Below are 57,671 nucleotides of genomic sequence, written 5' to 3'. Positions count from 1 at the left end.
GCCTTATCACATCCCCCATCACACTTTTTTCCGCTTCGTTTCGCCTTGCCATGATCCTCTTCACAGAAACTCTCGGCAAATCCATAAGTTACACTTTGGCACAACCGCGCTCCCAGAAAAAAGAAACGTAAGTTGATAACAAAAAATAGCAATATCCGTATTCTTAAGGATGGTTTACGCCGTGCAATGAGCGGGAACGAACATGGTAATTGGATACTCTACTGTTTGTTATTTATTGAAAAAATGCCGGGTACGGCTGTGTCGTACCCGGTGAGATTGATTTTTACTGCACTGGCTCCGTTGACGTAACTTCGCCACTGGAAACTACGCCAGCATTCATGGTTTGGGTTACCTGCTGCTTTTCAGCGTTCACAGCATGGAGTTGCCCGCTAACCGTGGGTTTTAGCGGTGCATCGGCCTGAATATTGCCGCTGGCGGTAAGCTGAATATTGCCGTCGCCAGTCAACGGTAATTCAGGCCATCCCCACTGTTGCAAAATATTCACCGGCACACCGCGTCCATTCAGGCTGATATGAGTCTGGCGCTGCGGGGTTTGTGAAACACTGGCAGTGGCTTCCAGAATGCCTTTCTCGGTAAACGCGCTAAGTTCGCTGATATTCACCGTGCTGCTGTTGGCGGCCAGTGCCAGCGACGGACGGCGAACATCAACACGATTGAACGTCGCGGCGGCGGCATTCAGATTCGCTGTGCCACTCCAGACGCCCCATTGGTGATTGGCAACCAGTGTCAGATTCGCGCCATAGCCATCGAGCGCGGTGAGTTGCCATGGAAAGTCAGGGTCGATATCAATGATCAGGTTGCGGCTGGCGCTAAATCTCTTCAGTTGCAGACTGTTTAACCAGCCGGGTGTTGTTTCCATCCATAACTGTTGCCAGTTTTTTGGCAGGGTATATTCCAGCCCGACAATTGCCGCATCATCGAGGATCAGCGTTTTCCCGTCGCGTTGCCAGTTTCCTGACGTTCTCACCATGCCACCTTCCCAACGGCTGGTAAACTGGCGCAGCGCCACGCCCTGCGGGGAAAATTCTGCGTTCATAATCGGGTCAAACAAATGTAGCGAACCATAAATAAACTCGCTGGCATTCATCGACAGCTTTCCTTCCTGTGTCTGCCAGTCATCTTTACTAAAGGTCATGTTGCGTAAGCTGAGATCGAGATCGGTCACCGCCCAGCCCGGGCCTTGCAGGCGAGCATCTATCACTTCCAGGCGACCAATCTGTAACGAAGGCACAGAGCGCAATGGCGCAAAGAAATCAGTCAGCGATTTTTCGCTTTGCAGACGGATATCCGCCATGCGCAGGTTTTCCACCTGCCAGCTACCGTCGGCGTTACGCTGCGCGTTTCCGGTTAATGTACCGCGCGCGATATCGGCACCCAGATTGGTCAGCGTAACGCGATCGTTATCAATACTGCCTTCAACCAACACATTGGTGGCAGGAACATCATTGAGCGACAGGGAGCCAGCACTGAACTGAATCTGCGCTTTCGTTCCCAACACTTTACCGGCTTCTGGCGACCACGGAATGACGCCGCCATTTACCCGCTGAGCACTTAATTTCCACTCGCTATTTGGGCTATTAAATGCCATATCGCGCAGTTGCAGGCGATCGGCTTTGAACGGTAGCGGGGCGGTCTGGTCGGTGAGATTCAGCGTCCCGTTTTCCAGCAGAATGGTATCGACATGGCGCGGTTCGGTCAGTTGCCGACTACTCAAGGCGATATCAACACTTTTTGCCACCAGGGTAGCGGGCTGTCCATCACGACCAAACGTGACGTTCTCCAGTATGATATGAGACGGCGCGGAAAAGCGGTGATCCATTGCCCCGAAGACCAAATGGTAGTCGCTATTTTCGGAAATCCATGCGCTGATATGCTCCGCACCCCAACGGGTTTGCAGAAGAAAATAGAGGCCAGTTATCACTACGAGTAGCGCGACGAAAATGTAGAGAAGCAGCTTCCCAATAAATTTCATAGTCTTCCATCCCGCGAAATACACATAAGGGAGTTATGCACGATTTACGCGCATTCCTCAAGGCGGGAATGGTGAAAGAGGGGCGCTGCGGCGGTAAAGAAACTTACCGCCGCTAAGTGAATTACGGTTTTTCCGGCGGGAAAATCAGGTTCAGCACAATGGCAGTAATACCGCCAGCGGCAATACCTGAAGAGAGCAGGTTTTTCAGCCAGTCAGGGGCAAATTGCAAAATCAGCGGCTGCTGAGAAACGCCCAGACCGACGGCCAGCGACAGTGCAATAATCAGAATTGCCCGACGGTTCAGCGGCTCGCGGGAAACGATGCGTACACCGGATGCGGCGATGGTGCCAAACATCACAAGCGTAGCGCCGCCCAGAACTGGCTCTGGGATGTGTTGCACGAAACCACTCACTGCCGGGAACAGGCCCAGCACGATCAACATCAGCGCCACCACAAAACCGACATAACGGCTGGCAACACCCGTTAACTGAATTACACCGTTGTTCTGTCCGAAGCAGGAGTTCGGGAAGGTGTTAAATACTGCCGAGACAAACGAGTTCAGGCCGTTTGCCAGCACGCCGCCTTTCAGACGTTTCATGTACAGCGGGCCGGAAACCGGCTGTTCGGAAACGTCAGAGGTCGCGGTGATATCGCCAATGGTTTCCAGTGAGGTGATCATAAAGACCAGCATCAGCGGCAGCAGTAGGCTCCATTCAATACCAAGACCGTAATAGAGCGGCGTTGGTACCATAATCAGTTCTTGCGTCATCGGTTCGTTGCTTTCTGGCAACATACCCATAAACCACGCCAGCGCATATCCGGCCGCCATCGCAATCACCAGAGAGGCCACGCGTAAGTAAGGGTTACGTTGGCGGTTAAGCAGGATAATTAAGGCTAAGACCACACCCGCCAGCAGCAGGTTTTTCGGTGCGCCAAAGGTGTTGTCGCTCATGGCCGCATAGCCGCCACCAATGGACGTTAACCCAACCTGAATTAGTGACAGGCCGATAATCATCACCACGACGCCAGAAACCAGCGGCGTAATAATGCGGCGCGCCAGATGCAAAACGCGGGAGATCACCATCTCCGTGCAGCTTGCTAACATCAGCGTACCGAACAGTGCCGCCATCATGGTGGGAACATCAGCACCACCGGTCTTCAGCGCCGTGCCGCCCATAATCAGCGGGGCAACGAAGTTGAAACTGGTCCCCTGAATCGACAACAACCCGGAACCTACCGGCCCCCAGGCTTTAATCTGAATAATCGATGCCACACCGGAGGCAAACAGCGACATACTAATAATGTGTTGTGTGTCCTGTGCCGGTAAACCTAGCGCCTGGCAGATGAGAAGCGCAGGGGTGATCACCGCGACAAACATCGCCAGCAGGTGCTGACAGGCGGCAAACAGAGTTTGAGCAAGCGGTGGACGATCTTCAAGACGATAAATCAGTTCGCTGTTTTGAGTCTGCGCAACCGGTTGCGCATTTTCTGACTCGAGGGTGGAAACAGACATCGAAAACAATCCCGTGGTAGCAAAGCGGGCATTTTAGCTGACCGAAGGGCAAAAGCAAACGTTTGCCATGCATTCTTCTAAATATTTAAATGCGATAAATGCACTTTTTTATATAACTTTTGGTTGTTTTCTGCTTAAAATCCATGCCATTTTTTTATTTTCAGCTAAGAATTCGAACCGGGAAAGCATGACTCGAAACTCGTCATAGTGCACCTTACAGTACATGTGCGATGCAGTATGACGAGTATGAAAGAGTGGTGCGGATACAAAGGAGCTATCTATGTTTCATCTCGACACTTTAGCAACGCTTGTTGCAGCAACGCTGACGTTGCTGCTCGGGCGCAAATTAGTTCACTCTGTCTCCTTTTTGAAGAAATACACCATACCGGAACCTGTTGCGGGTGGTTTGCTGGTGGCGCTGGCGCTGCTGGTGCTGAAAAAAACCATGGGCTGGGAAGTCAACTTTGATATGTCGCTGCGCGATCCGTTGATGCTGGCTTTCTTTGCCACCATCGGCCTGAACGCCAACATTGCCAGCTTACGTGCCGGTGGCCGTGTGGTGGGTATTTTCCTGATTGTGGTTGTTGGTCTGTTGGTGATGCAAAACGCCATCGGTATTGGTATGGCCAGTCTGTTAGGTCTTGATCCGCTGATGGGACTGTTAGCAGGGTCTATTACGCTTTCTGGCGGTCATGGGACTGGCGCGGCATGGAGTAAATTGTTCATTGAACGTTACGGCTTTACTAATGCGACGGAAGTCGCAATGGCCTGTGCAACGTTCGGTCTGGTGCTGGGCGGGCTGATTGGTGGCCCGGTGGCGCGTTATCTGGTGAAACACTCCACTACACCGAACGGTATTCCGGATGACCAGGAAGTCCCGACGGCGTTCGAAAAGCCAGATGTAGGGCGCATGATCACCTCGCTGGTGCTGATTGAAACTATCGCGCTAATTGCTATCTGCCTGACGGTGGGGAAAATTGTTGCGCAACTTTTGGCTGGCACTGCTTTTGAATTACCAACCTTCGTTTGTGTGCTGTTTGTAGGCGTGATACTGAGCAACGGTCTGTCAATGATGGGCTTTTATCGCGTCTTTGAACGTGCGGTATCGGTGCTGGGTAACGTAAGCCTGTCGTTGTTCCTGGCGATGGCGCTGATGGGCCTGAAGCTGTGGGAGCTGGCTTCGCTGGCGCTGCCGATGCTGGCGATACTGGTGGTACAGACCATTTTCATGGCGTTGTATGCCATCTTCGTCACCTGGCGCATGATGGGCAAAAACTACGATGCGGCGGTGTTGGCTGCGGGTCACTGTGGCTTTGGTCTTGGTGCAACACCGACGGCAATCGCCAACATGCAGGCGATTACTGAACGCTTTGGCCCGTCGCACATGGCGTTCCTGGTAGTGCCGATGGTCGGTGCGTTCTTTATCGATATCGTTAACGCCCTGGTGATTAAGCTGTATTTGATGTTGCCAATTTTTGCGGGTTAACCGATGAAGCGGCGGTGTAAGCGCCGCTGCAACAAAGACAAATGCCTGATGAGCTTCGCTTATCAGGCCTACATATTGATTCACAATTTATTGAGTTCGTAAGTTTCTGTAGGCCGGATAAGGCGCTCACGCCGCATCCGGCAGGAAGGTAGATCAACCTGAAACGGCGGTCTTCTCACCGCCGCCTTTTACGCATTCGAGTAACGTTCAGTCTCTGGCATCCAGCGTTCTATCAGGGCTTTTGCCTGCTGTGGGTAACGTTCATGAATATGTCGCGCCAGGCGCTGAACTTCCGGGATCATCGCCTGATCGCGCAGTAAATCCGCCACTTTAAATTCGGCATTCCCCGTCTGACGTGTGCCTAACAGTTCACCCGGTCCACGTATCTCCAAATCTTTCTGCGCAATCACAAAACCGTCGTTGCTGTCACGCAGCACTTGCAGGCGGATTTGCGCCGTTTTGGAGAGCGGTGTTTTGTAGAGCAGGACACAGTGAGAAGCCACCGCGCCACGACCTACACGCCCGCGCAGCTGGTGTAACTGCGCCAAGCCGAGACGCTCCGGGTTTTCGATAATCATCAGACTGGCGTTAGGCACATCAACGCCGACTTCAATAACAGTAGTGGCAACCAGCAGGTGTAGCTCACCTTGCTTAAACGATGCCATCACCGCCTGTTTCTCGGCTGGTTTCATCCGCCCGTGCACCAGACCGACATTCAACTCTGGTAGCGCCAGTTTCAACTCTTCCCACGTGGCTTCCGCCGCCTGCGCTTCCAGTAATTCCGATTCTTCAATCAACGTACAAACCCAGTACGCCTGACGACCTTCAGTCATGCAGGCGTGGCGCACGCGGTCAATGATGTCGGTACGGCGGGTATCAGGAATTGCCACTGTCGTCACTGGGGTACGTCCTGGCGGCAGTTCATCAATGACCGAGGTGTCGAGATCGGCATACGCGGTCATTGCCAGCGTGCGGGGGATCGGCGTGGCGGTCATGATCAACTGATGTGGATGGAAGCCCTGTTGCTGGCCTTTCTCCCACAATGCCAGACGCTGATGCACGCCAAAGCGATGCTGTTCGTCGATAATCACCAGCGCCAGACCGTTAAACTGCACCTGTTCCTGGAAAATGGCATGAGTGCCAACAATCATCTGCACCTGACCGCTGGCGATGGCTTCTTGCTGAGCCAGTCGCGCTTTACCTTTCTGCTTACCGGCGAGCCAGCCCACTTCGATACCGAGCGGTTCAAACCAGTTGCGGAAGTTATTGGCGTGCTGCTCGGCAAGTAACTCGGTGGGTGCCATCAGCGCCACCTGTTTGCCGTGCGCAATCGCACGCAGCGCGGCGAGGGCGGCGACCAGCGTTTTACCGGAACCTACATCGCCCTGTACCAGACGCATCATCGGCACATCCAGCGCCATATCGCGCTCGATCTCCGCCACTACGCGTGCCTGTGCGCCCGTTGGCTTGAACGGTAAGGCGGCGAGGAGTTTATTTTTCAGCGCGTCATTGGCGCTAAGCGGCTGGGCATGGAAACGTTGCGCTCCGGCGCGTAACGCCAGCATGCTAAGGTTGTGCGCCAGCAGTTCTTCCAGAATCAGACGACGTTGCGCCGGATGCTGCCCGGTTTCCAGATCGCTAAGTTGCAGCGTTGGCGGTGGGCGATGCAGAGTGCGCAACGCTTCCGGTAACGTCATCATTCCTTGTGACAGTTCCGGCGGCAGGAGTTCTTCAATGGCGCAGGTGTCGAGCAGATCCAGCGCCTGGTCGGTTAATTTACGCAGCGTCGCCTGCTTTACGCCTTCGGTGGTTGGGTAAACCGGCGTGAGCGTTTCCTGCAACTCTGGCGTACTGAGATCGCCCTGTACGCGGTATTCCGGGTGGATCATCTCCGCGCCATATTTGCCGCGCTTTGCTTCGCCATAGGCCAGCACGCGGCGGCCCGTCGCCAGGCTATTTTTCATCGCCGCGCTGAAATTGAAAAAGCGCATGGTGAGAATGCCGGAACCGTCGCTGATCTGGCAGGTCATCATCCGCCGACCGCCGAAGGAGATATTGCAGTTCAGCACTTCGCCTTCCACCGTGGCATAAACGCCCGGCAGTAGCTCACCGATGGGGTAGAGATGGGTGCGATCTTCGTAGCGCAGGGGAAGGTGTAAGAGTAAATCCTGCACAGTATGCAGATTGATTTTCGCCAGCTTGTTACTTTGCGCCGCGCCAACGCCCGTTAGGGAACTGAGCGGGACAGCATCTAACAGGCGACCTTTCATGGCACTTACCCTGCAGCCTGCATAGTGGCCCACCAGTCGGCATCGGCTTCAATTTCGCCTTGCTGATTGACGTGGGGGTAAGGCAGGCCTTTGCGTTTTGCGACTTTCGCCAGCACCGGATAGCCGCCTTCAAATAATAAACGTTGTTGCTCTGCTTCCGGCAACATACTGTTTTCATGCAGGTACATGCCTGCGTTTTGCCGCTGGCGCTGGGCTTCGTAAAGAATGAGGGCTGAGGCAACGGAAACATTCAGCGACTGCACCATGCCGATCATCGGAATGATGATGTCCTGATCCGCCAGGGCTAATGCTTCCTGAGTGATGCCCGTTTTCTCCTGACCCATCAAAATACAGGTCGGGCGGGTGTAATCAATTTCGCGGAAATCGACAGCGTTATCAGAAAGATGGGTTGCCAGAATCTGCATGCCCTGGCCTTTCAGATGGGCGACGGCATCGCCAATGGTACGGTGCGTTTTCACCTGTACCCAACTGTTGCTGCCAGCCGCAGCTGAAGCCATAGTGCGCATCCGGCTACCAGGCCAGACGGCGTGGACTTCGTGTACGCCAACGGCATCTGCGGTACGAATGATCGCAGAAACGTTATGGGGTTTGTGGACCTGCTCCATGCAGACGGTCAGATCAGGCTGCCGCCTGGCGAGCATTTCGCAGATACGTGCATAACGTGTTGGGTTCATAAAACATTAATTTCGGTTTCGGGTGACTTTAATCACGTCTGGCATCACGCGGATTTTGCGCATGATATTCGCCAGATGCACACGGTCACGGGCGGTCAGACGAATAAAGGCGCTGTAGACGCGACCATCCTTTTCTTCTGTATTCAAACTTTGAATATTGGAATTGGTCGTATTGATCGCTGCCGTCAGGTTTGCCAGCGCGCCCTGATGATTGAACATCTCCACCTTGATTTCGGTGATGAACTCTTGCGCCGTCTCTTTATCCCACTCCACAGCCATAAATTTCTCTGGCTCTTTCTGGTAGCCACGGATGTTACGGCAGGATTCATGGTGGATCACCAGTCCTTTACCGGGGCTGACGTGGGCGATAATCGGGTCGCCAGGAATAGGGCGGCAGCATTTCGCAAAGGTGATCAGCACGCCATCGGCACCTTTAATTGGCAGATGTCCGTGACTTTGGGTTGCCGGTGGAATGGAGGCGTCCCCATGTTGCAGATTTTTCGCGACCACCACACTCATTGCGTTACCAAGGCCGATTTCTGCCAGCAGATCGTCAAGCGTTGCCAGCTTCATACGGTCCAGTTCACGCTGAATATTTTCCTGCGGGATTTCATTCAGCTTACGGCTACCACCCAACGCATGGTTGAGTAGACGGCGGCCCAGGCTTACAGAATCATCACGCTTGAGGTTTTTCAGCAGCTGACGAATTTTGGCGCGCGCTTTCGAGCTGACGACAAAGTTCAGCCACGCGGCATTCGGGCGAGCGCCCGGTGCGGTAATGATTTCAACGGTTTGACCACTGGTAAGCGGCTGCGACAGCGGGTAAGGCTGACGATCGACGCGCGCGCCCACGCAGGCATGGCCGATATCGGTATGCACCGCATAAGCGAAGTCGACGGGCGTTGCACCGGCAGGCAGCTCGACAATGCGCCCTTCCGGTGTGAAAACGTAAATCTCATCCGGGAAGAGATCGGATTTAACGCTCTCGATAAATTCGAACGAGCTACCGGCGCTCTGTTGCAGCTCCAGCAAGCTTTGCATCCAGCGCTGGGCGCGGATCTGCGCGGTAGTACTGGTTTCGCCGTGCTCTTTATAAGCCCAGTGCGCGGCAACACCCATCTCCGCCATCTGATCCATATCTTCGGTGCGGATCTGGACCTCAACCGGCACGCCGTGCGGGCCAATCATCGAGGTGTGCAAAGATTGATAGCCGTTCGCTTTTGGAATGGCGATGTAGTCTTTCACGCGACCCGGACGCGGCTTGTACAGGCTGTGCATCTGGCCGAGCACGCGATAACAGGTGTCGGAATCATTGACGATCACGCGGAAGGCGTAGATGTCCATAATCGAGTGAAAACGCTGCTCTTTGAGCACCATTTTGCAGTAAATCGAATAAAGATGCTTTTCGCGACCACTGACGCGGCACGGTATTCCCGCTTCCTGCAAACGCCCTTCGATTTCCGAGAGGATTTTTTGGATCATCTCTTTACGGTTGCCGCGCGCGGCTTTCACCACTTCTTTGATTACGCGATAACGGTTGGGATACAGCGCTTCAAAACCCAGTTCTTCGAGTTCGGTTTTAATGTGGTGGATACCTAAACGGTGCGCCAGCGGGCTGTAAATTTCGAGAGTTTCACGGGCGATGCGGCGACGTTTGTCCGGGCGAAGTGAGCCCAGCGTGCGCATGTTGTGGGTACGGTCTGCGAGTTTGATGAGAATGACGCGGATATCCTGCACCATCGCCATAATCATCTTGCGAAAGTTTTCGGCCTGCGCCTCTTTCTTATCGCGGAACTTGAGCTTATCAAGCTTTGATACTCCCTCTACCAGTTCGGCGACGCTTTTACCAAAAAGCTGTTCCATGTCCTGGTAGGTGGCGGGAGTATCTTCAATCACGTCATGCAGCAGCGCTGCCATTAGCGTTTCATAGTCGAGTTTCATCTCGGCCAGAATGCAGGCAACCGCTACCGGGTGCGTGATATAGGGTTCACCGCTTGAACGTGTTTGCCCCTCGTGAGCATCACGTGCAACGAGATACGCCTGCCGCAGACGTTTGATTTGGTCTTCCGGCAGGTAGGTTTGAATCAGTTGATTCAGGCTTTCAAACAGATACAAGGGCGACCCGCTTTGTGATTAACGACGACCTTCAGCAATAGCGGTAACGGCTTGTAATTCAGCGGCTTCCTGCTCTTGCTGTTCCTGGCGTTCGCGAACATCGAGGATCTGGTTGTTGATCAGACCTTCTTCGATTTCGCGCAACGCGATTACTGTGGTTTTATCGTTTTCTTCCGGTACCAGCGGATCCTTTCCGCCTACCTGCATCTGACGAGCGCGACGCGCGGCGACCAGTACCAGGTCAAAACGGTTACCAATTTTCTCTACAGCGTCCTGAACAGTTACGCGTGCCATACTTAAAAAGCTCCACAGGTGAAGAAATGACTGGGCATGATACTGAAAGAAGGTTCAGTCTGCCAACAATTTGCTGATTAAAGCGTCATGACGCTGCTTTTGGCGGCTCATGCGCAAGCGTTCGGCGCGAATGATAGTCTTTAGATCACCCAGAGCGGTGTCGAAATCATCATTCACTATTAAATAATCATATTCGGCGTAATGGCTCATTTCTGCAACTGCTTGCGCCATACGCTTTGCAATGACCTCTTCGCTGTCCTGACCTCGACCCCGTAAACGGCGGTCTAACTCAATTTTTGACGGCGGTAGAATAAAGATACTCCGCGCATGCGGCATTTTCTGGCGAATTTGCTGTGCGCCCTGCCAGTCAATATCCAGAAAAACATCCACGCCGCTCGCCAGTACTTGCTCAATGGCCTCGCGTGAAGTGCCATAGTAATTACCGAACACTTCCGCGTGCTCAAGGAATGCATCTCTGCTAATCATCTCTTTAAATTCATCATGATTAACAAAGAAGTAGTGTTCGCCATGTACTTCACCCGGACGCGGTGCGCGCGTGGTGTGTGAAACAGAAACCTGAGTGTCGTACAACGGTTGGGTTTTTAATAAAGCCTGAATCAGGCTGGATTTACCCGCGCCACTGGGGGCAGAAACAATATAAAGCGTGCCTTGAGCCATGAGTATCTTTCGTATGTGATTAAGCGAAATAAAGCCTACATACGGGCTTATTATACACGGCGCGGCCATGTGACGTAGCCCTTGCTCACACTTTTTGCGCAAAGTTGTTGCGTTTTGCGTACCTGTTTCCGCAATTCCCGGTCATTTACTGCAACAAAGACGATTCTCTGGAAGCGTCATCTCACACTTTATTTTTGCCTCTCGGTTTTGCATTCATCTCGTTGTATATCTGCCCGCCTGACTACAGCGGAGGTGACGATGAAAGTATGGATTGCAGTGTTAATGAGTATTTTGTGCTGGCAATCATCAGCGAAGGCGGTCTGCCCGGCCTGGTCTCCAGCCAGAGCGCATGAAGAAATCTCCCGCCTACAACAGCAAGTAAAACAGTGGGACGATGATTACTGGAAAAAAGGGAAAAGTGACGTGGAGGATGGGGTTTACGATCAGTTAAGCGCCCGCCTTGCACAGTGGCAACGCTGTTTTGGCGAAGAGACAACGGGTGACGCTATGCCGCCGCCGTTGAGTGGCACGGTTATCCATCCGGTTGCGCATACGGGGGTACGTAAGTTAGCGGATAAAAATGCGTTACGTCTGTGGATGCATGAGCTCAGCGATCTTTGGGTACAGCCAAAAGTTGATGGCGTTGCGGTAACACTGGTCTACCGTGATGGAAAACTGATTAAAGCGATCAGTCGTGGCAATGGGCTTAAAGGTGAGGACTGGACGCAGAAAATACGCTTGATTCCTTCTGTTCCGCAATCTGTTAGCGGAGCTTTGGCCAACAGTACCCTGCAGGGTGAGATATTTCTCCAGTGTGATGGGCATATCCAACAACAAATGGGAGGAATGAATGCCCGTTCAAAGGTCGCTGGCATTTTGATGCGCCAGGACAATAGCGACACGCTGCATTCACTGGGCGTGTTTATCTGGGCATGGCCGGATGGACCACAGTTGATGGCCGAGCGATTACAGCAGCTTGCTACTGCGGGCTTTACTTTGACGCAGAAGTATACCCTTGCGGTGAAAAGCGCAGACGAGGTTGAGCGAGCACGTAATGAGTGGTGGAAAGCGAAATTGCCCTTCGTCACCGATGGCGTGGTGGTGCGAGCGGCTAAGGAACCCGAATCCCGTCATTGGCTACCGGGTCAGGCGGACTGGCTGATAGCGTGGAAATATCAGCCTGTGGCCCAGGTTACTGAAGTAAACGCGATACAGTTTGCTGTCGGTAAGAGCGGAAAAATCTCGGTGGTGGCATCACTCGCGCCTGTCATGCTGGATGATAAAAAAGTTCAGCGGGTGAACATTGGTTCCGTCAGACGTTGGCAGGAGTGGGACATTGCACCTGGCGATCAAATCCTTGTGAGTCTTGCCGGTCAGGGTATTCCACGCATTGATGAAGTGGTCTGGCGCGGTGCAGAACGCACAAAACCGACGCCGCCAGAAAACCGTTTTAACGCGTTGACATGCTACTTCGCTTCTGATGTTTGTCAGGAACAATTCATATCGCGATTAGTTTGGCTGGGATCAAAACAGGTTTTGGGGCTGGAGGGCATCGGTGAATCTGGCTGGCGCTCGCTGCATCAGACGCATCGCTTTGAGCATATTTTTTCCTGGCTTTCATTAACGCCAGAGCAATTGCAGCACACGCCGGGGATCGCGAAGAGTAAAGGTGAGCAGTTATGGCATCAGTTTAACCTGGCACGTCAGCAGCCTTTTACTCGCTGGGTGATGGCAATGGGAATACCGTTAACCCAAACGGCGCTTAATGCCAACGACTTCAGCTCCTGGGAGCAACTTTTGCAGAGAAGCGAACAGTATTGGCAGCAACTACCGGGGACAGGGCTGCGTCGCGCAAGTCAGGTTATGGAATGGAAGAATAATGCGCAAATCAAGATGCTGGGCAACTGGTTGGCTGCCCAGCAGATCACAGGTTTTGTGCCTTAGTGGCCTTCGTGGCTGTAATAAAAAACCGGTAATCCCAGTTTAAGACGCAGCGCCAGCAAGCGAGCGAAAAAGCCGAATACCAGGGTGGAAATAATCACCACATCATGGTTGGAAACATAGTGTTGCAGTGCGATATACAGCACGGCGGAAGCAAAAGAAACCCCGGCGTACAACTCTTTCTGGAATACCAGTGGGATGCGTTTACAGAACATATCGCGCAAAACGCCGCCAAACACGCCAGTCGTCACAGCCGCGACAACGGCAATGATCGGGCCGTGTCCCATATCCAGCGCGACCTGTGCGCCAATGATAGAAAAAACCACCAGTCCGAGTGCATCGAGCACCAGAAAGACTTTACGCAGGTAAGGCATCACGGGAGCAACGATGGTGGTGAATACGGCGGCGGTGGCGACGATAATCACATACTCCGGGTGTTTGACCCAGCCGAGCGGATAGTGGCCCAGCAGAATATCACGTACTGATCCTCCGCCAATTGCGGTGGCGGTAGCAATGATAATTACGCCAAATGTATCCATGCGCCGCCGTCCGGCCGCCAGCGCCCCTGTCATGGCTTCGGCAGTAATGCCAACCAAATACAAAATGTGTAACAGCATGGTTCTCTCCCTAAAAATCTGCCTGGCAGGGTAGCGATTTGTGCGCATTGTCACGATTGAGATTTTTTAAGGAGAGTTGTAATTGATAACTTATAGTTATGTGAAGTTGGCGTTTTGTGTAGTGAGAATGCATTTTTCTGATTTTGTGATAAGAAAAATGCATTAGAAAAAGTATGGGGTAAATAAATATGAGGATGAAACTATATACGTAGCGCCGCTGTAATTAACAACGGCCTACGGAGATATGTCGCTTACTCGATGTTCTGAATCTGCTCGCGCATTTGCTCGATCAACACTTTCAGCTCGATGGCGGAGTTTGTCACTTCGGCATTGATAGATTTCGACGCAAGAGTGTTCGACTCGCGGTTGAACTCCTGCATCATAAAGTCCAGACGACGGCCAACCGCTTCTTTTTTCTTCAGAATGTTGTACGTCTCTTTAACATGCGCTTCGAGGCGGTCCAGCTCTTCGGCAACGTCAATTCGTTGTGCCAGCAGAACCAACTCCTGCTCCAGACGGTTATTTTCCAGCTGTACCTGGGCATCTTCCAGCTTTGCGACCAGACGCTCACGCTGCCATTGTAGGATTTCCGGCATATGGGCGCGGACTTTGACCACTTCGGCGGTGACGCCTTCCAGACGCTGCTCGATCAATGCTTTCAGCGCCTGACCTTCGGTTTCACGCGCGATGATAAAGTCGTCCAGGGTGCCATCCAACGCCGCAAGAATTTCAGCAGCAATGGCGTCGAGATCCTGCTCCTGGGCTGCCATCACGCCTGGCCAGCGCAGAATATCAACCGGGTTGATTTCCCCTTCGTCGCTCTGCATTTTTACCCAGTTCGCGGCAGTTACCAGCTGTTTAGCCAGTTTTTCGTTGAGGATCAGCTCACCTTGCGCGCTGACATCTGGCTCATAGCGCAGGGTACATTCCACTTTACCGCGCGTCAGGCGAGAACGAATACGCTCGCGAACGACAGGTTCAAGGCTACGGAACTGCTCCGGCAGACGAAAGTAAGTTTCCAGATAACGCTGGTTTACCGAGCGCATTTCCCAGGTTGCGCTCCCCCATTCACCCTTGATTTCACGCCGGGCGTAGGCGGTCATACTGCGGATCATAGACGTTCCTGTTTATAAAAGGAGAGGTGGAAGGATTATAGCCATCGATGCCTTGTCAGGATAGGAATAACCGCCGGAAGTCCGTATAATGCGCAGCCACATTTGTTTCAAGCCGGAGATTTCAATATGCGTCCAGCAGGCCGTAGCAATAATCAGGTGCGTCCCGTTACCCTGACTCGTAACTATACAAAACATGCAGAAGGCTCGGTGCTGGTCGAATTTGGCGATACCAAAGTGTTGTGTACCGCCTCTATTGAAGAAGGCGTGCCGCGCTTCCTGAAAGGTCAGGGCCAGGGCTGGATCACCGCAGAATACGGTATGCTGCCGCGTTCTACTCATACCCGTAATGCCCGTGAAGCGGCGAAGGGTAAGCAGGGCGGCCGCACGATGGAAATCCAGCGTCTGATCGCTCGTGCATTGCGCGCCGCAGTAGATTTGAAAGCCCTCGGTGAGTTTACTATTACGCTGGATTGCGACGTACTTCAGGCCGATGGCGGCACCCGCACTGCTTCTATCACCGGTGCTTGTGTTGCACTAGCCGATGCGCTGAATAAACTGGTTGAAAATGGCAAGCTGAAAACTAATCCAATGAAAGGGATGGTAGCCGCGGTTTCTGTCGGTATTGTTAACGGTGAAGCGATTTGCGATCTGGAATACGTTGAAGACTCAGCGGCTGAAACGGACATGAACGTGGTGATGACCGAAGACGGACGCATCATTGAAGTGCAGGGGACGGCAGAAGGCGAGCCGTTCACCCATGAAGAGCTGCTCACCTTGTTGGCGCTTGCCCGAGGGGGAATCGAATCCATTGTAGCGACGCAGAAGGCGGCGCTGGCAAACTGATTTTTAAGGCGACTGATGAGTCGCCTTTTTTTTGTCTGTAGAAAAGTAAGATGAGGAGCGAAGGCATGAAACCATATCAGCGCCAGTTTATTGAATTTGCGCTTAGCAAGCAGGTGTTAAAGTTTGGCGAGTTTACGCTGAAATCCGGGCGTAAAAGCCCCTATTTCTTCAACGCCGGGCTGTTTAATACCGGGCGCGACCTGGCACTGTTAGGCCGTTTTTACGCTGAAGCATTGGTGGATTCCGGCATTGAGTTCGATCTGCTGTTTGGCCCTGCTTACAAAGGGATTCCGATTGCCACCACAACCGCCGTGGCGCTGGCGGAGCATCATGACCTGGACCTGCCGTACTGCTTTAACCGCAAAGAAGCAAAAGATCACGGTGAAGGCGGCAATCTGGTTGGTAGCGCGTTACAAGGGCGTGTGATGCTGGTGGATGATGTGATCACCGCCGGGACAGCGATTCGCGAGTCGATGGAAATTATTCAGGCCAATGGCGCGACGCTTGCTGGCGTGCTGATTTCGCTCGATCGTCAGGAACGGGGTCGCGGCGAAATTTCGGCGATTCAGGAAGTTGAGCGTGATTACAACTGCAAGGTGATCTCTATCATCACCCTGAAAGACTTGATTGCTTACCTGGAAGAGAAGCCAGAAATGGCGGAACATCTGGCGGCGGTTAAGGCCTATCGCGAAGAGTTCGGCGTTTAAAAATATGCGCTGTGCAGGTTTTTTACTGTGCGCAGCGTGATGCGCTTTAAGATATCGTGTTAATCTGCTTTCGCCAGCAGTGGCGATAGCGTTTCCGGCCTTTTGTGCCGGGAGGGTCGGCGAGTCGCCGACTTAACGCCAGTAGTATGTCCATATACCCAAAGCCGCTTCATTGTACTTAAGTACGCTTCGCGTACGTCGCGCTGACGCGCTCAGTACAGTTACGCGCCTTCGGGATGGTTTGATGGTATTGCCGCTGTTGGTGCCTCTTTTGGCCGCCGTGATGTGGAGAGTGGAATGGATGCTACCCGGATAACCCTTCTGGCGCTCGATTTGTTTGGCTCGCCGGGCTGGAGTGCCGATAAAGAAATACAGCGGCTGTATGCGCTCAGTAATCATGTCGGACGCCATTACCGACGCATTATTCTTTCTAAGTGCCACGGTGGTCAGCGGATGGTGCTAGCCCCTGATTACTTGCTCAAAACCGTACAGCGCAACATTCTTAAGAACGTACTTTCACGATTTCCGCTTTCCCCTTTTGCTACCGCCTACCGGCCAGGTAGCCCAATCGTCAGCAACGCGCAGCCACACTGCCAACAGCCGCAGATCCTGAAACTCGATATCGAAAACTTTTTCGATAGCATTAGCTGGTTACAGGTCTGGCGTGTATTTCGCCAGGCCCAGTTGCCAAGTAATGTGGTAACCATGCTGACCTGGCTTTGTTGTTATAACGACGCGTTACCGCAGGGGGCACCAACTTCGCCAGCCATTTCCAATCTTGTGATGCGCTGTTTTGATGAGCGCATAGGGGAATGGTGTCAGACTCGGGGAATTACCTACACCCGCTACTGCGATGACATGACCTTTTCCGGTCACTTCAATGCCCGCCAGGTTAAAAATAAAGTGTGCGGATTGTTAGCGGAACTGGGCCTGAGCCTCAATCAACGCAAAAGCTGCCTGATAGCTGCCTGTAAGCGCCAGCAGGTAACCGGGATTGTTGTTAATCACAAACCACAGCTTGCCCGTGAAGCTCGCCGGGCGCTGCGTCAGGAGGTGCATTTGTGCCAAAAATATGGCGTTATTTCGCATCTTAGTCATCGTGGTGAACTTGATCCTTCAGGCGATCTCCACGCACAGGCAACGGCGTATCTGTATGCTTTGCAGGGAAGAATAAACTGGTTATTGCAAATCAACCCTGAGGATGAGGCCTTTAAACAGGTGAGGGAAAGTGTAAAGCGAATGCTGGTGGCATGGTAAGAAAAGCGTCAGGCAGACGTTTCTGCCTGAACGTTTAGGGGAGAATTACTGCAACTGCGCAGCAATCAGTGGCCAGCGGGCGTCAAAATCATCCGTCGGGCGGTATTTAAACTCGCTGCGGACAAAGCGTGACAGCATACCTTCACAAAATGCCAGCAACTGGCTTGCCAGCAGCGTTTCATCGGTGGTGTAACCTTCACCCTCACGCATTCTCTTTTCACGCAATACCTGACGCAACTGCGCTTCAATACGCTCGAACAGTTGGTTGATGCGCCCTTGCAGGCGGTCTTGTTCAAACATCAGCGCATGCCCGGTAAGGATGCGGGTCAGGCCAGGATTACGCTCACCAAAACCGAGGAGCAACAACACAATCAGACGCAGGCGCGTTGTGGTGTCCTTCTCATCTTTCAGAATCAGATTGATGCGAGTAATCAGGCTATCTTCGATAAACTCAATCAGGCTATCGAACATGCGGGTTTTACTGGGGAAGTGGCGATACAGAGCCGCTTCGGAAACGCCGACAGAGGCGGCCAGTTTCGCTGTCGTGATACGTTGGCTTCCATCGCTGGATTCCAGCATCAGCGCCAGAGACTGAAGTATTTCTTCGCGACGGTTCCTTTTCGCAGTTTGTTTTTCTGCCATGTTACAAAATACCCCTGAAAATAAGCACTTGCCAGGCGGCACCCACGCTATGACCGCAAACGAAATGTTTGCGGCAATGTTATGACGTTATTTGGATGCGTATGTGTTACTGACGACCAGAGTGACCAAAGCCGCCTTCACCGCGGTCGGTGGCGTCGAAATCTTCCACCAGATTAAATTCGGCCTGTACCACCGGAACAAAAATCATCTGGGCGATACGTTCGCCAGGTTGAATGGTGAAGCTGTCCTGACCACGGTTCCACACGGAGATCATCAACTGACCCTGATAGTCAGAATCGATCAATCCCACCAGGTTACCGAGCACGATGCCGTGCTTATGGCCCAGTCCGGAGCGCGGCAGCATCATCGCCGCCAGTGAAGGGTCGGCAATATGAATCGCCAACCCGGTAGGTACCAGGGTGGTGTCGCCCGGCGCCAGTTCTACGGCGTCGTCGAGACAGGCGCGCAGGTCAAGTCCGGCAGAACCAGAAGTGGCATAAGTCGGGAGCGGAAATTCCTTCCCAACGCGCGGGTCCAGAATCTTAACGTCGATTTTTTTCATCATAACGGGTCACGATCTCGTCGAGTAATAATTGGCCAAGGAGTTCTTTGCGCTCAAGCGGTAAGACTTTATCTCCGTCTTGCCAGAAAAGGTGTAATGCATTGCTGTCGCTGTTAAATCCTTGAGTTGGCCGGGAAACATCGTTCGCGCAGATCAGATCAAGGTTTTTACGAATACGTTTTTGCCGGGCGTATTCTTCCACATTATTTGTTTCGGCCGCAAATCCAACAACATAAGGCCTTTGGTCTTTTAGTGCGGCAACTCCGGCGACGATATCAGGGTTTTTGACCATTTTTATTGTTAATTCATCCCCCTGAGTCGCCTGCTTTTTGATTTTTTCACTGGCGACAGCGGCTGCGCGATAATCAGCCACGGCGGCGCAACCGATAAAAATATTTTGCTGCTGTACAGAGGCCTTCACAGCGGCTTCCATCTCCAGTGCGGTCATCACATCAACACGTTTAACAAACGGCGGTGTCGGTAGCGAAACCGGTCCGGAAACCAGTGTAACGTTCGCTCCGCGACGGGCAGCGGCAGCGGCGATAGCAAAGCCCATCTTGCCGGAGCTGTGATTAGAGATATAACGCACGGGATCGAGCGGTTCACGCGTCGGGCCGGCGGTAATCATAATGTTCAGATGTTTCAGGTCGTTGACGGGCGAAAAATGCGCTACCGCCATATCCACAATGGTTAATGGATCGAGCATTCGCCCAGGGCCGATATCACCACAGGCCTGACTGCCGCTATCTGGCCCCCAGATCAGCAAACCACGTGAGGCAAGTACCTCTAAATTATGTTGGGTAGCCGCAGCACGATACATCTGCTGGTTCATGGCTGGCAGTACGGCAACAGGCGCAGGCGTGGCCAGGCAAATCGTTGATACCAGATCATTCGCCATCCCGGCAGCTACGCGGGCAATCAAATCTGCCGTGGCTGGGGCGAGAATCACTAAATCAGCCCATTTACCCAGCTCAATATGACCCATAGCCGCCTCGGCTGCTGGATCCAGCAGACTATCGGAAACGGGATAACCCGAAACCGCCTGCAAGCTAAGTGGGGTGATGAAGGCTTTTGCCGCTTCGGTCATGGCTACGCGGACGTCTGCTCCGCGATCGCGCAAACGACGCACCAGCTCAGGGGTTTTATAGGCAGCAATACCGCCGCTGACGCCGAGAACGATTTTTTTACCGGCCAGGCTCATGATGATTTTTCCTGTAGGGGGACACCAGAAGTTGGCGATTTTATCACAATACTTTTGTTGTCGTGCTTTCACCTGAGAATCACTTTGCGAGGCGCTTTCCAGGATTGAAAACTGGCCGTCGATTTAACCAAACGACTATGACAGCATGCGCCCTCCACAAAGGAGGTGAAGGTGAAAAGCAATGTAGAATTGTTGATGCCACGCGAAAAAATGCTGAAGTTGGGCATTGGTGCGTTAACGGATGTTGAACTGCTGGCGTTATTTCTGCGCACGGGTACGCGCGGTAAGGATGTGTTAACCCTGGCGAAAGAGATGCTGGAGAATTTTGGGTCGCTATACGGCTTGTTATCCTCTGAATATGAACAATTTAGTGGCGTTCATGGAATTGGTGTGGCGAAATTCGCCCAGTTAAAGGGAGTTGCGGAACTGGCGCGGCGTTACTACAACGTGCGGATGCGCGAAGAAAGCCCGTTGCTCAGCCCGGAGATGACGAGGGAGTTTTTACAAAGCCAACTTACGGGAGAGGAACGAGAGATCTTTATGGTGATCTTTCTCGATTCCCAACACCGGGTCCTTACCCACAGCCGACTCTTTTCCGGCACGTTAAATCATGTGGAAGTCCATCCACGAGAAATTATTCGTGAAGCGATAAAAATAAACGCCTCGGCGCTGATCCTTGCCCATAATCACCCTTCTGGTTGTGCTGAACCCAGTAAAGCGGATAAACTCATTACCGAACGGATAATAAAAAGTTGTCAGTTCATGGATTTACGCGTGCTCGACCATATCGTGATTGGGCGTGGAGAATATGTTTCTTTTGCCGAACGCGGCTGGATTTAATCCGCTATGCGCGATCCTTCGGGATCTTTGTCTGTTCGGGACTTGAGCACATCGCCGAGTCAGCGTATACTACGCCACCTTTGAGAATCTCGGGTTTGGCATTTGGGCCTGGCAATCGAGAGTTCACATAGAACTGCGATGACCGGGCTGTAAAGCCTGACGAGGCGCCAATACCCCATACGAAGCTCGAGCTAATTTGATTTTTGGAGAATAGACATGTCCCGAGTCTGCCAAGTTACTGGCAAGCGTCCGGTGACCGGTAACAACCGTTCCCACGCACTGAACGCGACTAAACGCCGTTTCCTGCCGAACCTGCACTCTCACCGTTTCTGGGTTGAGAGCGAGAAGCGTTTTGTCACCCTGCGCGTATCTGCTAAAGGTATGCGTGTAATCGATAAAAAAGGCATTGATACAGTTCTGGCTGAACTGCGTGCCCGTGGCGAAAAGTACTAAGTACTTAGAGGAAATAAATCATGGCTAAAGGTATTCGTGAGAAAATCAAGCTGGTTTCTTCTGCTGGTACTGGTCACTTCTATACCACTACGAAGAACAAACGTACTAAGCCGGAAAAACTGGAACTGAAAAAGTTCGATCCAGTTGTTCGCCAGCACGTGATCTACAAAGAAGCGAAAATCAAATAATTTTCGCTTTGATGTAACGAAAAACCTCGCTACGGCGGGGTTTTTTGTTATCTGCCTGCCCCCATATTGACTGCATCTGTTCATTCCTGGAGATGCTATGCCTGAATTACCCGAAGTTGAAACCAGCCGTCGCGGCATAGAACCGCATCTCGTTGGTGCAACCATTCTTCATGCGGTGGTGCGCAACGGACGCTTGCGCTGGCCGGTTTCGGAAGAAATCTACCGTTTAAGCGATCAACCAGTGCTAAGTGTACAGCGCCGTGCTAAATATCTGCTGCTGGAGCTGCCTGAGGGCTGGATTATCATTCATCTGGGGATGTCTGGCAGCCTGCGCATCCTTCCAGAAGAACTTCCCCCCGAAAAGCATGACCATGTTGATTTGGTGATGAGCAACGGCAAAGTGCTGCGCTACACCGATCCGCGTCGCTTTGGTGCCTGGCTGTGGACCAAAGAGCTGGAAGGGCACAACGTGCTGGCCCATCTTGGACCGGAGCCGCTTAGCGACGATTTCAACGGTGAGTACCTGCATCAGAAGTGCGTGAAGAAAAAAACGGCGATTAAACCGTGGCTGATGGATAACAAGCTGGTGGTAGGCGTAGGGAATATCTACGCCAGCGAATCTCTGTTTGCGGCGGGGATCCATCCGGATCGGCTGGCGTCATCACTGTCGCTGGCAGAATGTGAATTGTTAGCTCGGGTGATTAAAGCGGTGTTGCTGCGTTCGATTGAGCAGGGTGGTACAACGCTGAAAGATTTTCTGCAAAGTGATGGTAAACCGGGCTATTTCGCGCAGGAATTGCAGGTTTACGGGCGAAAAGGCGAGCCGTGTCGGGTGTGCGGTACGCCGATTGTGGCGACTAAACATGCGCAGCGGGCTACGTTTTATTGTCGGCAGTGCCAGAAATAATTGATGCTTGCCGGATGGCATACCATCCGGCATAAACGCTACGCTAACTTCGCCATCAGCGCCTGATGGACATTCTCCGGCAGGAAATGGGTGACATCACCCTGATGGCGCGCCACTTCTTTAACAAGCGATGAAGAGATAAACGACCACTCTTTCGACGGCATCAGAAACACACTTTCCAGTTCCGGCATTAAGTGGCGATTCATATGCGCCAGCTGCATTTCATATTCAAAATCTGCCACCGCACGCAGACCACGAATCAGCACAGTGGCGTGTTGATTGCGGGCGAAGTTTGCCATCAAATCGCTAAATCCGACCACTTCAACGTTTCCCAGATGCGCAGTTGCCTGTTGTGCCAGCGCCACACGCTCTTCCAGAGTAAACATCGGTTTTTTACTGGGGCTGGCGGCAATCGCCAGAATAACGTGATCGAACATCTGCGTGGCGCGCGTCACGATATCGATATGACCATTGGTAATGGGATCGAAAGTACCCGGATAAATCGCCCGTTTTTGCATAACAACCTCAATGCGTTTTCGGTGGCAGGTAAGGTTCCAGCAGTTGAAGCAGACGCTGTAGCGCGCCCTGGTTTTGATACAGCACTTCAACGGCATGACGGCCATAGAAACTACGGTAATCGGCGTCGGTGAGTAAAGAGGAAACCTCTTTTGCAAGCGTAGTGGCATCGGTGACGGTAATCAGCCCGCTTGCCTGCTCCAGCCGCGCGCAAATGTCTTTAAAGTTAAAGGTATGCGGCCCCATCAACACCGGGATAGCGTGTGCGGCGGCCTCCAGCGGATTATGCCCACCGCGTTCAACCAGTGAACCGCCAACAAACGCGAGATCGGCAATACCGTACAGCAACATCAGTTCGCCCATCGTATCGCCAACCACCACTTGTGTACTGGCGGAAGGGACCTCTCCGGAAGAGCGTGTGATATAGCTTAGTCCAGCCTGGCGGACAAGGTTAATCGCATCCGGGAAGCGTTCCGGATGACGGGGTACCAGGATGAGCAATAAATTCGGGAACTGTTGTAACAGCGCCTGATGGGCGGCAATCACTACGCTCTCTTCGCCATCATGAGTACTGGTTGCAATCCATACCGGACGATGCGGCGCCCACTGGCGGCGCAGTGTTACTGCTTTAGCGGCCAACTGTGGCGTCACTGAAATATCGAATTTCAGGCTACCGGTGACGGTGACCTGATTATTTTTTGCACCTAGCGTCACAAAGCGCGCAGCATCTTCTTCATTTTGCGCAGCAATCAGCGTAATACGGCGGAGCAAGCGACGAACAAATTTACCCAGTTTGGCGTAACCTGCGGCAGAGCGTGCAGAGAGTCGCGCATTAGCGATAACCAGTGGAATTTTACGTTTATGTAGCGCCGCAATCAGGTTAGGCCATAGTTCGGTTTCCATAATCAACACCAGTTTTGGGTCGACTTTATTCAGGAAACGGTTGAGCGCATCGGGCAGATCGTAAGGCAGATAGACGTGCTGAACATCTTTTCCAAAAGCCGATTGTACGCGCTCCGAACCAGTCGGCGTCATAGTCGTGACTGTGATTGGTAAATCAGGATAGCGATGACGCAGCGCGCGCACCAACGGGATTGCCGCCAGGGTTTCACCGACGGAGACGGAGTGCAGCATAATGCCGCCTGGTGTTAGCGGATGGCGGTAAAAACCGTAACGTTCACCCCAGCGTTTTCGATAGGCCGGAGCCTTACGTCCGCGCACCCAGAGCCGTATCCAGATTAGCGGCTGAATAAGGTAGAGAAGGGCGGTGTAAAGCAATTCGAGCATAATAAATAGCTGACTTATGGATGTGCTGGGGATTCTATGTATTTAACGGTGGCTTTACCATTACTTTTCCCGTTTTTGACTTAAATAGCTTCAGTTTGGTCTGATCTGCCGCTACATCTTCATTTTTTTTGTATTTTTATGCGAATCATTGAAACTCGGCCCCATTTTCAACTCTACATTGGCCGTACCGACATTATCGACATGCTATTTTTTATCTGTTTGATTTATATGATTAAAACATATTTTGTGTATAAAAATCATTCGGGTCGGATTGCTGCGAAAGAAATGATACACTAGCACGTCAAGTAAGTGCGTTATCAGTATTCAGGTAGCTGTTGAGCCTGGGGCGGTAGCGTGCTTTTTTCTGCTTAACTTAACCAGACAATCACACAAAAGAGTCGCTAGTGGAAAAGCCATTTCGAAAAATCCTGGTCATAAAGATGCGATATCATGGAGATATGTTATTAACTACTCCTGTCATCAGTACGCTCAAGCAGAATTATCCTGATGCAAAAATCGATATGCTGCTTTATCAGGATACCATCCCTATTTTGTCTGAAAACCCGGAAATTAATGCGCTCTACGGGATAAGCAATAAAGGTGCGGGAACATTCGATAAAATTAAAAATGTGCTTTCGTTGATAAAAACTCTGCGTGCGAATAATTATGACCTGGTCATTAATCTTACGGATCAGTGGATGGTGGCGCTGCTGGTACGTTTTTTACCCGCACGGATGAAAATATCGCAACTTTATGGTCATCGGCAGCATGGCATTTGGAAAAAAAGCTTCACACACTTAGCGCCAATACACGGCACACATATTGTTGAGCGTAATTTATCGGTCCTTGAGCCATTAGGTATTACCGATTTCTACACCGACACAACAATGAGTTACGCCGAAGATTGCTGGAAGAAGATGCGCCAGGAGTTAGATGCCCTGGGCGTAAAAGATCATTATGTTGTCATCCAACCGACAGCGCGTCAGATATTTAAGTGCTGGGATAACGATAAATTTTCTAAGGTTATCGATGCGCTGCAACAGCGAGGGTATCAGGTTGTCCTGACCTGTGGGCCTTCGGCAGATGATCTCGCTTGTGTAGATGAGATTGCACGAGGTTGCGAAACGAAACCCATTACTGGCCTTGCAGGTAAAACACGTTTTCCTGAACTAGGCGCGTTAATTGATCATGCTGTGCTTTTTATTGGCGTGGATTCTGCGCCGGGGCATATTGCGGCGGCGGTGAAGACGCCAGTTATTAGCCTATTTGGGGCCACTGATCATGTATTCTGGCGCCCATGGACCGAGAATATTATTCAGTTCTGGGCGGGGAATTATCAGAAAATGCCGACCCGGCATGAACTTGACCGCAACAAAAAATATCTTTCTGTTATTCCAGCGGAAGATGTGATCGCCGCCACGGAAAAGCTGTTGCCAGAAGATGCCCCTTCAGCTGACAGGAATACACAATTATGATCGTGGCGTTTTGTTTATATAAATATTTTCCATTTGGTGGGCTTCAACGTGACTTTATGCGCATTGCATCAACAGTTGCCGCACGGGGCCACCATGTTCGAGTCTATACGCAGTCGTGGGAAGGTGATTGCCCGAAAGCATTTGAGCTTATTCAGGTGCCAGTTAAGTCCCATACCAACCATGGACGCAATGCAGAATATTATGCCTGGGTACAAAATCATCTCAAAGCGCATCCCGCTGATCGCGTTGTTGGGTTTAATAAGATGCCAGGGTTGGATGTTTATTTTGCCGCTGATGTTTGTTACGCCGAGAAAGTTGCGCAAGAAAAAGGTTTTTTATATCGTTTAACATCACGATATCGCCATTATGCCGCATTTGAGCGAGCGACTTTCGAGCAGGGTAAATCGACGAAACTTATGATGCTGACCGATAAGCAAATCGCCGATTTCCAGAAGCATTATCAAACTGAATCTGAACGTTTTCAAATTCTTCCTCCCGGTATTTATCCGGACAGAAAATACAGCGAGCAAATCCCAAACAGTCGTGAAATTTATCGCCAGAAAAATGGCATAAAAGAGCAACAAAACTTATTACTGCAGGTTGGATCAGATTTTGGCCGTAAAGGTGTGGATCGCTCAATTGAGGCTTTGGCATCGTTACCGGAATCATTACGTCACAATACGCTTTTATTTGTTGTTGGTCAGGATAAACCGCGGAAATTTGAAGCGTTGGCAGAAAAACTCGGCGTGCGGAGCAATGTGCATTTCTTCTCTGGCCGCAATGATGTGTCAGAATTAATGGCAGCCGCTGATTTATTACTGCACCCCGCTTATCAGGAAGCCGCGGGTATCGTTCTTCTTGAAGCGATCACTGCTGGATTACCTGTTTTAACAACTGCGGTATGTGGATATGCGCATTATATTGCGGATGCCAATTGTGGAACGGTCATCGCTGAACCTTTCTCCCAGGAACAATTAAATGAAGTTTTACGTAAAGCGTTAACACAGTCTCCATTACGAATGGCCTGGGCGGAGAATGCTCGCCATTATGCCGATACTCAGGATTTGTATAGCCTGCCAGAGAAAGCCGCAGATATCATTACAGGTGGTTTAGATGGTTGAATTAAAAGAGCCGCTTGCCACACTTTGGCGTGGTAAAGATGCTTTTGCAGAAGTCAAAAAACTGAATGGCGAGGTCTTTCGTGAACTCGAGACGCGTCGCACATTACGCTTTGAACTGGCCGGGAAAAGCTATTTCCTCAAATGGCACAAAGGGACGACTTTAAAAGAAATTATAAAAAACCTGCTCTCATTGCGGATGCCCGTTTTAGGCGCAGACAGAGAGTGGCACGCTATTCATCGCCTGAGTGATGTTGGCGTTGATACAATGAAGGGCATTGGGTTTGGTGAAAAAGGGTTAAACCCATTAACCCGTACATCATTTATTATTACCGAAGATCTCACTCCCACGATTAGCCTTGAAGATTATTGTGCCGATTGGGCCGTTAATCCTCCTGATATATGTGTTAAACGTATGCTGATCGCGCGTGTGGCAACCATGGTGCGTAAAATGCACGCCGCAGGGATAAACCACCGCGACTGTTATATTTGCCACTTTTTGCTCCATTTGCCATTTACTGGCCGGGAAGATGAATTAAAAATTTCGGTTATCGATCTGCATCGGGCACAGATACGGGCAAAAGTACCACGTCGTTGGCGGGATAAAGATTTGATTGGTTTGTATTTCTCATCAATGAATATTGGGCTGACGCAGAGAGATATCTGGCGATTTATGAAAGTTTATTTTGGGATGCCTTTACGTAATATATTATCTCTTGAACGGAATTTATTGAACATGGCAAGTGTTAAGGCCGAGCATATTAAAGAGCGAACACAACGTAAAGGATTATAAAAATATTTATCAGTATGTACTGGAACTAACTTCATTATGACTATTTATTTTATAAACTGGGTTGCAGATTATGAATTAAAAATGATCCAGTACCTGAAAAAAAAGTACAAGATAAAAAATATAACAACACCAAAAAAATACAACTGGGTTAATAAGAAAATTTCGAAATTAGGGATGGATAATGCATGGCTGGGACGATTATTTATCAAACATCACCTAAATGCTGTAAAAAAGGATGATATAATTATCTTTAATGACAGTGTCATTAATAAAGGTATTAACAAGCAAATATTAATAAATATTAATTGTCATAAGGTATTACTTCTAAGAAATACTGTCAACGAAGATTTTATTTTTGATAACACTAATTATTTTGATATTATCTATGATTTTGAGCATAGATTTATAGGGAATGAAAAGACCAAGGCAATAGAACAATTTTTTCCTATAGGAATGGATGAAATTAGAAATTATAGTTTATCTGACAAAAATAACAGTCAGCCAATATGTTTTTTTCTTGGTCGTGATAAAGGACGTCTTCAAATAATTAATGAATTAGCCGATAGATTAACAACACTAGGATGTAAACTGGATTTTAATGTTGTCAAAGATAAAACATCATCTCCGACTTCAAAGTATTTGATTGAAAAACAAATACCGTACGAAGAGAATATTAGAAGAACATTAAATGCTAATATAATTGTTGATATAACTAAAGAAAACCAATCTGGCTGGACTCTTCGTATACTTGAGGCACTATTTTTCAATAAAAAATTAATTACTAATAATATAAATATACTTGGCTCAGAAATCTATAGTGAGTCTCGTTTTTTTATAATAGGTCATGATGATTGGGATAAGTTAGAGTATTTTATTAACTCATCTGTTAAACCAATGGATTATGATAGTTTATATAAATTCAGCCCTGATAAAATGATGTCAACAATTGTTTCTGATTTTATAGAAAAATAAAACCGTTAAAACAGTGAGTTTTACTCAATTAATGAGAGTTTCAATGAAAATAGCATTTATCGGCGAAGCTGTTTCTGGATTTGGCGGCATGGAAACAGTCATTCGTGATGTTATTACTACCTTCAGGCAACAACATATCCAAAGTGAAATGTTTTTCTTTTGTCGTAATGATAAAATGGATAAGGGATGGCTGGAAGGTATTAAGTACTCGTGTTCATTTTCCAATATTCGCTTAGGTTTTTTGCGTCGGGCGAAACATATTCATGCTTTAAGCAAATGGCTTCAGAATTATCAGCCAGATGTTGTTATTTGTATTGACGTTATCTCGTGTTTGTATGCGGCCAAAGCACGTAAAAAATCAGGAATTGATGTGCCAGTATTTTCATGGCCGCATTTTTCTTTAGATCACAAAAAACATGCTGAATATATCACCTGTGCCGACTATCATTTAGCAATCAGCTCTGGCATTAAACAGCAAATGATTAATCGGGGTGTACCAGAATCGACGATAAATGTTATTTTTAATCCAGTCGAAGCTAAAGGCACAGTCATTCCTGCGCCTGAGGAAGGCGAAACGGCAACGTTCATTTATGTTGGGCGTATGAAATTCGAGGGCCAGAAGCGGGTTAAAGACCTCCTTGATGGCTTATCACAAGCGCAAGGTAACTGGAAACTCCATGTATTGGGTGATGGTTCCGATTTCGAAAAATGCCAAGCTTATGGTAGAGAATTAAATATTGATGATCGAATAGTCTGGTATGGTTGGCAACAACATCCCTGGGAATTGGTCCAGCAAGATATTAAAAAAGTGAGTGCATTATTGCTCACGTCATCTTTTGAAGGTTTCCCAATGACCCTACTTGAAGCCTTGTCATGGGGAATTCCTTGCATCAGCGCCGATTGTGTCTCCGGGCCTGCTGACATTATTCAACCTGATGTTAATGGTCATCTGTATCAACCGGGAGATATTGCTGGTTTTGTATCTCTTCTCAATAAATATATAGCAGGTGAAATTTATATCGAACATGAAAAAATTCCTGCGTCGATCGATAAATTTTACCAATCGAAGTACTACGATAGATTACATAAGATAATTATTTCTGCTATTTCCCGGAGGAAATAATGCAGCAGGTGTTTTTCCAGGAAACTGAGTTTCTTAATTCAGTTATTGATTATAATCATAAAGTAGAAACAGAAAATCTTTGTCTGGACATCGCTTATGGAACTGACAAAAATTTTCTATTTGGTTGCGGAATTTCGATTGCTTCAATATTAAAGTATAATGAAGGAAGTCGATTGTGTTTCCATATTTTTACTGACTATTTTGGTGATGATGATCGTAAGTATTTTGATGCCCTGGCGCTGCAGTATAAAACCAGAATTAAAATATATCTGATTAATGCTGATCGACTCCGCTCATTGCCTAGCACTAAGAACTGGACTCATGCAATATATTTTCGCTTTGTTATTGCAGATTACTTTATTAATAAGGCGTCTAAAGTCCTTTATCTGGATGCAGATATCATTTGTCAGGGGAGTATTGAGCCACTAATTAATTTCTCATTTCCTGACAATAAAGTCGCAATGGTTGTTACAGAAGGGCAAACTGACTGGTGGGAAAAACGCGCACATTCGTTAGGTGTTGCGGGAATTGCTAAAGGTTACTTTAACTCCGGTTTTTTATTGATTAATACTGACCAATGGGCTGCTCAGCAAGTTTCTGCACGAGCCATTGCAATGCTAAATGATCCAGAAATAGTCAAAAAAATAACACATCCTGATCAGGATGTATTAAATATGTTGCTGGCAGACAGACTTATTTTTGCTGATATAAAATATAACACCCAGTTTAGCTTAAACTATCAACTCAAAGAAAGTTTTACAAACCCAGTAACCAACGATACTATTTTTATCCACTATATCGGTCCAACCAAGCCCTGGCATGATTGGGCCTGGGATTATCCTGTATCACAAGCCTTTATGGAGGCAAAAAATGCTTCGCCATGGAAGAGTACGGCGTTGCTGAAACCGAACAATAGCAATCAATTAAGATATAGCGCAAAACATATGCTTAAAAAGCATAGATATCTAAAAGGATTTAGCAATTATCTTTTTTATTTTATTGAAAAGATAAAGCATTAAAACTGGGAAACTATAAAGTAATGATATAAGGGTAGCATTGTGGACTCATTTCCTGCCATAGAGATAGATAAAGTTAAAGCCTGGGATTATCGGCTAGTTAATATAAATACTTCTGAATGTTTAAATGTTGCCTATGGTGTCGATGCTAATTATCTTGATGGTGTAGGTGTTTCCATCACATCAATTGTCCTAAACAATCGACATATTAATCTTGATTTTTATATTATTGCTGACGTTTATAATGATGGTTTTTTTCAAAAAGTCGCAAAGCTTGCAGAGCAATACCAATTAAGAATCACGTTATATAGAATTAACACTGATAAGCTCCAGTGCTTGCCTTGTACACAGGTCTGGTCAAGAGCAATGTACTTCCGTTTATTTGCATTTCAATTATTGGGTTTAACGCTTGATCGTTTGCTTTATCTTGATGCAGATGTTGTTTGTAAAGGCGATATTAGCCAACTATTGCATCTGGATTTAAACGGAGCGGTAGCTGCTGTTGTTAAAGATGTTGAGCCAATGCAGGAAAAGGCGGTATCCAGGTTGTCTGATCCTGAATTACTTGGGCAGTACTTTAATTCCGGCGTCGTTTATTTAGACTTAAAAAAATGGGCTGGCGCAAAACTAACAGAAAAAGCGTTGTCTATTCTTATGAGTAAAGATAATGTTTATAAATACCCTGATCAGGATGTTATGAATATCTTACTGAAAGGGATGACAATATTTTTGCCTCGTGAGTACAATACAATTTATACAATTAAAAGTGAATTAAAAGACAAAACACATCAAAACTATAAAAAGCTGATTACAGAAAGTACTCTGCTTATTCATTATACAGGTGCAACTAAACCGTGGCACAAATGGGCAATTTATCCATCGGTAAAATACTATAAAATAGCTTTAGAAAATTCACCATGGAAAGATGACTCTCCACGAGATGCAAAATCAATTATTGAATTTAAAAAAAGATATAAACATCTTTTAGTACAGCATAAATATATCTCAGGAATTATAGCAGGAGTCTGTTATCTTTGCCGAAAATATTACCGTAAATAACATTTAACTGGTTTATTATGATTCAGAAGAGCAAGATCAAAGACTTGGTTGTTTTTACCGATGAAAACAATTCAAAGTATCTCAATGTATTAAATGACTTCTTGTCTTATAATATAAATATCATCAAGGTTTTTCGTTCTATTGATGATACAAAAGTTATGCTTATTGATACCGATTACGGTAAATTGATTCTTAAGGTTTTTTCTCCGAAAGTTAAGCGTAACGAACGTTTCTTTAAGTCTCTGTTAAAAGGTGATTATTACGAACGCCTTTTTGAGCAAACCCAAAAAGTAAGAAATGAAGGGTTAAATACACTCAATGATTTTTATTTATTGGCTGAGCGGAAAACCTTACGATTTGTCCATACTTATATCATGATCATCGAGTATATTGATGGCATAGAGTTGTGTGATATGCCTGATATTGATGATGTGCTAAAAAATAAAATTCAGCAATCAATTAATTCCTTACATCAACATGGCATGGTTTCTGGCGACCCCCATCGTGGTAACTTCATTATAAAAAATGGTGAGGTTCGAATTATTGATCTCTCCGGAAAACGTGCTTCAGCGCAGCGTAAAGCGAAAGATCGTATTGACTTAGAGCGTCATTACGGTATTAAAAATGAGATTAAAGATCTAGGCTATTATCTTTTAGTATATCGTAAAAAAATGCGCAATTTTATGCGGCGTTTGAAAGGGAAACCAGCGCGCTAAAATAGAAATACCCACAATTACATGTCTTCACCAGGACAGTTTTAAGCGGAGTTATTTATTTCACAGGTTTATCATGAAGAATATTAGATACATTGACAAAAAAGATGTTGAAAACCTGATTGAAAATAAAACATCTGATGATGTTATTATTTTTCTTTCTGGCCCTACATCGCAAAAAACACCTTTGTCAGCATTACGAACAAAGGATATTATTGCTGTCAATGGTTCTGCGCAATATTTGTTAAGTCATAATATCGTTCCTTTTATATATGTACTTACAGATGTCCGCTTTTTACATCAGCGTCGTGATGATTTTTATAAATTTAGCCAGAGAAGTCGTTATACCATAGTAAACGTTGACGTTTATGAACACGCTTCCAAAGAAGATAAACTTTATATCCTCCAGAACTGCCTCGTATTACGATCTTTTTACCGCCGAGAAAAAGGCGGTTTGATAAAGAAGATTAAATTTAATATTTTGAGCCAGATTCACAAAGAACTGCTGATCTCTGTACCGTTGTCTAAAAAAGGTCGTCTGGTTGGATTTTGCAAGGACATTAGTCTTGGTTATTGCTCATGCCATACTATTGCTTTTGCTGCAATTCAAATAGCATATTCACTTAAATATGCGCGAATTATTTGTTCCGGTCTGGATTTAACTGGTAGTTGTTCGCGTTTCTATGATGAAAATAAGAATCCAATGCCCTCGGAATTAAGTAAGGATTTATTCAAAATCTTGCCATTTTTCCGTTTTATGCGTGATAATGTAGATGATATTAATATTTATAATTTGTCGGATGATACGGCAATTAAATATGATATCATTCCATTTATGGAACTGTCATAAATTCTATAATCTTGAGTTTGCTATAAAATAATCTAGTATTTTCTATGTCTTTATCTCGTATTATCAAAATATTGGAGTTGGCTAATAATGATTAAAAAGATAATATTTACCGTCACACCAATATTTTCTATACCGCCAAAAGGAGCTGCAGCGGTTGAAACATGGATTTATCAGGTCGCCAAAAGACTTTCGATTCCAGCAACTATCGCATGTATTCGAAACGACGGTTACCCTATCTACACAAAAGTAAATGATAATTGTGATATTCACTACATTGGTTTTAGTCGAGTCTATAAACGACTTTTCCAAAAGTGGACTCGACTTGATCCTGTGCCATATTCTCAGCGCATTTTAAATACTCAACCTATAAACGCTGATCCGAAAGACTCAGTTATTGTTATCCACAATAGTATGAAGCTGTATAAACAGATTCGTGGCAGAAGTCCTCAAGCACAGCTAGTCATGCACCTTCACAATGCTTTTGAACCCGGGCAGTTAGACAAAAATGCAAAAGTAATTGTTCCTAGCCAGTTTCTGTACGATTTCTATTCGGAAAAAATGCCTGATGCAGATATTACTATTGTGCCTAATGGTTTTTGCTCTGAATCGTATACACATGATAATACTGAAGATTTAAGGAAGAAGCTTAACATCGATGCGAATGATACGGTGTTATTATTTGCAGGAAGGATATCGCCAGATAAAGGCTGTCTGATGCTTATGGATGCTTTCAATAAGCTGCGTAAGAATCGAGATAACCTTAAATTGGTTATCGTTGGTGATCCTTTTGCCAGTAAAAAAGGTGAAAAAGCTGAATATCAGAAAAAGGTTCTGGATGAAGCGAAAGCTATTGGCGCGCAATGTATTATGGCGGGTGGGCAGCCACCGGAGCAGATGCATAAATATTACCGCTTAGCAGATTTAGTTGTTGTTCCTTCTCAGGTAGAAGAAGCTTTTTGCATGGTAGCTGTTGAAGCGATGGCGGCTGGTAAACCTGTACTTGCGAGTCAAAAAGGTGGGATAAGCGAGTTTGTTCTGGAAGGAATAACAGGATATCACCTTGCAGAGCCTATGACATCTGAAAGCATTCTCTTTGATATTAACCGGGTCTTAGCAGACAGTAATAAAGCACAAATTGCTGAAAATGCCCAGAAATTCGTTTTTTCAAAATATAGCTGGGAACATGTAACTCAGTGTTTTGAGGCACAAATGCAAGACTGGTTTGGTTAAAAATTATTTGATTTGAAGAGTCTGCCTGAACTCAATGTCAGGCAGGCTTTTTTTTATTTATTCCGCATAGCTAACAGCAAACCAACAATCAAGCCAATAGGTTTGAGATCAACTTCCTCGAAATTACCTCGGATAATATAAAAACCAACAAGAGTTAAAAATAGCAGTAATTGACCATTATAAGGAGTGATCACTACTTTTTTAAATGTTGCGTTAGCTGTTTCTTTGATAATAGAGCCATACAGATAAAGTAAAGCGAGTAGCCCAGCTAAACCTGCTGCAAACCAAATTGATAAAATAATGTTGTGTGGTCCAATGGATTGCCTGAACGTCCATGATGGAAAATCTACGACACGCTTATTGTATATTGCATGGTAAATATCATCGCCATAGCCATATCCCTTAAGTGGGTTCTCCATAATTAATGTCCACGCTGTACCTTGTGTACCATTGGTATAGCGATAAGAACTGTCGGTCTGTTGAAGCTTATAAATAAGCCTATTTTTATCGGTATGATCACTTTTATAGATAAATACACATGCTGCGGCAACAGAAATAACGATGGACGTCAGCATCAATAATTTCCACTGACGATTTAAGATTAACCATAGTAGAGCCACTATGAATACTGCCAGCCATGCACCACGAGAGAGCGTTCCTAATAGCAGAAACAAGAAAACTGCACTAAAAATTACGAATGCTATTTTATAAGAGGTTTTCTTGATAAGCCAAAGATTTAATAATGCTGGAAATAGAAACACCATTGAGTCGGAAATACTACGGTGTTCAGAAGTTGAAAATGGCATTATTCCTTTATTATAATCCTGAATATAAAGAATGATCTCAACAAGGCAACGTAATCCAAGTCCGGTAACTAATGAGAATAGTACAACTTTACCGATGCTTTCATTATCCTCATCTTTTAATAATGCGGGTATAAGTAAACTATATGCCAAAAATCCTTTTAGCACCGTGTTACTGAATTCTTTAAAGCTTATTTTCAGATCTGGTGATATGAAAGAGGCATATGAAAGAATGAGTGACAGTGCCAGGACACTATAAAAAAGATTATTTTTATAGAGCACTTTAAATGTCCCAGGTGCACGAAAAACTTGATAGATTACCGTAATAATCATTAGTACAGATATGATATGTTTATAACGGGTAATACCATCAAGGAAAAAGGTTGCAATAAAGAGGAATACCAATATTTTATTCCAGTATGGTTTCCAATTCTCTTTATTACGCAGCGCCAGCGAGGCTGTTAACATTGCTTCTCCACCATCTTAAATAATATAGAACGTGTCAATCAGGAATTGATTTTTTTTAATACTGCTTCTGCAGCCAGATGAGCAAGATCTTTATCCGGTGCCATGCAAACTACCTGATTCTTCCCATAACCGCCAATTAATCCAGGGTCTGTAGGCCCATAAACTGTGATATTGGGTTTATCGAGTGCCGCAGTTAAATGGCTTAATCCTGTATCGACTGACACAACAAATTTAGCTCCAGCCAGCACGCGGGCAACGCCTTCCAGAGTCATCTTCGGCAGTACGTCGACATAATCAAAGCCTTCCGCCAGCCTTTTTGCCCGCTCTTCTTCATGCGGCGCTCCCCACGGTAGTTTAATTCGAATCCCTGAACCTGCCAGTAAACCAATTAATTCTCGCCAGTGCTCTTCCGGCCAGTGTTTATCATCGCGGGTGGTCGCATGAAGGAATACAGCATACTCCCCAGCATCCGTTAGTGGATTTGTCAGGAAATGCTGCGCAATAGCATAATCGCCCTGGGCCTGCGGTTTGCTATACCCAAGGCTTTTTGCAAACAGTTCACGGGTACGTTCTACAGCATGCTGCTGTTTCGCAATATGATGTTTGCGATTGTAAAACAGGCTGGCTAAAGGCTCGCGAGCAGTTTGCCAGTCCATTCCATGCTTAACGCCATGTGCTAAACGTGTCACCAGTGCCGCGCTTTTTACCAGCCCTTGGGCGTCGATAACTGCGTCATAGTTCTCTGTTTGTAGCGATTCACGAAACGCTTTGCGTTCCGCTTTTATGGGGGCCGAGAACCAGGCTTTGCGCCAGCGTCGTATCGCCACCGGAATAACCCGCTCAACGGCGGCGTGCCAGGAAGGAATCTGTGCGAATCCCTCTTCCACCACCCAATCAAACTTAATCCCCGGGATTGCCTGCTGGGCATCGGTGAGTGCGGGCAGCGTATGGAGAACATCGCCCATCGACGATGTTTTAACGATCAAAACCCGCATCCGTCAGGCTTCCTCTTGTAACAATAGCGCGTTGAGTTCTTCCAGTACGCGCTGGGGAGTAATGTCGATCAGACTCTGGTGATATCCTTCTGCGGCATCGCCTTTACGCACTTTGTGGTAGCCGGTAATCAGACGAATGACTCGCGCTTTATGGGATAGCGGCGGCGTAAAGTCCGGACTGCTCGGCCCATACAGAGCAACCAGTGGACGATTGAGCGCCGCAGCAACGTGCATCAGGCCAGAATCGTTCGTGACAATGGCTTTACAGGCGGCAATCAAAATGACTGCCTGCTCAAGCTGTGTTTCCCCCGCCAGGTTCCGACACCATGCCTGCTGCTCGGTATTCAAAGCGGCAAGAATCTCATTGCCCGCCTCATGATCTTTCGCAGAGCCAAACAGAACCACCTGATAACCTTCATCAATCAGCTGCTTTGCCAGCTCTGCATAGTGGTAGTGTGGCCAGCGTTTCGCCGGGCCAAACTCCGCACCCGGGCAAAAGCCAATCATCGGACGTTCTGATGAGAGCGAAAATTGGTTACAGGTATACGATTTTTCACCTTCGCTCACCTGCAATTGCGGCCATAACAACGGTTTTGGTAGATCTTGTGCGGTACGCATCACGCCTTTGTCATAGGCCAGCGCCACATAGCGTTCCACCATTAGCGGCCAGGCTTCTTTATCGAGCACACGTACATCGTTGAGTAAACCGTAGCGCATCTCGCCGCGCCAGCCGGTGCGATGAGGAATACCCGCGAAGAAAGGCACTAATGCGGATTTGAAGGAGTTGGGTAAGACGTAGGCGCGGTCGTAGCGCTTTTCACGCAGACTATGACCCAGTTTGCGGCGTTCGCCGATTTCCAGCGCCCCGTGACCGAGAGGCATAGGGATAGCTTCGTTAACTTCCGGCATCCGCGATAATAATGGACGGCACCATGCCGGTGCCATCACGTCGATTATCGCCTGGGGATAGCGCGCCTGGAGCGTGCGATAGAGACTTTGCGACATCATCATGTCGCCAACCCAAGACGGGCCGATCACCAATATTTTCATTCACTTCATCCTTCAAGCTGTCTCTGCGGCGGCTGCCTGCGTTCACTCCGGTCACTTACTTTTGTAAGCTCCCGGAGATTCACTTAGTTGCCGCCTTGATACCGCTCGAATGATTTTGTGAATTTACGTTGATGTCGCGATTCAGCCAGGCCATGTATTCCGTTACACCTTCAGCAACGGTTTTGAACGGTTTGTCGTAACCCGCAGCGCGCAGATTAGTCAGATCCGCCTGAGTAAACGCCTGGTAGCGGCCTTTCAGTTTATCCGGGAACGGAATGTATTCGATCTGACCTTTCTTGTGATAAGCAAGCGTTGCATCTGCTACTGCCTGGAAGGATTCCGCACGACCAGTACCGAGGTTGAAGATGCCGGAAACGCCATTTTCCAGGAACCACAGATTCACATCAGCCACGTCGCCCACGTAGACGAAGTCGCGTTTAAAGTTCTCGCTACCTTCGAACAGTTTCGGAGACTCACCGTTGTTAAGCTGGGTGTTGAGATGGAAAGCGACGCTCGCCATGCTGCCTTTATGGCCTTCACGCGGTCCATAAACGTTGAAATAGCGGAAGCCAACAATCTGCGAGTTCGCTTCTGGCAGGATTTGACGAACATATTCATCAAACAGGAACTTCGAATAACCGTAGACATTCAGTGGTTTTTCGTATTCGCGGGATTCAATAAAGTCGGAGGTGCGACCGCCGTAAGTGGCTGCGGAAGAGGCGTACAGGAACGGGATTTCGCGCTCCAGACAGTAGTGCAGCAGCTCTTTGGAGTATTGATAGTTGTTATCCATCATATACTTGCCGTCCCACTCGGTAGTGGAAGAGCACGCGCCTTCGTGGAAAATCGCTTCGACATCGCCGAACTCTTCGCCCGCCATAATCTGGATCAGGAAGTCTTCCTTATCCATATAGTCCGCGATGTTCAGGTCCACCAGGTTCACAAACTTGGTGCCGTCTTTCAGGTTGTCCACCACCAGAATATCGGTGATGCCTTTATCATTCAGGGCCTTAACGATGTTGCTGCCGATAAAGCCCGCGCCGCCGGTAACGATGATCATAACTGTAACCTTCGAATTATGGAGTCAGAGACAATCTCAGACACGAATACTTCTATCATATCACTACACGGCGTTGGCTTCAGCCATTCGCCGAAAGTGAGGGGGATGGACGTTATTTATTCTAAATTTTACAGAAGTGTTAACGCGTCATCTCGTCGCGAACTATAAGTTTGGGTAATATGTGCTGGAAATTGCCCTGTCTGGAGAATCGCAATGCGTGGAGAATTTTATCAGCAGTTAACTAACGATCTGGAAACCGCAAGGGCGGAAGGGTTGTTTAAAGAAGAACGCATTATTACGTCTGCGCAGCAAGCAGACATCACTGTGGCTGATGGAAGTCACGTCATAAACTTTTGTGCCAATAACTATCTCGGACTGGCGAATCATCCGGATCTGATTGCGGCGGCAAAGGCGGGAATGGATTCTCACGGTTTCGGCATGGCTTCGGTGCGTTTTATTTGCGGCACTCAGGACAGCCATAAAGAGCTTGAACAAAAACTGGCGGCCTTCCTGGGGATGGAAGATGCGATTCTCTACTCTTCCTGCTTTGATGCCAACGGCGGTCTGTTTGAAACGTTGCTGGGCGCGGAAGACGCCATTATCTCCGATGCTCTGAACCATGCCTCGATCATTGACGGCGTGCGACTGTGTAAAGCCAAACGCTATCGCTATGCCAACAACAATATGCAGGAGCTGGAAGCGTGCCTGAAAGAAGCGCGTGAATCCGGGGCGCGCCATGTGTTAATCGCCACCGATGGCGTGTTCTCTATGGATGGCGTAATTGCCAACCTGAAAGGGGTTTGCGATCTGGCCGATAAATACGATGCGCTGGTGATGGTGGATGATTCCCATGCGGTCGGTTTTGTCGGTGAGAACGGTCGCGGTTCTCATGAATACTGCGATGTGATGGGCCGGGTCGATATTATCACCGGAACACTCGGTAAAGCACTGGGCGGGGCTTCTGGTGGTTATACCGCGGCGCGCAAAGAGGTGGTTGAGTGGCTGCGCCAGCGTTCTCGCCCGTACCTGTTCTCCAACTCGCTGGCACCAGCGATTGTCGCCGCTTCCATCAAAGTGCTGGAGATGGTTGAAGCGGGTAGCGAGCTGCGTGACCGTCTGTGGGCGAATGCGCGTCAGTTCCGTGAGCAAATGTCGGCGGCGGGCTTTACCCTGGCGGGAGCCGATCACGCCATTATTCCGGTCATGCTTGGCGATGCGGTAGTGGCGCAGAAATTTGCTCGTGAGCTGCAAAAAGAGGGCATTTACGTCACCGGTTTCTTCTATCCGGTCGTTCCGAAAGGTCAGGCGCGTATTCGTACTCAGATGTCTGCGGCGCATACTCCTGAGCAAATTACGCGTGCGGTAGAAGCGTTCACGCGTATTGGTAAACAACTGGGCGTAATCGCCTGAGTGAGGATGTGAGATGAAAGCGTTATCCAAACTGAAAGCGGAAGAGGGCATCTGGATGACCGACGTTCCTGAACCGGAACTCGGACATAACGATCTGCTGATTAAAATCCGTAAAACAGCCATCTGCGGGACTGACGTTCACATCTATAACTGGGATGAGTGGTCGCAAAAAACCATCCCAGTACCGATGGTTGTAGGCCATGAATATGTTGGTGAGGTGGTTGGCATCGGTCAGGAAGTGAAAGGCTTCAAGATCGGCGATCGCGTTTCTGGCGAAGGCCATATCACCTGTGGTCATTGCCGCAACTGTCGTGGTGGTCGTACCCATTTGTGCCGCAACACGATAGGCGTTGGTGTTAATCGCCCGGGCTGCTTCGCCGAATATCTGGTGATCCCGGCATTCAACGCCTTCAAAATCCCCGACAATATCTCCGATGACTTAGCCGCAATTTTTGACCCGTTCGGAAATGCGGTGCATACGGCGCTATCATTTGATCTGGTCGGCGAAGATGTTCTGGTTTCTGGTGCAGGCCCAATTGGTATTATGGCCGCGGCGGTAGCGAAACACGTTGGTGCACGCAACGTGGTGATCACTGATGTTAACGAATACCGTCTGGGGCTGGCGCGCAAAATGGGCATCACTCGTGCGGTTAACGTCGCCAAAGAAAACCTCAATGACGTGATGGCCGAGCTGGGCATGACTGAAGGCTTTGATGTTGGTCTGGAGATGTCTGGTGCGCCGTCAGCGTTTCGCACGATGCTGGACACCATGAATCACGGGGGGCGTATTGCGATGCTGGGTATCCCGCCGTCTGATATGTCTATCGACTGGACAAAAGTGATCTTTAAAGGCCTGTTCATTAAAGGTATTTACGGTCGTGAGATGTTTGAAACCTGGTACAAGATGGCGGCGCTGATTCAGTCTGGTCTGGATCTCTCGCCAATCATTACCCATCGTTTCTCCATCGACGATTTCCAGAAAGGCTTTGATGCTATGCGTTCTGGCCAGTCCGGGAAAGTTATTCTGAGCTGGGATTAACACGAACAAGGGCTGGTATTCCAGCCCTTTCTCCTGAGGATAATCCGTTAAATATGTAAAATCCTGTCAGTGTAATAAAGATATCGTAATTGCGCTGTTATCTTATATTGCTGCTTTCATTATCTCTCTAGCCTGAAGTTACTTTCTCACCCGTAAAAATAATATTTCACAAGCTTAATGGTTTCTTAATACAAAGCCTGTACAACGTTAGGGTAACTTCAGAGGTCGTCGGTAATTTATGATGAACAGCACCAATAAACTAAGTGTTATTATCCCGTTATATAATGCGGGAGATGATTTCAACGCTTGCATGGAATCTTTAATTGCGCAAACCTGGACTGCTCTGGAAATTATTATTATTAACGATGGATCAACGGATAATTCTGTTGAAATAGCAAAGCATTACGCAGAAAAACATCCACATGTTCGCTTGCTGCATCAGGCGAATGCTGGCGCATCGGTGGCGCGTAATCGCGGGATCGAGGCAGCGACGGGCAAATATGTTGCTTTTGTCGATGCTGATGATGAAGTCTATCCCACCATGTATGAAACGCTGATGACTATGGCGTTAGAGGACGATCTCGACGTGGCGCAGTGCAACGCTGACTGGTGTTTTCGTGAAACGGGGGAAACCTGGCAATCCATTCCCACCGATCGCATACGCTCAACCGGCGTATTAACCGGCCCGGACTGGCTGCGGATGGGACTTTCTTCTCGCCGCTGGACTCACGTTGTCTGGATGGGCGTTTATCGCCGCGATGTTATTGTAAAAAATAACATTAAATTTATTGCCGGATTACATCATCAGGATATTGTCTGGACAACAGAATTTATGTTTAACGCGCTGCGTGCGCGATATACCGAGCAATCGTTATATAAATATTATCTGCATAATACGTCAGTGAGTCGGTTGAATAGACAAGGGAATAAAAACCTTAATTATCAACGTCACTATATTAAGATTACCCGCCTGCTGGAGAAATTAAATCGAAATTATGTCGACAAAATTACAATTTATCCGGAATTTCATCAGCAAATAACTTACGAAGCATTGCGTGTTTGCCATGCGGTGCGCAAAGAGCCGGATATTATTATCCGCCAACGGATGATTGCTGAGATATTTACTTCCGGCATGTATAAGCGCCTGATTACTAATGTCCGCAGCGTAAAGGTGGGTTATCAGGCATTACTGTGGTCTTTCCGCTTATGGCAATGGCGCGACAAAACACGATCGCACCATCGCATTACGCGTAGCGCCTTTAATTTGCGCTAGCGTTAAACTTCGCCGCTTCGGGCTGTTTGCCCCAGCCTTGCCACTGATGTTGAAAGTAAACGATCAGCGTGCTCTGGCTGATGCTTTCGCTTAATACTTCAAAGAAGCGATTCGCATAAACTGGCTCCAGCGGTTTTTTCGGTTTACACAGCTTCACGCCACGGAACGGATTACGCGGTGCGTCGGGCACAGTATTTTTCGGCGGTGTAGATGTATCGACCTGTGGTTCATTCAGCAAGCTGCTGGCTTTCACCAGCGTAATGTCTGGCGGCAGGTTATAAACCATTTGTTGCAATACGCGTACCGTTGAGGGATGTGGATGACCAATGGCGATGGTCGAACCGTTGCGACGCGCCAGGTCAATTGCACGATTAAACTGTACACGAATATCCGCTTCATTTTGCGAATCGTCGAGGAACACCTTCCGTTTAATAACCTTCACGCCAGTGCCTTGTGCGGCGCGCATCGCCTGGGTATTACCGATGGTTACGCTGTCGAGGAAGTAAAGATTGTAACGCGCCAGCGCCTGCATCACTTTCTGCATACCAAACAGGTTAGAGGTCATTTTGCTGCCCATGTGGTTGTTGATCCCCACGGCATAGGGCACGTTATTGACCGCACTACGAATAATGCGCTCAATTTCGTCGCTGCTCATCTCCGGGCGCAGCGTGTTTTTCTCCAGCGGCTGTTTACTCAACGGTGCCATTGGCAGATGGATCAACACTTCGTGACCGCTGTTATGCGCTTTGGTCGCCATCTCTCTGGCGTGCGGTGAGTCGGGTAATACCGCAACGGAGATAGCGGAGGGCATTGCCAGCACCTGGTTTTCGTTGTGCGGGCGATACCCAAAATCATCAATGACGATGGCTAGTTTGCCAGCAATTACGGGGGAGGAGAGCGCCAACAGCGCGGCAAATGCAAGAACGTTACGACGAAATGGAAACAAAACTTATCTTCCCAACCACGGCTGTGGATTGACCGCCTGACCCTGGCGGCGAATTTCGAAATAGAGTGAAGGCCGACCCTGACCACCACTGCTGCCCACCAGTGCAATTGGCTGGCCCGCGCGAACCTGCGAACCAACGCTCACCAGTGCGCTCTGATTATAGCCGTAAAGACTCATGTCGCCTTTACCGTGCTCAACCACCACCACCAGACCGTAGCCTTGCAGCCAGTCGGCCAGAATCACCCGACCGTCGGCAATCGCTTTAACTTCAGTACCTTCAGAAGCACCGATAACCATCCCTTTCCAACGCAGTTCGCCTTGTAGCTGTTCGCCATAGCGATGCAGCGTTGGCCCGCGAACCGGCCAGAATGCCTGACCGCGCGGCGCGCCCAGACCACCGGTACGGGACATCAGCGATTTTTCGCTTTCAGTCGGTTTGTAGGTGGTGCCTTTACGCGTCGCTTCTTTCTGACGGTCGCGAACCGCCTGGGCTTCGCGCGCTTCACGTTCAGCACGCGCTTTCGCTGCCGCTTCTGCACGGGCAATGCTGTTACGCAGACGGGATTCGTTGGCACGCAGTTCACTTAGCTGCTGCTGACCTTGCTGGATGGAAGATTCCAGCCCCGCCAGCGTCTTTTTACGCTCGTTCAGCGCCTGAGTCAGTTTCGCCTGTTGGGCGCGTTGCTCATATAACAGCGTTTGTTGTTCGCTTTGTTTCTCTTCCAGTTCAGCACGCTGCATGGAGACTTCTTCACGCGTTTGCTTCAACTGGGCGATGGTTTCTTGTCGCGCCTGGTTGAGATAGCCGAAGTAAGCCTGCAATCGTTGACCGCGCTGGCTTTCTTCACCGCTGAGAATCAGCTGAATACCGGTATGTTCACCCTGACGAAACGCGGCATCCAGTTGCGCGGCGAGGCTGCGTTCCTGGGCGGCTTTTTGCTGCTCCAGTTTGGCAATCGACGCGTTCATCTCATCAATCTGTTTATTCAGTTGATTGAGCGTGTTTTGCGTTTCGCGCAGCTTGCGGGTGGCTTCGGAGATCGCCTCTTCCTGCTTTTTCAGCTGAGCAAGCAGGCTTGAGCGTTGTTGCTGCTGTTGGCGTACCGCGCGCTCTTTCGCGGCGATATCGGCCTGAATAGACTTGAGTTGGTCGCGGTCATCCGCGTGGGCGGAAAACGTGCACAACAATACGCCAGCGCTAAGAACGCTGGCGTAAATGATGGGCCTGACTGCAAACCTGCGCGGTTTCGTGGCCCGTGTCATGGTATTAATCGCCTTTCCCCTCATGGGGAGGGATTATTCCACGATGAACAGCGGCTTACCAGTCATCTCTTGCGGGATTTCCATCCCCATCAGCGACAACATGGTCGGTGCGATGTCAGAAAGTTTACCGCCTTCAACCGCTTTCACGTTCTTATCACCAACGTAAATCAGCGGAACTGGCAGGTTGGTGTGTGCCGTGTGTGCCTGACCCGTTGCCGGATCGCGCATCTGTTCAGCGTTACCGTGGTCAGCGGTGATCAGCAGTTGTCCACCCACGGACTCAACGGCTTTTGTCACTTCTTCAACACAGTGATCCAGCGCTTCTACCGCTTTAACCGCCGCTTCCATCACCCCGGTGTGACCTACCATGTCGCCGTTCGGATAGTTACAGATAATGGTGTCGTATTTGCCGCTCTTGATTGCCGCAACCAGTTTTTCGGTCAGCTCTGCGGAGCTCATTTCCGGCTGCAGGTCGTAGGTAGCGACTTTCGGCGAGTTGATCAGAATGCGGTCTTCGCCTTTGAACGACTCTTCTACACCACCGTTAAAGAAGAAAGTGACGTGAGCATATTTTTCAGTTTCGGAAATACGCAGCTGAGTTTTGTCGTTTTTCGCCATCCACTCGCCGAAGGTGTTAACCAGGGAAGCCGGTGGGTAAGCCACTGCGGTTTTGATGTCAGCGGCGTATTCGGTCAGCATCACGAAATCGACGTTAACCACTTTCTTACGCGCGAAGCCGTCAAAATCAGCGTTCACGAATGCACGAGTGATTTCACGCGCACGGTCAGCACGGAAGTTCATGAAAATCAGCGCGTCGCCGTCTTCCATTGCCGCGTCTGGCTGGCCTTCCGCACGGATAACGGTCGCTTTCACGAATTCGTCGTTTTCGTCGCGAGCATAAGCAGCCTGCAAACCAGCAACGGCAGTATCGGCCTGGAACTCACCCTGCGCCAGAGTCAGCAGGTCATAGGCTTTTTCAACGCGATCCCAACGGTTGTCGCGGTCCATAGCGTAGTAACGACCAATGATGGACGCTACGCGGCCTTTACCCAGCGCGGCAAATTTCTCTTCGAATTTTTTCAGCGAAGATTCAGCACTGCGCGGCGGAGTGTCGCGACCGTCAAGGAATGCGTGCAGATAGATTTTTTCTGCACCGCGTTCAGCTGCCAGTTCTACCATCGCCATGATGTGATCTTCGTGGCTGTGTACGCCGCCTGCGGAGAGCAGACCCATAATGTGTACTGCTTTGCCTGCGTTTTTCGCTTTATCTACCGCACCAGTCAGTACTGGATTAGCAAAGAAAGCGCGATCTTTGATTTCAACGTCCAGACGAGTCAGGTCCTGATACACGATGCGGCCGGCACCCAGGTTAACGTGGCCTACTTCGGAGTTACCCATCTGACGGTCAGGCAGACCGACTTCCAGACCGGAAGCGTCGATCAGGGTATGCGGACGATTGGCCCACAGTGCATCCATTACCGGGGTTTTAGCACTAAAAATGGCGTTATCCTGCTGTTCTTCGCGATAGCCATAGCCATCCAGAATCACCAGTACCATAGGTTTTTTAGAAACCGACATTGCGACAACCTCATACTCAAGAGTCAAAATTTGCGTAATTTTACTACAGCTGAATCGATAAAATAGCCTCTGAAGATCAAAATATACGACCGCTCGCGGCAAGCCGATGCCAGAATTGCGATTTTTTTTCGTCGCGCCCCGCAAAATTGCATTCCAGTTAACGCGCTGGCTGTATTTGCCGCACTGCGCAGGTATACTCCTTTCCTGGTTTTTTTAATCACTACGTCGGGAGTTGTTACCCCCCATGCAAGAAATTATGCAATTTGTTGGCCGTCATCCCATACTGAGTATCGCCTGGATCGCGTTACTGGTGGCGGTTCTTGTCACTACGTTTAAGAGCCTGACCTCGAAAGTGAAGGTGATTACTCGTGGTGAAGCTACGCGTCTGATCAACAAAGAAGACGCTGTGGTTGTGGATTTACGTCAGCGTGATGACTTCCGTAAAGGCCATATCGCAGGTTCTATCAATCTGTTGCCGAGCGAAATCAAAGCCAACAATGTTGGTGAGCTTGAGAAGCACAAAGACAAACCGGTTATCGTGGTAGACGGTTCTGGCATGCAGTGCCAGGAGCCTGCAAACGCGCTGACGAAAGCTGGTTTTGCGCAAGTATTCGTGCTGAAAGACGGCGTCGCTGGCTGGGCTGGCGAAAACTTGCCTCTGGTGCGCGGCAAATAATTTACCTGTCGTCTTTCATGATGCAGGCCGTTAGCTGCAATTATGCCCCCAGCGACTTATTGTTATAAGCTTCTGGGGACACTCCATTTTGCTGCCGCCCTGCAACATGAAATTTCAGGGTAAAAAACAGGAGCTAAGTTATGGCCAATGTTGAAATCTATACCAAAGAAACCTGCCCGTATTGCCATCGTGCAAAAGCACTGCTGAGCAGCAAGGGCGTGAGTTTTCAGGAGCTGCCGATCGATGGCAACGCCGCTAAGCGTGAAGAGATGATCAAACGCAGCGGTCGCACCACGGTTCCCCAGATTTTTATTGACGCACAGCACATTGGCGGCTGTGATGACTTGTATGCATTGGATGCACGTGGTGGACTGGATCCCCTGCTGAAATAACGTGTGAACGTTGGCATTACATTGCGCAGTATTTAAGGACAACACTTAAGGGTTTTCTACACATGTCAGAACAAAACAACACCGAAATGACTTTCCAGATCCAACGTATTTATACCAAGGATATTTCTTTCGAAGCGCCGAACGCGCCGCACGTTTTCCAGAAAGATTGGCAGCCAGAAGTTAAACTTGATCTGGATACGGCATCTTCTCAACTGGCAGATGACGTTTACGAAGTGGTACTGCGTGTTACCGTAACGGCATCCCTGGGCGAAGAAACTGCGTTCCTGTGTGAAGTTCAGCAGGGCGGTATTTTCTCCATCGCGGGTATCGAAGGCACCCAGCTGGCACATTGCCTGGGCGCATACTGCCCGAACATTCTGTTCCCGTATGCTCGTGAATGCATCACCAGCATGGTATCCCGCGGTACATTCCCGCAACTGAACCTTGCGCCGGTTAACTTCGATGCGCTGTTCATGAACTATTTGCAGCAGCAGGCTGGCGAAGGTACTGAAGAACATCAGGATGCCTGATGAACCAACGTAATGCTTCAATGACTGTGATCGGTGCCGGCTCGTACGGCACCGCTCTTGCCATCACCCTGGCAAGAAATGGCCACGAGGTTGTCCTCTGGGGCCATGACCCTGAACATATCGCAACGCTTGAACGCGACCGCTGTAACGCCGCGTTTCTCCCCGATGTGCCTTTTCCCGATACGCTCCATCTTGAAAGCGATCTCGCCACCGCGCTGGCAGCCAGCCGTAATATTCTTGTCGTCGTACCCAGCCATGTCTTTGGTGAAGTGCTGCGCCAGATTAAACCGCTGATGCGTTCTGATGCGCGTCTGGTGTGGGCGACTAAAGGTCTGGAAGCGGAAACCGGGCGTCTGTTACAGGACGTGGCGCGTGAGGCGTTAGGCGATCAAATTCCGCTAGCGGTTATCTCTGGCCCAACATTTGCGAAAGAACTGGCGGCAGGTTTACCGACGGCTATTTCGCTGGCCTCTACCGACCAGACCTTCGCCGATGATCTCCAGCAGTTGCTGCACTGTGGCAAAAGTTTCCGCGTTTACAGCAATCCGGATTTCATTGGCGTGCAGCTTGGCGGCGCGGTGAAAAACGTCATTGCCATTGGTGCGGGGATGTCCGACGGTATCGGTTTTGGCGCGAATGCACGAACGGCGCTAATTACCCGTGGTCTGGCTGAGATGTCGCGTCTTGGCGCGGCGCTGGGTGCCGATCCTGCCACCTTTATGGGCATGGCGGGGCTGGGCGATCTGGTGCTTACCTGTACCGACAACCAGTCGCGTAACCGCCGTTTTGGCATGATGCTCGGTCAGGGCATGGATGTACAAAGCGCGCAGGAGAAGATTGGTCAGGTGGTGGAAGGCTACCGCAATACGAAAGAAGTCCGCGAGTTGGCGCATCGTTTCGGCGTTGAAATGCCAATAACCGAGGAAATTTATCAAGTATTATATTGCGGAAAAAACGCGCGCGAGGCAGCATTGACTTTACTAGGTCGTGCACGCAAGGACGAGCGCAGCAGCCACTAAACCCAGGGAACCTTTGTTACCGCTATGACCCGGCCCGCGCAGAACGGGCCGGTCATTATCTCATCGTGTGGAGTAAGCAATGTCGTGTGAAGAACTGGAAATTGTCTGGAACAATATTAAAGCTGAAGCCAGAACGCTGGCGGACTGTGAGCCAATGCTGGCCAGTTTTTACCACGCGACGCTACTCAAGCACGAAAACCTTGGCAGTGCCCTGAGCTACATGCTGGCGAACAAGCTGTCATCGCCAATCATGCCTGCCATTGCTATCCGCGAAGTGGTGGAAGAAGCCTACGCCGCCGACCCGGAAATGATCGCCTCTGCGGCCTGTGATATTCAGGCGGTGCGTACCCGCGACCCGGCGGTGGATAAATACTCAACGCCGTTGTTATACCTGAAAGGTTTTCATGCCTTGCAGGCTTATCGCATCGGTCACTGGTTGTGGAATCAGGGCCGTCGCGCACTGGCTATTTTTCTGCAAAACCAGGTTTCTGTGACGTTCCAGGTCGATATTCACCCGGCAGCAAAAATTGGCCGTGGCATTATGCTCGACCATGCGACGGGCATTGTCGTTGGTGAAACGGCGGTGATTGAAAACGACGTGTCGATTCTGCAATCCGTCACCCTTGGCGGTACTGGGAAAACCAGCGGTGACCGTCACCCGAAAATTCGTGAAGGCGTGATGATTGGCGCGGGCGCGAAAATTCTCGGCAATATTGAAGTTGGGCGCGGCGCGAAGATTGGCGCAGGTTCCGTGGTGCTGCAACCAGTGCCGCCGCATACTACCGCCGCTGGCGTTCCGGCACGCATTGTCGGTAAACCAGACAGCGATAAGCCATCAATGGATATGGACCAGCATTTCAACGGTATTAACCATACGTTTGAGTATGGGGATGGGATCTGACGTTCTGTGATCGTGCCGGATGCGATGTAATCATCTATCCGGCCTACAGTAACTAATCTCTCAACACCGCTCCCGGATACCCCAGCTGCCGCCAGGCTTCATACACCACTACCGAAACCGCATTGGACAGGTTCATGCTGCGGCTGTCCGGCACCATTGGAATCCGAATTTTTTGTTCAGCGGGTAGGGCATCAAGAATGCTTGCCGGCAGGCCGCGTGTTTCCGGGCCGAACATCAGATAGTCGCCATCCTGATAGCTTACGGCGCTATGTGCGGGCGTACCTTTTGTAGTGAGGGCAAACAGGCGCTGGGGATTTTCTGCTTCGAGGAACGCGCTGTAGTCATGATGACGCGTAACAGCGGTAAACTCGTGATAGTCCAGCCCCGCGCGGCGCAAGCGCTTATCGTCCCAGGCAAATCCCATTGGTTCGATGATATGCAGACGAAAGCCGGTATTAGCGCAAAGACGGATGATGTTGCCAGTATTTGGCGGAATTTCTGGTTCGTAAAGTACGATGTTTAGCATACTGCCCCCTTAGTGCGGGGGCAGGATAGCAGAAAATTGGTGAGCCGTGCGGCCTTTTCCCCTCCCCCCCGACTATGCCGCATTCCCTTTCGCCATCGGAGCCAGCGCCGCAGGCAATTCTTTACCCAGCCCCTGCACCAACGAATCTTGCGTAATTTCACTGATCGATTTCGCGCCCGTCAGCGTCATCGCCACTTTCATCTCTTTCTCAATCAGATTCAGCAGGTTAGCCACGCCCGCCTGGCCCGCCGTTGCCAGCGCATACAGGAAAGCACGACCCAGCAGTACGGTGTCGGCACCGAGCGCAATCATACGCACGACATCAAGCCCGTTACGAATGCCGCTATCTGCCAGAATGGCGATATCACCTTTCACCGCATCCGCAATGGCAGGCAGTGCGCGGGCAGAAGAGAGCACGCCATCTAACTGACGACCGCCGTGGTTAGAAACTACAATCCCGTCAGCGCCAAAACGTACCGCATCACGCGCATCTTCTGGGTCGAGGATCCCTTTGATCACCATCGGGCCATCCCAGAAATCGCGGATCCACTCAAGGTCTTTCCATGAGATGGACGGATCGAAGTTATTCCCCAGCCAGCCGATGTAATCTTCCAGTCCGGTCGGTTTGCCGAGATAAGCCGAGATATTACCTAAATCATGCGGACGACCATTCAGGCCCACATCCCACGCCCATTGTGGATGCGTCACCGCCTGCAAGTAGCGGCGCATTGCCGCATTTGGGCCACTCATACCCGAGTGCGCATCACGGTAACGTGCGCCCGGTGTTGGCATATCCACGGTGAAAACCAGTGTCGAACAACCCGCTGCTTTTGCTCGCTCCAGTGCGTTACGCATAAAACCGCGATCGCGCAGTACGTAAAGCTGGAACCACATTGGGCGCTTGATGGCGGGTGCGACTTCCTCAATCGGGCAAACGGAAACCGTTGAGAGAGTAAACGGAATGCCATGCGCATCCGCCGCTTTTGCAGCCTGAACTTCGCCGCGTCGCGCATACATGCCGCACAAGCCCACTGGAGCCAGCGCTACTGGCATCGACAATTTCTCATTAAACAATGTCGTTTCCAGACTTAAGTCGGACATGTTTTTCAGAATACGCTGGCGCAGCGCCACTTCTGATAAATCTTCCATGTTACGACGCAGGGTATATTCAGAATATGCGCCGCCATCCATATAGTGGAACAGGAACGGCGGCAGAATGCGTTGTGCTGCGGCGCGATAATCGCTGGCTGCAGAAATAATCATGCGTTTTTCTCCCTCGAATGCTCATTATGCTCACCGGGCAGGCGGGTAATACGTGCACGGCGCGCCTGATCTTCATCGAATCTTTTCATGGTGCTGTGGACAAAACTGAGATGCGCCATCATCGCTTTACGCGCACCGTCGGCATCCCCGGTAAAAATGGCGTCAATGACCGCCTGATGCTGCTCGGTCAGTTGTGAAAAAACGGGCGGCACGAGATACATCCGTTGACGGCTTTGCATCACCGAGGATTGCAGAACATCAAAGAAACCACGCATGGTTTGTAGCAGCACGATGTTATGCGAGGCTTCGGCAATCGCCAGATGAAAACGAACGTCCGCTTGCGAAGCGAGGTCCGGGTCTTCGCTGAGCGTTGCTTCAAAACAAAGCTGAATCTTTTCTTTGTCGCCAGGCGTGGCACGCATTGCTGCATGCCATGCGGTGCTGGCTTCAATGGCGTAGCGGGCTTCCAGAATATCGAAACTGTAATCCGGATCATCGGCCATCAGCGTTTTCAGCGGCTGGACGATGTTTTGCTCCGACCACGCGTCATGACGCCAGCGTACAAATGTGCCACCACCGCGACGACTAAGAAGTACGCCTTCGCTCACCAGTTTTGCCAGCGCTTCGCGCAGTGAATTACGCGACACGCCGAGTTGCATCGCCAGTTGGCGTTCAGCGGGCAACTTCATGCCCGCCTCCAGTTGTTTTTCATCAATCAGCGCCCGCACACGGGAGGCAACTTCGTCTGACAGGCGTCTGGGTGTAGCAATCATTAAGGAATCATCCACGTTAAGACGTAAGCCTGAAGCGTGGTGATCACGCCGACCATACAGGTGAATATCAGGCTGTGTTTGACAGTAAAGCGGAACAGATCTGACTCTTTGCCTACCAGACCTACCGCCGCACAGGCGATGGCGATGGATTGCGGGGAGATCATCTTCCCGGTAACACCGCCGGTGGTATTGGCGGCAACCAGCAACAGGTCAGAGACGCCAATTTGTTGTGCGGCCGTGGCTTGCAGAGCGGCAAACAGAGCGTTAGATGACGTATCCGACCCGGTCAGGAATACCCCCAGCCAGCCGAGGAACGGCGAGAAGAAGGTGAATGCATGACCGGTGTGCGCCAGTGCCAGCGCCAGTGTTGATGACAGTCCGGAATAGTTCGAGATAAAGGCGAACGCCAGCACCATACCGATGGAGTAGATGGGCAGTGCCAGTTCTTTCAGCGTGCTGCCGAAGGTGCTGAGAGCGTCAGACGGTTTCATCTTCAGCCAGACAACCGAGAGCAGCGCAGCAAACAGAATGGCGGTGCCGGTGGCAGAGAACCAGTCAAACTTAAACACGGCGGCATAGGCTGTAGCTTCGCTGACCACCGGCGGCATACGTGCAACCAGTTTATCGAGATACGGCACCGGAATATTGATCACCCACTCATACAGCGCGCCACCCGATGCGAACAGGGCTTTAAACGGCGGGATACTCCACAGTGTTACGGTGGCGGTCAGGAACAGGAACGGTGTCCAGGCTCGCAGCACCTGACCCGCCGTGTAACCTGTGTGAGCCAGCGTCATATCAACCTGCGATGCACCCAGATCGCCGAAACGGAATACGCGCACTGGCTGCCAGCGTTTGAGGAACAGTGTCAGGCAGAGCAGCGATACCAGCGAAGAGATAATGTCCGGCAGTTCCGGCCCAATGAAGTTGGAGCTGAGATACTGTGCGATGGCAAATGAACCACCTGCAACCACGACCGCAGGCCACGTCTCTTTAATACCGCGCCAGCCGTCCATAATCGCCATGATCCAGAACAGGACGATAATGGTCATAAACGGTAGCTGACGACCCACCATCTGACCAATTTCAAAGCTGTCGATGCCCGTCACCTGTCCGGCAACCAGAATTGGAATGCCCATCGCACCAAATGCCACTGGCGCGGTGTTAACAATCAGGCACAGTCCGGCGGCGTACAGCGGTTTAAAGCCCAGGCCGACCAGCAATGCGGCGGTAATTGCCACTGGTGCGCCGAAACCCGCAGCCCCTTCGAGAAATGCGCCGAAACAGAAACCGACGATCAGCATTTGCAGACGCTGGTCTGGGGTTATTGAGAGAATAGACGAGCGGATGATGTCAAATTGCCCGGTTTTCACCGAGATCTTATAGACGAACACCGCCGCAATAATGATCCACGCGATGGGCCACAAACCATAGAAGAAGCCATAAACCACCGAGGCCAGCGCATTGGCAACCGGCATTTTGTAGAACAATAGCGCGACGGTCAGAGCGATAGCGACTGTCCACGAGGCGGCGACATAACCTTTGAGTTTGAGCTTAATCAGCGCAAAGAAGAAAAACAGGATGGGAAGCGATGCTATCAGGCTGGAAAGCCAGATATTCCCAGCGGGATCGTAGTTTTGTTGCCAGAGATTCATTGCAGGTCTCCTGGAGTCCACGCACATCGTGTAATGAGTCTGTTGCTCATCTCCTTGTCACACGTTGTGTAAAAGTGGCACTGCCAATTTTGTAGTGTAGGGATAATGACAATGAATAGTTAATTAAATGTTATTAATTGGCAATGTTAATGTGAGTTTTAATTGGGGAACTGTGAACCAGAGTTCAGATAAGCGAAGAATTGGTAGGGCCAATTTTTTGGTGAAGGGAGATGTCTGGTAAAGAAAAGGGCAATCCTCATCAGAGAATTGCCCTTAGATTGTTGACCCGGTGCGCCTTATCTTGCCTGATGCGCGTAACGCATCAGGCAATTTGGCGTTTACCCATTCGTTAATGGATGATTACCACTGGATACCGGCACCGAGTGCGGCGGAGTATTCACCCTGGCTATTGGTACTACCTTGTAATTTGTAGACCCAACGACCATTGGCGCTAACCATCGACACACCTAAAGCAACAGCTGATTCACCGTTGTAAGTACCGCCACCAATAGAGGCCATGCTGGCACCTGGAGTGTAAGCCTGCGGCAGACCGGTCATCGCCATTGCAGAAGCGATACCACCACTCAGCTTGCTTTCGGTTTTGGACAGTTTGTTATCCATCTCAACCATGCGCTGATCGGTGTATTGCTTCGTTTCCTGCACGCTTTGCTTCAACTGCGCGTAGTTCACCGCGTCGTTGTTGTTCACGCCAGCGGAAACGTTGCTGATGCGAGTCGTACCGCCGTTGCCACCACCGAGGGTGATGTTGCTGTAGTCGATAGAGCCATCAGCTTTGGTGTCGTAACGCACACCGCCTGCTTCAGAAGACTTCAACTGCGCAACGTTAACCGCGTCAGTCGCGTTTTTACCTGCGGCAACGTTAGTAATACGGCGTTGATTAGTGGAAGAACCTACGGAAATCGTATTTTCCTCGTTTGCCACGGAGCCTGTACCCAGAGCGACGCTGTTGTCAGCGGCAGCAATGGAACCAGAGCCAATTGCGACGCTATCTTTACCCTGCGCGTTAGCATCGACGCCATCGGTATTGGTCTTGAAGTACTTGGTGCTACCGGTGGTCACGATGTCGCCAATACCGTTTTCGATATTAGTAACGCGAGTATCCAGATTAGTGACCTGATTGTTCAGGTTAGTAATGCTCTGGGTATTCTGGGAAACCTGCGCGTCCGTTACTTTCAACTGACCCACGTTAACCGCATCAGTATCAGCCGAACCTGCTGCGACGTTGGTGATCTGGCGTTGACCGTCTTCACTGCCGACAGAGAACTCACCCACAGAGTTCTGCGGTGCGTCCATGTTGTAGGCGGTGTAGCCAGTCTGTGCTCCACGGGTGGTCTGGGAACCGTTACCCATCGCAATACTGTTTGCATGGTTTGCACTCGCGTTGCTACCGATAGCAATACCGTTGATTGCATCAGCCAGAACCAGAGTGTTCAGGCCGATACCAATACCCGCATTACCATTAACGATAGTTTTCGCGCCCATTGCCAGCGAGTCTTCACCTACTGCCAGTGAATCTTCTTCCGTTGAATTAGCGTGGAAGTATTTAGTCGGCGTGGTAGCGACTGCACCAATGGCATTCTGCAACTGGCGAACCGTAACGGCGTCATGGGCTTCGGAACCATCGGCGACGTTGATGATTTGACGATATTTACCGTCATCACCAATCGACAATGCGCCGAGCAGTTCACCGTCCGTGGTGTCATAACCAATCACAACACCGTCTTTCGACACGCTGGTGTCACGAGAACCTTTAACTATTACGCGGCTGGAGACAGAACTGCTACCCAGGGCGATACCCGTGTCAACAGTACTGCTGCTGTCCTGACCAATGGCTACGCTGCTGGCATTAGAGGCAACAGAGTTATAACCAATGGCTACGCTGCTGGCATTAGAGGCAACAGAGTTATAACCCATGGCTACGCTGCTATCGCCTTTGGCGACAGAGTTATAACCCACTGCTGTAGCGCCAACACCCTGTGCGCTGGCATCGTTGAACGCTAAGCCGTCGTCGTTAGTACGCACATAGTTAATGCCCGCACCGTTTTCTTCGATATAGGTTTCACTGGTGTTACCAGCAATGTTCTGGATCATCATATTGGTGGCATTCAACTGAGAACCATTAACCGCATCGGTGCTGCCTTCGCCAATGTTACCATCAGCAACGTTTGTGATGATGCTGGCCTTGCCGTCATGGCTGGCGTTGTAGGCACCTTTGCCGTCATTGGCCGTTGCATCCCACAGCAGAGCATTATCATCGAGCGCATCCAGGGCGTCACCGACGTTGTTGTACTCGGCATTCGCAATGGTGTAACTTGGCGCAGTGATGGTGCCGTCAGCGTTAACTTCTGCATCACCACCCAGCGCATCAGCGATGTACTTGTTGGTGGTATACAGTTGTGAGCCGTTAATAGCATCGCTGCTGGTAGCGGAGACTGTACCGGCTGCAACATTAGTGATCTTGCTGGCGGTGTTATCTTTCCCATGACCAGCACTGAATGCACCTTTGCCGTCATTGGCTGTGGCATCCCACAGCAGAGCATCATCGAGAGTGGTGTCGATTGCGTTCAGGGCATCACCGACATTATTGTAATCAGCATTAGCAATGGTGTACGTCGGCGCAGTGATTGTGCCGTCTGTATTTACCTCTGCGTCACCCCCCAGGGCATCAGCAATGTACTTGCTGGTGTCATAGAGTTGCGAGCCATTTACAGCATCGCTGCTCTTCGCAGAGATTTCACCGTCAGAAACGTTAGTGATCACGCTGGTTGTGCCGCCATGCATGGCGCTGAATTTTTCCGCTTTAGAATCCCACAGCAGGGCATCACCAAGTGAATTGCTGAACGATGTGTTAATCGCGTTCAGGGCATCACCGACGTTGTTGTATTCCGTCGAACCGATAGTGTAGGTCGGGCCTGTGAGAACACCTGTATCGCTGATATCGGCACCACCGCCGAGATAGGTCGTGAAGGAATCGGCTAAACTATAAAGCTGTGAGCCATTAATAGCATCAGAACTGTTGGCTAAGATGTCACCATTTGCAACGTTGGTAATTTTGCTGGCGGTTTTGAGTTTTCCGTGTGCAGCACTGAATGCACCAGCATTTGAATTAGCGGTTGCATCCCACAGCAGAGCGTCATCACCGAGACTGTCAACAGCGTCAGTCAGGTTGGTGATATCGGTGGTGTTAGTGGCGATATTGGTGGTGTTGGCTGCTACGGCATCGTTAGTGGTTTTCAGCTGAGAGCCGTTAATGGCGTCGGAGCTGTCATCATCAATCAGACCATCAGCGACGTTGGTAATGATGCTCGGCGTGTTATCTTTTCCATGTCCTGCGCTGAATGCACCATTATTTGAATTAGCGGTTGCATCCCACAGCAGGGCGTCATTATCCAGAGCGGTAAGGGCTGCGCCAACATTGGTGTATTCATTGCCGCCAATATTATATTTAGGGCCGGTAAATACGCCGGCATCACTCATTGCCGCGTCGCCGCCCAAATAGGACATAATGGTGCTTGCGGTACTCTGAAGTTGTGAACCATTAATGGCATCGGTGCTGGTGGT

At 49.5% G+C, this 57,671-nt stretch carries 53 protein-coding genes; 27 read left to right on the top strand and 26 right to left on the bottom strand.

Annotation, left to right across the window (positions count from 1 at the left end):
* Positions 1–283: 283 nt before the first annotated feature.
* Positions 284–1,993, bottom strand: coding sequence for an AsmA family protein (locus FEK47_RS16140; protein ID WP_135487014.1), 1,710 nt, complete (start codon positions 1,991–1,993; stop codon positions 284–286).
* Positions 1,994–2,114: 121 nt separating this feature from the next.
* The gene (xanP, locus tag FEK47_RS16135; protein ID WP_130222452.1) at positions 2,115–3,506 is read right to left on the bottom strand and encodes a xanthine/proton symporter XanP; all 1,392 of its coding nucleotides are present in this window, start codon (positions 3,504–3,506) and stop codon (positions 2,115–2,117) included.
* Positions 3,507–3,786: 280 nt separating this feature from the next.
* Here xanP and gltS point away from each other — a divergent pair, with 280 nt between their 5' ends.
* Positions 3,787–4,992, top strand: a complete 1,206-nt coding sequence (gene gltS, locus FEK47_RS16130) for a sodium/glutamate symporter (protein ID WP_064526038.1) — start codon at positions 3,787–3,789, stop codon at positions 4,990–4,992.
* Positions 4,993–5,180: 188 nt separating this feature from the next.
* Here gltS and recG read toward each other — a convergent pair whose 3' ends face one another.
* The 5 genes from recG to gmk are packed head-to-tail and all read right to left on the bottom strand — an operon-like array spanning position 5,181 to position 11,044.
* Positions 5,181–7,262: an ATP-dependent DNA helicase RecG gene (recG, locus tag FEK47_RS16125; protein ID WP_135487015.1), complete on the bottom strand. Its 2,082-nt coding sequence runs from the start codon at positions 7,260–7,262 to the stop codon at positions 5,181–5,183.
* 5 nt (positions 7,263–7,267) lie between these two features.
* Positions 7,268–7,957 carry a tRNA (guanosine(18)-2'-O)-methyltransferase TrmH gene (gene trmH / locus FEK47_RS16120; RefSeq protein WP_112324919.1) on the bottom strand — a complete coding sequence of 230 codons (690 nt, stop codon included), beginning with the start codon at positions 7,955–7,957 and terminating at the stop codon, positions 7,268–7,270.
* 6 nt (positions 7,958–7,963) lie between these two features.
* The gene (gene spoT / locus FEK47_RS16115; RefSeq protein WP_135487016.1) at positions 7,964–10,072 is read right to left on the bottom strand and encodes a bifunctional GTP diphosphokinase/guanosine-3',5'-bis pyrophosphate 3'-pyrophosphohydrolase; all 2,109 of its coding nucleotides are present in this window, start codon (positions 10,070–10,072) and stop codon (positions 7,964–7,966) included.
* Positions 10,073–10,090: 18 nt separating this feature from the next.
* On the bottom strand, positions 10,091–10,366 hold the full coding sequence (gene rpoZ, locus FEK47_RS16110) for a DNA-directed RNA polymerase subunit omega (protein WP_000135058.1): 276 nt from the start codon (positions 10,364–10,366) through the stop codon (positions 10,091–10,093).
* Between the two features lie 54 nt (positions 10,367–10,420).
* Positions 10,421–11,044, bottom strand: a complete 624-nt coding sequence (gmk, locus tag FEK47_RS16105) for a guanylate kinase (RefSeq protein WP_010344504.1) — start codon at positions 11,042–11,044, stop codon at positions 10,421–10,423.
* Positions 11,045–11,302: 258 nt separating this feature from the next.
* Between gmk and ligB the strand changes: the two genes are divergently transcribed.
* On the top strand, positions 11,303–12,988 hold the full coding sequence (gene ligB, locus FEK47_RS16100; RefSeq protein ID WP_135487017.1) for an NAD-dependent DNA ligase LigB: 1,686 nt from the start codon (positions 11,303–11,305) through the stop codon (positions 12,986–12,988).
* Here the strand turns inward: ligB and FEK47_RS16095 are convergent.
* Positions 12,985–13,602, bottom strand: a complete 618-nt coding sequence (locus FEK47_RS16095; protein ID WP_064526048.1) for a trimeric intracellular cation channel family protein — start codon at positions 13,600–13,602, stop codon at positions 12,985–12,987. The two genes, ligB and FEK47_RS16095, sit on opposite strands and share 4 nt — an antisense overlap.
* Before the next feature lie 251 nt (positions 13,603–13,853).
* Positions 13,854–14,717 (bottom strand): YicC/YloC family endoribonuclease, encoded by an 864-nt coding sequence (locus FEK47_RS16090; protein ID WP_000621326.1) that lies wholly within the window; start codon positions 14,715–14,717, stop codon positions 13,854–13,856.
* Between the two features lie 126 nt (positions 14,718–14,843).
* On the opposite strand from FEK47_RS16090, the gene rph reads away from it, so the two are divergent.
* The 3 genes from rph to FEK47_RS16075 all read left to right on the top strand — a co-directional run bounded on the left by rph (position 14,844) and on the right by FEK47_RS16075 (position 17,524).
* Positions 14,844–15,560: a ribonuclease PH gene (gene rph / locus FEK47_RS16085; RefSeq protein WP_001247086.1), complete on the top strand. Its 717-nt coding sequence runs from the start codon at positions 14,844–14,846 to the stop codon at positions 15,558–15,560.
* A gap of 65 nt (positions 15,561–15,625) precedes the next feature.
* Positions 15,626–16,267: an orotate phosphoribosyltransferase gene (pyrE, locus tag FEK47_RS16080; RefSeq protein ID WP_000806177.1), complete on the top strand. Its 642-nt coding sequence runs from the start codon at positions 15,626–15,628 to the stop codon at positions 16,265–16,267.
* 297 nt (positions 16,268–16,564) lie between these two features.
* Entirely contained in the window at positions 16,565–17,524 is a 960-nt protein-coding gene (locus FEK47_RS16075; RefSeq protein WP_135487018.1) for a reverse transcriptase family protein, read from the top strand.
* A gap of 45 nt (positions 17,525–17,569) precedes the next feature.
* Here the strand turns inward: FEK47_RS16075 and slmA are convergent, their stop codons facing one another.
* From slmA to coaBC, 3 genes are all read right to left on the bottom strand, one after another.
* Complete coding sequence (slmA, locus tag FEK47_RS16070) at positions 17,570–18,166, bottom strand: nucleoid occlusion factor SlmA (RefSeq protein ID WP_130206731.1); 597 nt, start codon at positions 18,164–18,166, stop codon at positions 17,570–17,572.
* Between the two features lie 106 nt (positions 18,167–18,272).
* The gene (dut, locus tag FEK47_RS16065) at positions 18,273–18,731 is read right to left on the bottom strand and encodes a dUTP diphosphatase (RefSeq protein WP_000976070.1); all 459 of its coding nucleotides are present in this window, start codon (positions 18,729–18,731) and stop codon (positions 18,273–18,275) included.
* Positions 18,709–19,929 (bottom strand): bifunctional phosphopantothenoylcysteine decarboxylase/phosphopantothenate--cysteine ligase CoaBC, encoded by a 1,221-nt coding sequence (coaBC, locus tag FEK47_RS16060; protein WP_130215156.1) that lies wholly within the window; start codon positions 19,927–19,929, stop codon positions 18,709–18,711. The genes dut and coaBC overlap by 23 nt, the downstream gene beginning before the upstream one ends.
* Before the next feature lie 171 nt (positions 19,930–20,100).
* Here coaBC and radC point away from each other — a divergent pair, with 171 nt between their 5' ends.
* The 4 genes from radC (at position 20,101) to mutM (ending at position 22,317) form a co-directional block, all read left to right on the top strand.
* Positions 20,101–20,769, top strand: coding sequence for a DNA repair protein RadC (radC, locus tag FEK47_RS16055; protein ID WP_130215158.1), 669 nt, complete (start codon positions 20,101–20,103; stop codon positions 20,767–20,769).
* A 216-nt stretch (positions 20,770–20,985) separates the two neighbouring features.
* Complete coding sequence (gene rpmB / locus FEK47_RS16050) at positions 20,986–21,222, top strand: 50S ribosomal protein L28 (protein ID WP_000091955.1); 237 nt, start codon at positions 20,986–20,988, stop codon at positions 21,220–21,222.
* A 20-nt stretch (positions 21,223–21,242) separates the two neighbouring features.
* Positions 21,243–21,410, top strand: coding sequence for a 50S ribosomal protein L33 (rpmG, locus tag FEK47_RS16045; protein WP_001051798.1), 168 nt, complete (start codon positions 21,243–21,245; stop codon positions 21,408–21,410).
* Between the two features lie 97 nt (positions 21,411–21,507).
* A complete protein-coding gene (gene mutM, locus FEK47_RS16040) occupies positions 21,508–22,317 on the top strand; it encodes a bifunctional DNA-formamidopyrimidine glycosylase/DNA-(apurinic or apyrimidinic site) lyase (protein WP_135487019.1) in 810 nt (269 codons plus the stop codon).
* A 38-nt stretch (positions 22,318–22,355) separates the two neighbouring features.
* Here the strand turns inward: mutM and coaD are convergent, their stop codons facing one another.
* Positions 22,356–22,835, bottom strand: coding sequence for a pantetheine-phosphate adenylyltransferase (gene coaD, locus FEK47_RS16035; protein WP_001171866.1), 480 nt, complete (start codon positions 22,833–22,835; stop codon positions 22,356–22,358).
* Positions 22,836–22,842: 7 nt separating this feature from the next.
* Positions 22,843–24,120 (bottom strand): lipid IV(A) 3-deoxy-D-manno-octulosonic acid transferase, encoded by a 1,278-nt coding sequence (gene waaA, locus FEK47_RS16030; RefSeq protein WP_130215160.1) that lies wholly within the window; start codon positions 24,118–24,120, stop codon positions 22,843–22,845.
* Between the two features lie 404 nt (positions 24,121–24,524).
* On the opposite strand from waaA, the gene rfaQ reads away from it, so the two are divergent.
* From rfaQ to FEK47_RS15980, 10 genes are all read left to right on the top strand, one after another.
* Positions 24,525–25,595: a lipopolysaccharide core heptosyltransferase RfaQ gene (rfaQ, locus tag FEK47_RS16025; RefSeq protein WP_130206721.1), complete on the top strand. Its 1,071-nt coding sequence runs from the start codon at positions 24,525–24,527 to the stop codon at positions 25,593–25,595.
* Positions 25,592–26,716, top strand: a complete 1,125-nt coding sequence (rfaG, locus tag FEK47_RS16020) for a lipopolysaccharide glucosyltransferase I (protein WP_130215164.1) — start codon at positions 25,592–25,594, stop codon at positions 26,714–26,716. Before rfaQ ends, rfaG begins: the two co-directional genes overlap by 4 nt.
* Positions 26,709–27,506 carry a lipopolysaccharide core heptose(I) kinase RfaP gene (rfaP, locus tag FEK47_RS16015; RefSeq protein ID WP_135487020.1) on the top strand — a complete coding sequence of 266 codons (798 nt, stop codon included), beginning with the start codon at positions 26,709–26,711 and terminating at the stop codon, positions 27,504–27,506. Before rfaG ends, rfaP begins: the two co-directional genes overlap by 8 nt.
* A gap of 36 nt (positions 27,507–27,542) precedes the next feature.
* A complete protein-coding gene (gene rfaS, locus FEK47_RS16010; RefSeq protein ID WP_135403701.1) occupies positions 27,543–28,478 on the top strand; it encodes an LPS core biosynthesis protein RfaS in 936 nt (311 codons plus the stop codon).
* Between the two features lie 43 nt (positions 28,479–28,521).
* The gene (waaB, locus tag FEK47_RS16005; protein WP_130222432.1) at positions 28,522–29,601 is read left to right on the top strand and encodes a lipopolysaccharide 1,6-galactosyltransferase; all 1,080 of its coding nucleotides are present in this window, start codon (positions 28,522–28,524) and stop codon (positions 29,599–29,601) included.
* Positions 29,601–30,620 (top strand): lipopolysaccharide 3-alpha-galactosyltransferase, encoded by a 1,020-nt coding sequence (waaO, locus tag FEK47_RS16000; protein ID WP_130222430.1) that lies wholly within the window; start codon positions 29,601–29,603, stop codon positions 30,618–30,620. The genes waaB and waaO overlap by 1 nt, the downstream gene beginning before the upstream one ends.
* Before the next feature lie 39 nt (positions 30,621–30,659).
* On the top strand, positions 30,660–31,676 hold the full coding sequence (rfaJ, locus tag FEK47_RS15995) for a lipopolysaccharide 1,2-glucosyltransferase RfaJ (RefSeq protein WP_135487021.1): 1,017 nt from the start codon (positions 30,660–30,662) through the stop codon (positions 31,674–31,676).
* Between the two features lie 17 nt (positions 31,677–31,693).
* Complete coding sequence (gene rfaY / locus FEK47_RS15990) at positions 31,694–32,392, top strand: lipopolysaccharide core heptose(II) kinase RfaY (RefSeq protein WP_130206705.1); 699 nt, start codon at positions 31,694–31,696, stop codon at positions 32,390–32,392.
* Between the two features lie 73 nt (positions 32,393–32,465).
* Complete coding sequence (waaZ, locus tag FEK47_RS15985) at positions 32,466–33,239, top strand: 3-deoxy-D-manno-oct-2-ulosonate III transferase WaaZ (protein WP_135487022.1); 774 nt, start codon at positions 32,466–32,468, stop codon at positions 33,237–33,239.
* An 87-nt stretch (positions 33,240–33,326) separates the two neighbouring features.
* Entirely contained in the window at positions 33,327–34,469 is a 1,143-nt protein-coding gene (locus tag FEK47_RS15980) for a lipopolysaccharide N-acetylglucosaminyltransferase (RefSeq protein ID WP_135487023.1), read from the top strand.
* A 53-nt stretch (positions 34,470–34,522) separates the two neighbouring features.
* Here FEK47_RS15980 and rfaL read toward each other — a convergent pair whose 3' ends face one another.
* The 4 genes from rfaL to rfaD all read right to left on the bottom strand — a co-directional run bounded on the left by rfaL (position 34,523) and on the right by rfaD (position 38,845).
* Positions 34,523–35,740: an O-antigen ligase RfaL gene (rfaL, locus tag FEK47_RS15975; RefSeq protein ID WP_138183270.1), complete on the bottom strand. Its 1,218-nt coding sequence runs from the start codon at positions 35,738–35,740 to the stop codon at positions 34,523–34,525.
* A 38-nt stretch (positions 35,741–35,778) separates the two neighbouring features.
* On the bottom strand, positions 35,779–36,735 hold the full coding sequence (gene rfaC, locus FEK47_RS15970; RefSeq protein WP_135487024.1) for a lipopolysaccharide heptosyltransferase RfaC: 957 nt from the start codon (positions 36,733–36,735) through the stop codon (positions 35,779–35,781).
* Between the two features lie 3 nt (positions 36,736–36,738).
* Positions 36,739–37,785, bottom strand: a complete 1,047-nt coding sequence (gene rfaF / locus FEK47_RS15965) for an ADP-heptose--LPS heptosyltransferase RfaF (RefSeq protein WP_130215184.1) — start codon at positions 37,783–37,785, stop codon at positions 36,739–36,741.
* A 79-nt stretch (positions 37,786–37,864) separates the two neighbouring features.
* Entirely contained in the window at positions 37,865–38,845 is a 981-nt protein-coding gene (rfaD, locus tag FEK47_RS15960; RefSeq protein ID WP_000587766.1) for an ADP-glyceromanno-heptose 6-epimerase, read from the bottom strand.
* Between the two features lie 213 nt (positions 38,846–39,058).
* On the opposite strand from rfaD, the gene kbl reads away from it, so the two are divergent.
* The 3 genes from kbl to waaH all read left to right on the top strand — a co-directional run bounded on the left by kbl (position 39,059) and on the right by waaH (position 42,567).
* Complete coding sequence (kbl, locus tag FEK47_RS15955; RefSeq protein WP_130258364.1) at positions 39,059–40,255, top strand: glycine C-acetyltransferase; 1,197 nt, start codon at positions 39,059–39,061, stop codon at positions 40,253–40,255.
* Positions 40,256–40,268: 13 nt separating this feature from the next.
* On the top strand, positions 40,269–41,294 hold the full coding sequence (gene tdh / locus FEK47_RS15950) for an L-threonine 3-dehydrogenase (protein ID WP_130206693.1): 1,026 nt from the start codon (positions 40,269–40,271) through the stop codon (positions 41,292–41,294).
* Positions 41,295–41,532: 238 nt separating this feature from the next.
* Positions 41,533–42,567, top strand: coding sequence for a UDP-glucuronate:LPS(HepIII) glycosyltransferase (gene waaH, locus FEK47_RS15945; RefSeq protein ID WP_135487025.1), 1,035 nt, complete (start codon positions 41,533–41,535; stop codon positions 42,565–42,567).
* Here waaH and FEK47_RS15940 read toward each other — a convergent pair.
* The 3 genes from FEK47_RS15940 to gpmM are packed head-to-tail and all read right to left on the bottom strand — an operon-like array spanning position 42,554 to position 46,354.
* The gene (locus FEK47_RS15940) at positions 42,554–43,513 is read right to left on the bottom strand and encodes a divergent polysaccharide deacetylase family protein (protein WP_130215190.1); all 960 of its coding nucleotides are present in this window, start codon (positions 43,511–43,513) and stop codon (positions 42,554–42,556) included. The genes waaH and FEK47_RS15940 overlap by 14 nt on opposite strands.
* A gap of 3 nt (positions 43,514–43,516) precedes the next feature.
* Positions 43,517–44,776 (bottom strand): murein hydrolase activator EnvC, encoded by a 1,260-nt coding sequence (gene envC / locus FEK47_RS15935; RefSeq protein ID WP_240727774.1) that lies wholly within the window; start codon positions 44,774–44,776, stop codon positions 43,517–43,519.
* Positions 44,777–44,809: 33 nt separating this feature from the next.
* On the bottom strand, positions 44,810–46,354 hold the full coding sequence (gpmM, locus tag FEK47_RS15930; RefSeq protein ID WP_064526112.1) for a 2,3-bisphosphoglycerate-independent phosphoglycerate mutase: 1,545 nt from the start codon (positions 46,352–46,354) through the stop codon (positions 44,810–44,812).
* 244 nt (positions 46,355–46,598) lie between these two features.
* Here gpmM and FEK47_RS15925 point away from each other — a divergent pair, with 244 nt between their 5' ends.
* From FEK47_RS15925 to cysE, 5 genes are all read left to right on the top strand, one after another.
* Positions 46,599–47,030, top strand: a complete 432-nt coding sequence (locus FEK47_RS15925) for a rhodanese-like domain-containing protein (RefSeq protein ID WP_130215194.1) — start codon at positions 46,599–46,601, stop codon at positions 47,028–47,030.
* A 140-nt stretch (positions 47,031–47,170) separates the two neighbouring features.
* Complete coding sequence (gene grxC / locus FEK47_RS15920; protein ID WP_000024392.1) at positions 47,171–47,422, top strand: glutaredoxin 3; 252 nt, start codon at positions 47,171–47,173, stop codon at positions 47,420–47,422.
* Positions 47,423–47,484: 62 nt separating this feature from the next.
* Complete coding sequence (secB, locus tag FEK47_RS15915) at positions 47,485–47,952, top strand: protein-export chaperone SecB (protein WP_130206686.1); 468 nt, start codon at positions 47,485–47,487, stop codon at positions 47,950–47,952.
* Positions 47,952–48,971, top strand: coding sequence for an NAD(P)H-dependent glycerol-3-phosphate dehydrogenase (gene gpsA, locus FEK47_RS15910; protein WP_112914747.1), 1,020 nt, complete (start codon positions 47,952–47,954; stop codon positions 48,969–48,971). The genes secB and gpsA overlap by 1 nt, the downstream gene beginning before the upstream one ends.
* A gap of 79 nt (positions 48,972–49,050) precedes the next feature.
* A complete protein-coding gene (gene cysE / locus FEK47_RS15905) occupies positions 49,051–49,872 on the top strand; it encodes a serine O-acetyltransferase (RefSeq protein WP_001277565.1) in 822 nt (273 codons plus the stop codon).
* A 52-nt stretch (positions 49,873–49,924) separates the two neighbouring features.
* Here cysE and trmL read toward each other — a convergent pair whose 3' ends face one another.
* From trmL to FEK47_RS15880, 5 genes are all read right to left on the bottom strand, one after another.
* A complete protein-coding gene (gene trmL, locus FEK47_RS15900; protein ID WP_000932351.1) occupies positions 49,925–50,398 on the bottom strand; it encodes a tRNA (uridine(34)/cytosine(34)/5-carboxymethylaminomethyluridine(34)-2'-O)-methyltransferase TrmL in 474 nt (157 codons plus the stop codon).
* A gap of 72 nt (positions 50,399–50,470) precedes the next feature.
* Positions 50,471–51,661, bottom strand: coding sequence for a quinone-dependent L-lactate dehydrogenase (gene lldD, locus FEK47_RS15895; RefSeq protein ID WP_130206682.1), 1,191 nt, complete (start codon positions 51,659–51,661; stop codon positions 50,471–50,473).
* A complete protein-coding gene (lldR, locus tag FEK47_RS15890) occupies positions 51,658–52,434 on the bottom strand; it encodes a transcriptional regulator LldR (protein ID WP_130222408.1) in 777 nt (258 codons plus the stop codon). Before lldR ends, lldD begins: the two co-directional genes overlap by 4 nt.
* On the bottom strand, positions 52,434–54,089 hold the full coding sequence (gene lldP / locus FEK47_RS15885; protein WP_135487028.1) for an L-lactate permease: 1,656 nt from the start codon (positions 54,087–54,089) through the stop codon (positions 52,434–52,436). Before lldP ends, lldR begins: the two co-directional genes overlap by 1 nt.
* 360 nt (positions 54,090–54,449) lie before the next feature.
* Positions 54,450–57,671, bottom strand: a 3,222-nt coding sequence (locus FEK47_RS15880) for a YadA family autotransporter adhesin (protein WP_171020857.1), incomplete at its 5' end; no start/stop codon positions are given.

This window comes from Escherichia sp. E3659 (genome assembly GCF_005781135.1).
Taxonomy (GTDB): domain Bacteria; phylum Pseudomonadota; class Gammaproteobacteria; order Enterobacterales; family Enterobacteriaceae; genus Escherichia.
Note: the sequence above shows the minus strand (reverse complement) of the source record. Positions and strands in the feature narration are given on the sequence as shown.

Coding starts and splice junctions, on each gene's coding strand:
- FEK47_RS16140 (WP_135487014.1), bottom strand. CDS start 1,993: ATGAAATTTATTGGGAAGCTGCTTCTCTACATTTTCGTCGCGCTACTC.
- xanP (WP_130222452.1), bottom strand. CDS start 3,506: ATGTCTGTTTCCACCCTCGAGTCAGAAAATGCGCAACCGGTTGCGCAG.
- gltS (WP_064526038.1), top strand. CDS start 3,787: ATGTTTCATCTCGACACTTTAGCAACGCTTGTTGCAGCAACGCTGACG.
- recG (WP_135487015.1), bottom strand. CDS start 7,262: ATGAAAGGTCGCCTGTTAGATGCTGTCCCGCTCAGTTCCCTAACGGGC.
- trmH (WP_112324919.1), bottom strand. CDS start 7,957: ATGAACCCAACACGTTATGCACGTATCTGCGAAATGCTCGCCAGGCGG.
- rpoZ (WP_000135058.1), bottom strand. CDS start 10,366: ATGGCACGCGTAACTGTTCAGGACGCTGTAGAGAAAATTGGTAACCGT.
- gmk (WP_010344504.1), bottom strand. CDS start 11,044: ATGGCTCAAGGCACGCTTTATATTGTTTCTGCCCCCAGTGGCGCGGGT.
- ligB (WP_135487017.1), top strand. CDS start 11,303: ATGAAAGTATGGATTGCAGTGTTAATGAGTATTTTGTGCTGGCAATCA.
- FEK47_RS16095 (WP_064526048.1), bottom strand. CDS start 13,602: ATGCTGTTACACATTTTGTATTTGGTTGGCATTACTGCCGAAGCCATG.
- FEK47_RS16090 (WP_000621326.1), bottom strand. CDS start 14,717: ATGATCCGCAGTATGACCGCCTACGCCCGGCGTGAAATCAAGGGTGAA.
- rph (WP_001247086.1), top strand. CDS start 14,844: ATGCGTCCAGCAGGCCGTAGCAATAATCAGGTGCGTCCCGTTACCCTG.
- pyrE (WP_000806177.1), top strand. CDS start 15,626: ATGAAACCATATCAGCGCCAGTTTATTGAATTTGCGCTTAGCAAGCAG.
- FEK47_RS16075 (WP_135487018.1), top strand. CDS start 16,565: ATGGATGCTACCCGGATAACCCTTCTGGCGCTCGATTTGTTTGGCTCG.
- slmA (WP_130206731.1), bottom strand. CDS start 18,166: ATGGCAGAAAAACAAACTGCGAAAAGGAACCGTCGCGAAGAAATACTT.
- dut (WP_000976070.1), bottom strand. CDS start 18,731: ATGATGAAAAAAATCGACGTTAAGATTCTGGACCCGCGCGTTGGGAAG.
- coaBC (WP_130215156.1), bottom strand. CDS start 19,929: ATGAGCCTGGCCGGTAAAAAAATCGTTCTCGGCGTCAGCGGCGGTATT.
- rpmB (WP_000091955.1), top strand. CDS start 20,986: ATGTCCCGAGTCTGCCAAGTTACTGGCAAGCGTCCGGTGACCGGTAAC.
- rpmG (WP_001051798.1), top strand. CDS start 21,243: ATGGCTAAAGGTATTCGTGAGAAAATCAAGCTGGTTTCTTCTGCTGGT.
- mutM (WP_135487019.1), top strand. CDS start 21,508: ATGCCTGAATTACCCGAAGTTGAAACCAGCCGTCGCGGCATAGAACCG.
- coaD (WP_001171866.1), bottom strand. CDS start 22,835: ATGCAAAAACGGGCGATTTATCCGGGTACTTTCGATCCCATTACCAAT.
- waaA (WP_130215160.1), bottom strand. CDS start 24,120: ATGCTCGAATTGCTTTACACCGCCCTTCTCTACCTTATTCAGCCGCTA.
- rfaG (WP_130215164.1), top strand. CDS start 25,592: ATGATCGTGGCGTTTTGTTTATATAAATATTTTCCATTTGGTGGGCTT.
- rfaP (WP_135487020.1), top strand. CDS start 26,709: ATGGTTGAATTAAAAGAGCCGCTTGCCACACTTTGGCGTGGTAAAGAT.
- rfaS (WP_135403701.1), top strand. CDS start 27,543: ATGACTATTTATTTTATAAACTGGGTTGCAGATTATGAATTAAAAATG.
- waaB (WP_130222432.1), top strand. CDS start 28,522: ATGAAAATAGCATTTATCGGCGAAGCTGTTTCTGGATTTGGCGGCATG.
- waaO (WP_130222430.1), top strand. CDS start 29,601: ATGCAGCAGGTGTTTTTCCAGGAAACTGAGTTTCTTAATTCAGTTATT.
- rfaY (WP_130206705.1), top strand. CDS start 31,694: ATGATTCAGAAGAGCAAGATCAAAGACTTGGTTGTTTTTACCGATGAA.
- waaZ (WP_135487022.1), top strand. CDS start 32,466: ATGAAGAATATTAGATACATTGACAAAAAAGATGTTGAAAACCTGATT.
- FEK47_RS15980 (WP_135487023.1), top strand. CDS start 33,327: ATGATTAAAAAGATAATATTTACCGTCACACCAATATTTTCTATACCG.
- rfaL (WP_138183270.1), bottom strand. CDS start 35,740: ATGTTAACAGCCTCGCTGGCGCTGCGTAATAAAGAGAATTGGAAACCA.
- rfaC (WP_135487024.1), bottom strand. CDS start 36,735: ATGCGGGTTTTGATCGTTAAAACATCGTCGATGGGCGATGTTCTCCAT.
- rfaF (WP_130215184.1), bottom strand. CDS start 37,785: ATGAAAATATTGGTGATCGGCCCGTCTTGGGTTGGCGACATGATGATG.
- rfaD (WP_000587766.1), bottom strand. CDS start 38,845: ATGATCATCGTTACCGGCGGCGCGGGCTTTATCGGCAGCAACATCGTT.
- kbl (WP_130258364.1), top strand. CDS start 39,059: ATGCGTGGAGAATTTTATCAGCAGTTAACTAACGATCTGGAAACCGCA.
- tdh (WP_130206693.1), top strand. CDS start 40,269: ATGAAAGCGTTATCCAAACTGAAAGCGGAAGAGGGCATCTGGATGACC.
- waaH (WP_135487025.1), top strand. CDS start 41,533: ATGATGAACAGCACCAATAAACTAAGTGTTATTATCCCGTTATATAAT.
- envC (WP_240727774.1), bottom strand. CDS start 44,776: ATGACACGGGCCACGAAACCGCGCAGGTTTGCAGTCAGGCCCATCATT.
- gpmM (WP_064526112.1), bottom strand. CDS start 46,354: ATGTCGGTTTCTAAAAAACCTATGGTACTGGTGATTCTGGATGGCTAT.
- FEK47_RS15925 (WP_130215194.1), top strand. CDS start 46,599: ATGCAAGAAATTATGCAATTTGTTGGCCGTCATCCCATACTGAGTATC.
- grxC (WP_000024392.1), top strand. CDS start 47,171: ATGGCCAATGTTGAAATCTATACCAAAGAAACCTGCCCGTATTGCCAT.
- secB (WP_130206686.1), top strand. CDS start 47,485: ATGTCAGAACAAAACAACACCGAAATGACTTTCCAGATCCAACGTATT.
- gpsA (WP_112914747.1), top strand. CDS start 47,952: ATGAACCAACGTAATGCTTCAATGACTGTGATCGGTGCCGGCTCGTAC.
- cysE (WP_001277565.1), top strand. CDS start 49,051: ATGTCGTGTGAAGAACTGGAAATTGTCTGGAACAATATTAAAGCTGAA.
- trmL (WP_000932351.1), bottom strand. CDS start 50,398: ATGCTAAACATCGTACTTTACGAACCAGAAATTCCGCCAAATACTGGC.
- lldD (WP_130206682.1), bottom strand. CDS start 51,661: ATGATTATTTCTGCAGCCAGCGATTATCGCGCCGCAGCACAACGCATT.
- lldR (WP_130222408.1), bottom strand. CDS start 52,434: ATGATTGCTACACCCAGACGCCTGTCAGACGAAGTTGCCTCCCGTGTG.
- lldP (WP_135487028.1), bottom strand. CDS start 54,089: ATGAATCTCTGGCAACAAAACTACGATCCCGCTGGGAATATCTGGCTT.